This window comes from Mesorhizobium sp. M6A.T.Cr.TU.014.01.1.1, from assembly GCF_004022765.1.
In the GTDB taxonomy this organism is placed as follows: Bacteria; Pseudomonadota; Alphaproteobacteria; order Rhizobiales; family Rhizobiaceae; genus Mesorhizobium; species Mesorhizobium mediterraneum.
The window spans coordinates 1-56,692 of record NZ_RZPG01000001.1; the positions used below are offsets into that span (position 1 = coordinate 1).

The following is a 56,692-nucleotide window of genomic DNA, read 5'->3' on the forward strand; positions in this document are numbered from 1 at the left end:
ACTCCCGCCAGTCCCGCCACCACCTCCCGAAGTCGGAATGATTACGGGAGCAGCCGGCTCGTCCGCGACCGGTTTAACCGCTTTCCTGGCGGCTACCGGTTTGGGAGCCGGGTTGACGACCTTCCGCGGCGCCGGGGCTCTGCGAACGACCTTCGGCGCCGGTGCTGGCGTCGCCACCAGCGGCGTCGGTTGAAGGGGTGGCCAGGATGTGCAGCCCATGACCCCCGCCAAGGCGATGGACAGAGTTATCCCGATTGTTGCCTGCTTCCGATTTCTGCCCACCATTGCCTCCTTGTTGATCAGAACAAATCCCGACGCGGATTGGCTTGTTCCCAGACCGCCCTCGCCACTTTGACCAGTTGCTTGTCGACAGAACCGCTCAACGGAATCTTCGACTTGAGTTCCCCACGCAGTTGCTTCAACGCCGCCGCTTTCGGCTTGGCCCCGAATTTCGCCAACGTCGCGCGGGCGTCAGGCAACTCATTGCGAAAATCGAGCGCTACTGTGAATGCCAGGAAACGCACGGCGACGGCCTGGTCGGCCTGGTCGCCCTTTTGCATCTCGAGAGCCGCGCGATCATAGGCGCCGGACTGGTCGCCGCGCGAGGTTGCCAGTTCAAACAGGCGTTGGGCTTCATCAAGGTTCTGCTCGACGCCAACGCCATCACGGTACATGCGCGCAAGACTGGCCGGCGCATAGGGCTGGCCGAGGTCGATGGCCTTCTGAAAAAGCGCCAGCGCAGCCTTCGGATCCTTCTCGACGCCTCGACCGCTGAGGTAATTGCGACCGAGCAAGTTCATCGAATACATGTCCTGGCGCTGGACACCGGCCTTGAGGAAGGCAACGGCACGGGCCTGATCGGCGGGCACGCCGTAGCGGCCTTCGGTGAAGATCGCGCCGAGATCGTTTATGGCATAGGTGTGCCCCATCGATGCCGCCTTGAGCAGCAGATCCAGCCCCTTGCCGGTGTCGCGCTCGACGCCGTTTCCATGGAACAGGGCACGACCCCATGCCGTCATGCCGTAGGGGTCACCCTTGTCGGATGCCACCGCGTAGAAGGTGTTGGCCTGCTTGCGGTCGACAGCCTGGCCCGTTCCCGTCGCATGGAGGTAGCCGAGCTCGAACACCGCGCGCACGTGCCCCCTGTCGGCGGCCTGCTGGATGGCTTTCCTGGCCTGGTCGACCTTGCCGGCTGCAAGCAGCGCGCGTCCCAGTTCATAACGGAAGCGGGCGACATCGGGATACGCCTTCACCGCAGCCTCGCACAGCTCCACCGCGTCGGCGCCGATTTCATTTGGCAGCAGGCCGGGGACCACGCCTTGAAGGTCGAGAGGTTCGCCGGCAGCCAGGTCGCACGGATCCACGCTCGGCGACAGTTTCATTTTGGCGGGTTTGGATATTGCGCTGTCCGCCCGAATTTCGAAGGCGATCTCGACCGGTGCACTGGCTCCGATCTGGGGTTCATAGCGCAGCCCCTCGACTTCGCCGACCGTCAAGCTCGATTCGGGCGACAGGGTCCGATCCGGCAGGGAGAGCGTTCCCGTTGCCGGATAGTCTGTGACTTTCAGGCTGACCGCCGCATCGTCTGTCGGGACATCCAGGTTCAGAGCAACGGCGCCCACGCCGACCGGAACGTCGACCTCCCGGTTCTCGATCGCCTCGGCCGCACCGGTGACATGAATGCCGCGCTGCAGCACCTGCTGCTTCTGCTCGGCTTCGAGCGAGGCCATCACCTGTTCGCCCTCGGCTCCTTCGCCGCTCTTGACCCGGAACACCAGCATGCCCTTGGCTTCGCCGCCCCAACTGTCGCGTGCGGCGTAGGCCAGCATATCCATCTCTTCCGGCTCGCCAGCTCCCTTGGGAACATCAAACTGCAAACGCGGCAGATCCTTGCCCTGGATCAGTTCTCCCGCCTCGATGACCTTGCCGTCCAGCATCAGGCGTCCCAAGGCGGGTGGTCTTTCGATGCTGACGGTTATTGTCCCGCCGTCGACCTGGACCGGTTCCGGAAGGTCCAGATCGATGGGGCCGGCCCCGGACAGCACGACCTTCTCCAATACCGGCGGCAGTGATGGGCGGCTGCTGCGGCGCATCAGAACGACTTCGTCGATCAGCGAAGAGTTCTCCCAGGGAACCTGCAGGCCTTGGGTAGCCTCAACCACATCCCGGCGGACGGCCGCCATGACCGTGCGGATCTCCTGGTTGGGGGCGAGCGCGCGACGAGAAAACGCCAATGAAAAAGGACTGAGGTCGCCGGCGCCGTCATAGGCAACCGCACCGGGTTCGGTGGCAAAAGCGATCAGCGTGTTCAATGAGCTTCTTACTTGCGCAAGGCCGGTGCCGCTTGCGGTAAGAAGCTGGTCCCTGAGCCAATAGTCCTTGCGAGGGAATGGATTGTTGCGGCAGGCATCGAGGATGATCACCTGGATCTTCGATTTCGAACGCATCTGCTGCAGCACATCGTTCAGCTTGATTGCCTGGACCTCGACGTCCGCCGCATCTTTCAACGAGGCATCGACAGGGATCAGGAAATTTTCGCCGCCGATCTGAAAGCCGTGGCCGGAATAGTAGACGACAGCGATATCGGCGCCATCCACGGCGGCAAGATAGTTACGGAACTGATCTTCAAACTGCAGCTTTGTAAGATTGCTCGCGACGAAAACATCAAAACCAGCCGCCCGAAACGTGTTGGATACGTCCACCACATCTTTGGCCGGGTTCTTGAGGGCCGAGATTTCTTGGTAATCGGAGTTGCCGATTACAAAGGCGACCCTTCGTTCGACGGCAGAAGCCTCGAAGATCACGAAGCTTGCGAGCATCAAGGCCGCAACGAATCCGCAACGTCGAAGCATGGCAAATCCCTTAACCGCTGTTACCCGGCGACCACAACAACCAGCTTGCAGTGTCAGGTCCGTTAGAGAGCATGCTATCTGCCGAGACAGAAAAGAGAGAAAAGCCGTCGCGACAGCGGGCATATTCCTCACGTGATCAAGTTCTAAATTACATCAGAGGCCGAGTGTCCGCAATGATTGTCAGACGCTTTCTCAACCTGGCTATTCGGCCGTGGTCGCTTTGGCCTCCCCGGACCGGGCGCGGCCGGCATTCTGATCTTAGCAGGTTGGGCTGAGTTCTGGTCGGCGATGCCCCGACAAAATAGCTCGTGCTGGGACACCTACATTTTGCCCTAGCGACGAATGTCTACTGCCGCCTGCCAGGCCCGACGGCGGCCCTGCACCCTTCAGTCCACACACCACGCGGCAGAGCGCGCCTGAGTTTTCCACTACTAATGTTGGCCTACCGCTGATTTTTTCTACCTACCATTTCCGAGACTCAATTAGCGTGCGCTTATGGAGCACCGGCACGCCATTCGAAGAATCAAGGATGGGCTTTGGGAAGTCTACGACATAGACGACCACAACGTTGTCTTCTCAGATGGGGTGGCTCTGACAAATTTGCTGGATGAGGACGCGCTCGACGCCCTGGAGTTGCTAAAGAGTGGATTCCTGGTCCCGAGCACCGCTCCCAAGGCCAGTTGACAGTTCCTTGAGGGCTACGCTGAGGTCGCACTATCCGCAAGATGAAGCGCTGAAGGCGGATGGCTGACAGGCAAAAGCGTCGCCGGTTGGCGGGCTCCTTCTCCAAAGGGAAAATCAGGCGTCAGCCGAGCGTTCGCTCGTCGAGATCTGCCATCCTATTTCGGTGACCTTGCAGGCGCGGTGCGGAAAGTATGGATCGGACGCGCGGACAAGGAGCCGACACTGCAGGTTCTGAGATCGATTGTTCGAGAGTGACCTCAAGTCCGCATCGAACCGGCGCTGCCTGCGCCCAAAGGATCCCCGTTATTTCTGATCCGGCATCTCGGTATTCTCTTGAGGATTCTTCTTGATGCCCGCTGCAGGCGAGGTATCGGCTGGTGCGTTTCCACCTTGGTTTTGCTCAGGCGCTCTTTTGAGTGGCGAGGTGCGCCAGCCCATATCAGCGTACAGAAAGCCAATGAGAAAGCCGACGATAATGACCGCTGCTATCACCAGCGAAAGTATAGCGTTACGTCGCTCCATGTCCGGCTCCTTCCTGCGAGCCGAACAGCCAGTAGCGAAAATGGTTCCGGCCAGTCAGGTGGAAATCGGCGGTGCTGGACTCATTGCCGTGCACAAGGCTAATCCTGCGCGGGGATGGCGGGATTGCCGGGGGCGATTATGAGATCACCACAGCAAATGACTGATGGCGGCGAGAGGCCGGCAGATCGTCAGCCGCCGCTTTAGGCCGCCACGTCTGGCGCATAGTTGCCGTGCCATCAAGGCTGCGATTCCTCGCCAGCATCCAATTTAAGATTTACTGTAAGCGTGCGAGCGGTACACCGCTTACCCTGCAGCATACGTTGGCACCGAAGAGGACACCTGAAGCTCCAGGCCGTGGAACTTCGCACCTTGCCGGCGGTTGAGATGTACGAGCTGTGGGCTAAGAACGAAACCATCCGTTCTTTCCGCCGCAGCAGGAAGGAGATCCCATGGCAAACACCACATCGAAGCCGGCAATCCGGCAAGTGAATGCCGACGGCTTGCGGCATCCAAGACGCGATGCCAACGAAACGGACGCGGGAGCGAAACCGCCGACGCCAAAAACCGCGGGAACATCGAAGCCATCGACCGCTCCGCTGGATAATCCGGTGGTGAACCGCAATGCCGGCGGGCCGCGCCAGTCGGGCACCACGCCGCGGCCGACAGACAAACCGCTGGACTGAAGGCGATGGCAGGGGTCGAACGGGACGGCGGCTGTCTGTGCGGCGCCGTTCGCTTCAAGGTGAGCGGCCCACCGTTGCGGGTCGGAATTTGCCACTGCCAGGATTGCCGCCGCGCCAGCGGCAGCTTTTTCACGCCGTTTGGCGTCTGGCCCATGTCAGCCTATGAAGGCAGCGGACAAATGAACACGTTCGCCAGACGCAGTTTCTGCCCGCAATGCGGTTCGCACATCGCCTGGCTGCGGGACAACGAGGCCGAGATCATGCTCGGCTCGCTCGATATGGCTCCCAGCGACCTCATTCCCGACTACGAACTGTGGGTACCGCGCCGTGAGAACTGGCTCATGGCATTGCCTTGGGCGGAGCAATTTGCCGGTGATCGCTTTCCGCCCTTCGATCCATGACGAGTCTGCTGAAACAAGCTAGGCCACCCTGACCAATTCAGCCAAGGCGCCCAGAATGGCAGCCTGATCTGCCGGCTTGCGAACAAATTTGAAGTTGGCGAAGGCTGATGGAACATCGCGCGGCCCAAATCCGGTCAGACACGCGAACGGGATGTGGCGGGTTTGCAGTTCTTCTGCGATCGCCAGGCTTGTTTCGCCATGCAGCTGAACATCCAGCAGCGCCACGTCGACATGATTTTCGCCGATAAGACGCAGGGCCGCCGCCACCGAAGGGGCCGGGCCGATCACCTGATGTCCCGAAGCGCGCAGACACGCAGCGATGTCCTCGGCGATGAGCCATTCATCCTCGACCACCAGAACGCGCAGCGGATCGCTCACGGCGTCTCTTTGCCCATCATCGGAAATGTGATCTGGACCTCAAGGCCGTCACGATTGAAGGCGGTCTCGACGTTTCCGCCTAGCCTGTAGCCGATCTCGCCCTGCAACAGGGAAAGCCCGAAGCCGTTTACTTCTGGCTTTCTGACGGGCGGCCCGTTCTTCTCGCGCCAGGCAAGCCTGAAAACGTCGCCGTCTGCCGACCACTTCAGCGCCACCCTGCCCTGCTGCTTCGACAGCGCGCCATATTTGGCGGCGTTGGTTGCCAGCTCATGAATGGCCATGCTGAGGGAAAGGCCCTGTTGCGGGCTAAGTTTCTCTTCAGCGCCGTCAAGCTCGAACCGGTCACTGCCGAAAGGTTCGAGTTCCTGCCGCAGCAGTTCGCTGATCGAGGCTTCTTTCCAGCGCTCCTTCGACAGCAGACCGTAAGCCCGCGACATGGCGTGCAAGCGACCGATCAGCGCTTCGGCGAACTCTTCCTTCGATTCCGAATTTTCGCGGGTGCGGTTGGCGATGCTGGCGACGACCGCCAGCATGTTCTTGACGCGGTGATTCAGCTCCGAAATGAGCACCTGGTTTTGCGTTTCCGCCTCGGCCAAGGTGGTGACGTCGACCAATGTGACCACGACGCCCTGGATTCTATTGTCCTTGTCGCGATACGGATTGATACGAACCATGTGAAACCGGCCCTGGTCGTCACGCGCCAGATGATGTTTCAGGGTCTCTCCGGTTTCGAACACGGCATCGATGTGCTGTTTTAGCTCGGGATAGTCGAGCTGGCTCGAAAGCTCGGTCAGTGGCCGGCCGACGTCGGAGGGACGTAGGCTGAAGAAAGGTGAGGCCGCCGGAGTAAAGGTCCGCACCACCAGATTGCGGTCGAGGAAAATGGTTGCGATCTGCGTGCTCTCGAACAGATTCCGCAAATCGCTGTTGGCGCGATCGAGTTCCTCTATCTTGCTGGTCAGCTCTGAATTGATGGTGTTGAGCTCCTCGTTGAGCGACTGCATCTCCTCCTTCGAAGCCTCAAGCTCCTCGTTGGTCGACTGCGCCTCCTCATTGACGGAGACGAGTTCCTCGTTCGACGATTTCACCTCTTCCAGCGCGGTTTCGTACTCCTCGATCGTCGATTGCAGTCGCTCGCGCGTCTCGCGCAGCTCCCGCTCGAGATCGGCAGCACCTTCGATATCACGGTCTTCGCGCCCCACATCCGACCGCGCCTGTGCTGGCCCGAACGGTTCGAACAGGACAAGATAAAGCTGTGCACGCTTGCCGAGTTCCGCCAGGGGCTCGACAGTGAGTTTGATCGACTGGACCGGTTCGTCGTCCTCATCGACGACGACATTCTCACGCACCACGGTGCGGCGCGTCGCGGCCGCTTCCCGCAAGGCCGCACGCAGGTCGAGCCTCAGCCCGCGGCGAGCCAAAGTCAGCACTTGCCGGCTCGGAATGCCCTGCGGCGCTTCGAGATATCTGCCTGTCCGGGCCGAATAGTAGACGACGTCGCCATCGCCATTGACCAGGACGTGCGGCGGCGCGAAACGCTCCAGCACCTGTGCCTCGACCGCCTGCCGAAGCGGGTAGCCGGCGGTTCCCTTCTTGGACCCCGTGCCTTCGGCCAGGAAGGCGCCCGAACGGGCGTCGCCGATCAGCGTCGGCAGCGTTATATGGGGCGAGGCATGTTCCCGCGCCTGAAAAATGCGCTGCTTCTTGTCGACCGTGGCGAAGAGGTTGTCGTGCTGACCCACGCTTTCGGACGTGCCGAGGAAAAGGTAACCGCCCGGCTTCAGCGCGTAGTGAAAGATCGGAATGACCCGGTTCTGGATGTTCGAGCCGAAATAGATCAGGAGGTTGCGGCATGAAACCATGTCCATGCGCGAAAAGGGCGGGTCGCGGACGACGCTGTGAGGCGAAAAGACGCACAACTCCCGTACCTCGTTGGTAAGCACATAACTGTCGCCGTCGCTGCTGAAAAAACGCTGCTTGCGTTCGGGCGAGAGCCCCTGCAGCAATGCCGCCGGGTAACGCGCTGCGCGCGCCACCGCGAGCGCCGGCTCATCGATATCAGTCGCAAATATCTGGACGCGCGGCACGACCGAAAGTGTCTCCATGTGTTCGCGCATCAGCATGCCGATGGAGAACACCTCCTCGCCGGTGGCGCAGCCAGGCACCCAGATCCTGACCGCATCGCTGGCAGTCTTGCCCTCGAAAAGCTGCGGTACGATCTTCTCCTCAAGCAGCTTGAAAGCGTCGGGGTCACGGAAAAAATCGGTGACGTTGATCAAAAGATCGCGGAAGAGGTCCGTCACCTCGCGAGGGTCTTTCTTCAGCCATTCGACATAGTCAGCAATTGACTGAAGCTGTGCGATCTGCATGCGCCGTTTTACGCGACGCAGGAATGTCTTGGACTTGTACCCGGAGAAGTCGTGGCCGGAATGACCGCGCAGAATGCCGTAGATTTCCTCGCGCAGCCGACCGATGTCTCCCGTGCCGTGCTCGCCGCCGTCGTCGGCAATCCCGTTCAGCAGATCGAAGCTGCGGGCGAATCCCTCCAGCTTCGCACCGATGCGCTCCGCGGGCGCCGCTATATCGATCAGTCCGCTGGAAATCGCACTTTTCGGCATGTCGGGGTTGCGCGGACCGTAGCCGTTGGGGGCCTGGGCGACCGTCAGTCCGCCGCGTTCCTTGATCGCCTTTGCGCCCAGCGTGCCGTCCGAATCGCCGCCCGACAAAATGACCCCGACCGCATATTCGCCCTGGTCCTCGGCAAGCGCGCTGAAGAAGATGTCGATCGGCTTGCGCTCGCGGTTGAACACGTTCGACGGCCGCAGATGCAGCACCCCCTTCTCGATCGTGAGAACGACGTTTTGCGGCATCACGTAAATGTGGTCGGATAGGACGGTGGTGCCATCCTCTACGACGACAACCGGCAGCCGCGTATAACGCCCGACCACCTCGTGAAGCAGGCTTTCGCGCCCGGGACTGAGATGGGTCACGATGACGAACGCCATGCCGGGCTGGCCGCTGATGCCTTTGAACAGACCCTCCATTGCGGGAATGCCGCCGGCTGACGCGCCGACGCCCACAATGGGAAATCTCTTCATCTGGGATGTCACCGCAAGCCCTCGGTTGAACAGCCTAGACGACAAAGCCGCCAATCGACCCAAAACCCGCAACCGGGCTGAACGCCAGCATACAACGTGCAAGAGGGCCGGAACAAGTCCGTGCAGACGGCGTTAACGTCGGGACTTTTGTGGAAACTTCAATGTCAAAACGCACACCTGACCTAAAGCTGACAAAACAAACGCTGTTACACTCTTCGGATTTGCTGGGTTTGCCGGGAAACGAATCCATTCCGCCGCGCATGCTGGTTTTGGCCAAACGATTGCAGGCAGCCTTGCAGCAACATTCTGAACAAGCCCCCACTGACAATCGGAAATCTCGCTCGAAGAAAGGTCGATGAGGTGCGCGACCTGCAAGGTTTGCACATCCTGATCGTCGAAGACGATTGGCTATTGGCCGGCGATCTTGCGAGATACTTCGGCAATATGGGCGCGGTCGTCCTCGGCCCTGCGGCGACAGTCGAGCAGGCGTCTACGCATACCGATACGGCTGAGGCCGCGATCCTTGACGTCAATCTCAACGGCCGGCGGGTGTTTCCGATCGCCGACGAACTGATGCGCCGCGGCGTGCCTTTCGTCTTTTTCAGCGGTGACGAGGACATCGTCATTCCGGAACGTCTGCGTCACGCCAGCAATCTTCGAAAATCGTCGGATAGCTACGCAATCTTTGACGCCTTGTTTCCTCCGGAACGATCCGCCTTGGCGGGTCGCCCTCCCGTGAACTTGTCCGACAATGTATTTTCACTTCTGCCGAAGCTCAGGCTCGCGGCGCGTCTGCTTCTTGGCGACGTGGGCGCTTCCGACCGGCTGGTCGAGCGAACGCTGGAGAGCGCCATCGGCGAGATCGACAGAAGGCGGGTCGGCGTGTCGACCGAAGATTGGCTGAACGGTATTATGCGAAGTGTCGCAAGATCGAGCGGAACGAGCCTGTTGCACTGAAGCGCGACCGATCGGCAACGACCGAGGCCCTGATCTCTCTGATTTGTACTGTTGAGTCCGAATAAGACCGCTCCATATTTGACAAACGGCTCCGAAAAAGCATGCAAACACAATGATCTGGAGTGAACCTCTCCATCAAAACGCAAGGTGACCTAAGAGCTACCGAGGGACCATTGACGTAGAAGCCCTATCAGCCGCTCTGGTTACGCTCGATGAACTTGTTGAACCGGCTTGTTTTTCCGCCGCCGGTTTCGTCCTGGTAGAGGAAGGCCAGATCGTTCTGGTCGAAAATCCGGAAGAACTCGTCCCATTCGATGGCTTCGAACTCCTCCTCGGGCTCGCCAAAATCGATCCGCAGGATGCCGCCCTCGCCTCTGGTTCGTACAACCGCAGGTCGGCCACCCCGATCTTGGGCCCACTGGCGGATCTCGTCGTGATTGGTGGTTGTCTTCGATTCAGACATTGAAATCTCCTTTCGATCCTGTGGGCGTCCCGGCCAGGCCTAGCTTGGTGTGCGCGTCTCGCTCGATGACAACTAACTACCTGTCTGCTGCTTCCGATTACGGCCAGATGAGCGCCTAACCCCAAACGAGCTGCAATGTTCCAGCGCAGGCCCAAGGCCTGTTCGCGATGCGTTCACCTCGGTGTGAGGGACCCCAAACCATCTTTGTTGAAGGAGAGGGAACAAACCTTTTGTCAAACAGTTCGGGGCGCCAAGGCCATCTGCACAAGGAGTTGTCGTGGAACGCATACTGGTTACCGGGGGTTGCGGTTTCATCGGCCGCCACGTCGTCCAGGAACTCGTCGAACATGGTTATGCCGTCTGCATTCTCGATGCGCTGCTGGAACAGGTGCACGGCGGCGAGGCGATCAGCCTGCCGGCGGGAGCCGAACTGATCAAGGGCGATGTTCGCGATCGCGACGCTGTCGCCGAGGCGCTCCAGGGCGTGGACGCCGTCATCCATCTGGCGGCCGAGGTCGGCGTCGGCCAGTCCATGTACGAGATCGCCCGCTATGTCGGCGCAAACGACCTCGGCACCGCCACACTGCTTGAAGCACTGATCAAACATCCGGTTGAGCGGATCGTTGTCGCCTCATCGATGAGCGTCTATGGCGAGGGCCTCTACGGCACGCCGGACGGTCGGCGCGTCGACAATGCACGGCGCCAGCCGAGCGACATCAAGAGCGGCCAATGGAACCCGCTGTCGGCGGCGAATGAAAGCCTGTCGCCGCTGCCGACGGACGAGGAAAAGCCGGTCGATCTCGCCTCGATCTATGCGCTGACGAAATATGCCCAGGAGCGCGCCGTGCTGATCTTCGGCGAGGCCTATGGCGTCGACGCAGTGGCGCTGCGCCTGTTCAACGTCTTCGGCGCCGGACAGGCGCTTTCAAACCCGTATACCGGCGTTTTGGCGAACTTCGCCTCACGGCTCGCCAACGGCCAGAGGCCGATGATCTTCGAAGATGGCGAGCAGAAACGGGATTTCGTCCATGTGCGCGACATTGCCCACGCCTTCCGCCTGGCATTGGAACAACGCCAGGCGCGCGGCCACGTCATCAACATCGGCAGCGGGCGTGCCTATGCCATCAGCGAGGTCGCGCGGCTGCTCGCCGACGCAATGGGTGTGCCGGACCGTCAGCCTGAAATCCTAGGCAAAGCGCGTGCCGGCGATATCCGCAACTGCTTCGCCGACATCTCCAAGGCGCGTGAATTGCTTGGATTTGAGCCGCGGCAGCTGTTGGAGCATTCACTCGATGAGTTCGTCGCGTGGGTGCGCAATACGGTCGCCATCGACCGCGGCGCCGACATGAGACGGGAACTCGAAGAGCGGGGACTGGTGTCATGAGACCCGATGGTTTTCGCGAAGCGCCGGTTACCATCGTCGGCGGCAGTGGCTTCATCGGTTCGAACCTCGCCGACAGCCTGTTGTCGGATGGAATGCCGGTACTGGTCATCGACAATCTCAGCCGTCCAGGCGTTGAGCAGAATCTGGCTTGGCTGGCCCAGAAGCACGGGAATCAACTTGCCGTGGAAACCGCCGATGTCCGGAATGTGGACGTTCTGGCGCCGCTTGTGGCGCATTCCAGGGCGATATTCCATCTAGCCGCCCAGACCGCCGTCACCACGAGCCTCGTCCAGCCAAGCGAAGATTTCGACATCAATCTTCGCGGGACATTCAACATCCTGGAAGCGGCCCGCCGGAGCGGCAAGCGCATCCCTGTGATCTTCGCCAGCACCAACAAGGTCTATGGCGGCCTGCCCGACGTCGCCGTGCGCGAAGAAGACGACCGGTGCGTGCCCTGCGATGCCGGCATCCGAGCCAACGGCATAGACGAGACCTGCGGCCTCGATTTCTGCACGCCCTATGGTTGCTCCAAAGGCGCGGCGGATCAATATGTGCTCGACTATGCCAAGTCGTACGACCTGCCTACGGCGGTCCTGCGCATGAGCTGCATCTATGGACCGCGCCAGTTCGGCACGGAAGACCAGGGCTGGGTCGCGCATTTTCTGCTCAGCGCGCTTTCCGGCCAGCCGATCACGATCTACGGCAACGGCAAGCAAGTGCGCGACATCCTTCATGTCTCCGATGCGGTTGCGGCCTATCGCGGGGCACTTGCCCGGATCGAGGACATCAGGGGCAAAGCATTCAATCTCGGCGGCGGACCGAACAACGCCGTCAGCCTGCGCATGCTGCTCAAGGAGATCGGCGAACTGACCGGTCGCAAGCTTTCGATCCTCTACGACCGGGAACGTACCGGCGACCAGCCCTTCTTTGTCGCCGATACCCGCAAGATAGAAGCGACGCTCGGCTGGAAAGCGCATGTCTCGTGGCGCGACGGTATCCGTGACCTCGCCGATTGGCTGCAGCATCATCGCCTCGAACCTGAAGCAGCGAGGTACGTGGCATGAAAGTCGCCCTGGTCAGCCCGTTCTGGACATATGAGGACAGTATCTATTTCGGCTGCCGCCAGCCGCATCTGCCGCTGGAACTGGGCTACTCGAAAGCCCTGCTGGAGGCCGACGGCCATAAGGTGCTGATGCTGGACGGGCAAATCCAGAAGCTGGACAACGCGGCACTTGCCGATCGCGTCGCCGCCTTCGCACCGGCCATGACCGTCGTCAGCACGGCGCCGACCTATCTGTTCTGGCGTTGCGCGCCGCCCGAGCTGCGCGTGCCTGCCGAATTCCTCAACTGCCTCGCGGGGCGCGGCGGCCGCACCGTCGCTGTCGGACCGCACGGCTCGGCGACGCCGGCGCCGACGCTGCGCAAGCTCGGTGTCGACGTCGTCGTGCGCGGCGAATGCGAAGAAATCGTCGCGGAACTCGCCCGCCGTGACGATTGGAGCGCGGTGCCCCACACCGCTCATCTCCACGAGGGAAAACTCGTCGGCAATGGCGGCGTCCACGCCAGTTCCTTTGTCGGTCATCCGGCTCTCAAATGGCCGTCCGACTGGATTGCCGCCCATTCGCACCACCATCACCGGTTCGACGACAACCAGGTGGGTTTCGGAGCGGAGGTCGAGGCCTCGCGCGGCTGCCCCTACAATTGCAGCTTCTGCGCCAAGATCGATTTCCGCGACGCCTACCGCCGCAGGAACCACGATGCGGTCATGGCGGAGATCGACCGCCTGATCGGACAGGGCGTCGGCTACATCTACTTCATCGACGAGATCTTCCTGCCGCAGAAGGCACTGCTGGAGGCATTGGTCGACCGCAACGTCAAGTTCGGCGTGCAGACCCGCATCGATCTTTGGAAGCCGGAGCTCCTCGAATTGCTGGGTGCCGCCGGCTGTGTTTCGATCGAGGCCGGCCTCGAAAGCCTGACCGTGGAGGGCCGGGCCATGCTGGCGAAGCGTTGCCGGCTGGGCACCGAGGAACTGGCTGCGCTGCTGGTCAACGCACGACGTCACGTTCCGTTCGTCCAGGCCAATCTGATCGGCGTGGTCGAGGATGATCCCGCTCTGGTCGATCACTGGCGCAAGCACCTCATCGACCGCGGTGTGTGGGCCAATGAACCGGTGCCGCTCTATCCCTACCCCAGTTCGCCCAGCTATCGCGAGATCTGGGGCGAGCCCGACGATCTCGCCTGGGAGCGCGCCCATGAGCATTACCTGGCCTCGTTCCGGACATTCAGCGACATCCAGGAGAAGCGTCCTCGTGCACTGGCCGAGTTGGAGGCTACATGTTGCAGTCACTGATCCGGCGCTCGCGGCGAATCCTGATGACCGTCGACGCTGTCGGCGGTGTCTGGCGCTACGCGCTTGATCTGGCGCGGGAGCTGGCCCACGGCGGCGACAGCATCGTGCTCGCCGGATTAGGCCCGGAGCCGTCCGAGGAGCCGGCGAAGGAGGCGCAGGCTTTCGCGGCCCTGGCGTGGCTCAAGACACCGCCGGACTGGATGACCCGGAATGAGCACGATCTGGAAATGTTGCCGCAGGAACTGCGCGCACTTGTTCGTGATTACGCAATCGACCTCGTCCATGTCAATGCGCCGACGCAGGCCGTGGGACTTGATGTGCCGTGCCCGGTCGTAGCGGTCTCGCATTCATGCGTTGTGACGTGGCTCCACGCCGTCAGGGGACAGACTGTGGACGGCGAATGGGGCTGGCAGAAGGATCGCAACAGACGCGGTTTCGATTGGGCAAATGCGGTAATCGCCCCCAGCCGCAGCCATGCCAACATGCTCGAAGCCTGCTACGGGCCGATCGCCGGCCTGAGCGTTGTCAGCAATGGCACGCGGCAGGGTCCAAAAGCAGAGAGGCGGGAAGCGGTGGTTCTCGCCGCCGCGCGCTGGTGGGATGAAGGAAAGAACGCAGCTACGCTGGACCAAGCGGCATCGCTGACGAAATGGCCGGTCTTCGCTGCCGGGCCGCTGCAGAGCGCCGATGGGCAACGCGCCAATTTCAGCAGCGTCATCCCTCTGGGCTCTGTCTGCCACGATGAGGTGCGTCTGTTGATGGCGCGGGCCGGCATCTTCGTGTCGCCGTCCGTCTACGAACCCTTCGGCCTTGCCGCGCTGGAGGCAGCCACATCGGCTACACCTCTGGTGCTTGCCGACATCCCAACCTATCGCGAATTGTGGGACGGCGTGGCCATGTTCTACGACGCCCACGATCCACGCGATCTCGCCAGATGCATCGATTATCTCTCATACGACGCCCAGTATAGGCGCCGGCTCGGCGAAGCCGCCGCACGCCGGGCGCGCAAGTTTTCACCGGCAAGACAAGCGGCCGCCATGCACGACATCTACGATCGGGCCGCCCTGGCCGTTGCGGAACGCTGATGATGCGGTTTGTGTTCTATACCCATTCCGTCGTTTCCGACTGGAACCACGGCAACGCACATTTCCTGCGCGGCATCATGCGGGAGCTCGTTGCACGCGGGCACCAGGCGATCGCGCTGGAGCCGGCGGACGGCTGGAGCCGTTCGAACCTGCTGGCAGAGAAAGGGCCCTTCGCGATCGAGCGCTTCAGGAAGGATTTTCCGGAGCTGATGCCGGTAACCTACGACGCCTCCTTCGATCATGAAACCTGGATTGCCGACGCCGATGTGGTGATCGTGCACGAATGGACGGACCCGGCGCTCGTCGCGCGCATCGGCAGGGCCAAGGCCAACGGAGGCGGCTTCACGCTTCTGTTCCATGACACCCACCATCGCGCCGTCTCGGCGACGCAGGCGATCTCGGCTCTGCGGCTGGAGCATTATGACGGCGTGCTCGCCTTCGGCGAAGCGTTGCGGGAAAGCTATCTTCGCGCCGGCTGGGGCAAACGTGCCTTCACCTGGCACGAAGCGGCGGATGCATGCCTGTTCAAACCGCACCCGGAGATCGACCCTACATCCGACGTGATCTGGATCGGCAACTGGGGCGACGACGAGCGCAGTGCCGAAATCAAGGAATTCCTGATCGATCCGGTGGAACAACTTGGCCTGAGCGGCACTGTCCATGGCGTGCGCTATCCACGCGAAGCGCTCGCCGATCTTGCCGCCGCCGGCCTGGGTTACGAAGGCTGGATTGCCAATGCCGACGTGCCCAAGGCATTCGCGGCGCATCGCGTTACCGTCCATATTCCGCGGCGTCCCTATCGGGAGAGCCTGCCCGGAATCCCGACGATCCGCATGTTCGAAGCGCTCGCCTGCGGCATCCCGCTCGTTTCGGCGCCTTGGGCCGACGTCGAACAACTCTTCAGGCCAGGTATCGACTTCCTTTTCGCGCGCGACGGAGCCGAGATGGGCCGTCATCTTCGCGACGTGCTGGACGATGCTGACCTGGCCGCCTCCCTCGTGAAATCCGGCCTCGAAACCATCCGGACGCGACACACGTGCCGGCACCGGGCGGACGAGTTGTTCGACGTACTCGCCGAATGCGGCAGCCGCCAAGCCATCGATTCCATCGCCGTAGAGGAGACAGTCGTATGAAGATTGCATTTTATGGATCGAGCCTGCTGTCGTCCTATTGGAACGGCGCGGCGACCTATTATCGCGGATTGCTCAAGGCTCTTTCCCAGCTCGGTTACGAGATCACCTTCTATGAACCGGACGTCTACGACAGGCAGAAGAACCGCGATATCGAGGCACCGGACTGGTGCCATGTCGTCATCTACGAGGCGACCCCGCATGCGCTGATGCAGGTGGCAGCAAGCGCCGGCGAAGCCGACATCGTCGTCAAGGCGAGCGGGGTAGGCTTCGAGGACGAGGCGCTGCTGCGCGCGGTGCTCGACCATGCCCGCTCCGATGCGCTGACAGTGTTCTGGGATGTCGACGCACCGGCCACTCTGGGCCAGTTGCGCGACGAGCCGGACCATCCCCTGCACCGCGCGTTGCGGGAGATCGACCTTGTCCTCACCTATGGCGGCGGAGATCCGGTCGTATGGGCCTATCGTGCGCTGGGGGCGGCCGAGTGCGTGCCGATCTACAATGCGCTCGATCCCGAAACGCATCATCCTGTCGCGAAGGATGCGCGGTTCGCTTGCGACCTCGCCTTTCTCGGCAACCGCCTGCCGGACCGTGAAGCGCGCGTCGAAGCCTTCTTCCTCGATCCGGCCAGCCGTTCGCGCGATCAGCGTTTCCTGCTCGGCGGATCGGGTTGGGGTGACAAGCAGCTTCCGGCAAATGTTGCATGGCTCGGCCACGTCGGCACGCGCGATCACAATGCGTTCAACGTCACATCCAAGGCGGTGCTGAACATCAGCCGCGACAGCATGGCCGCCAATGGTTTTTCACCTGCCACACGCGTCTTCGAGGCTGCGGGTGCCGGCGCATGCCTCATCACCGACGCCTGGCTCGGCGTCGAATTGTTCCTGGTCCCTGGCGAAGAGATCCTGGTGGCGCGCGACGGCGACGATGTCGCCGAAATCATGCGGACCCTCACACCCCGGCGGGCAAAGGCGATCGGCGCAGCTGCGCTTCGGCGTGTTCTCGCCGAGCATACCTACGCGTTAAGGGCAGCTGTGGCCGACGCTGTCTTCAGGCGCCATTTCGAGCGCCCCACCGTGGAGGCAGCGGAATGACCAAGCGGCTCGATATCGTCTTTCTTGGCCTGTCTTTGTCCTCTTCATGGGGAAACGGCCACGCCACGACCTTTCGCGGGTTGCTGAAGGGCCTGCACGAGCTCGGCCATCGCGTCACCTTCCTCGAGCGCGACGTACCGTGGTACGCAAGCCATCGCGATCTGCGCGACCCGGACTTCTGCACGTTGCGCTACTACGAAACGACGAACGATCTTCGTCGCACCTATGCTCGCTGCCTGCAGCAGGCCGATATCGTGGTGGTTGGGTCCTTCGTCCCGGAGGGGCGCGCAGTCGTCGACATCGTTGCGTCCCTGTGCACGGGCCAGTTCTGCTTTTACGACATCGACACGCCAGTCACGTTGGCAAAGCTCGCCGCGGATGATTGCGACTACATATGCCGACGGCAGATTCTGTATTTCGACGTCTATTTCTCATTCGCCGGCGGGCCAACGCTCGCCCGTTTGGCGGCGGACTTCGGTGCACGGCGCGCCGAGCCGCTCTACTGCTCCGTCGACCCGGAGCGGCATCGCCGAACGGCCGATCCGATCTGCTGGGACCTTGGTTATCTCGGCACCTACAGCTCGGACCGGCAGGCGACCCTGGATGCACTCCTGCTTGAACCGGCAAGACGCATGCCGGACCGCCGCTTCGTCGTGGCCGGCTCGCAATTCCCGTCCGAGACCGTCTGGCCGAGCAATGTCGATCGCATCGAGCACTTGCCGCCGGCGGACCACGCCGCCTTCTACAGCCGCCAGCGCTACACGTTGAACGTCACGCGCAGCTCCATGATAGCGGCTGGATGGTCTCCCAGCGTACGTCTCTTCGAGGCGGCTGCCTGTGGCACGGCCATCATCAGCGATCGCTGGACAGGTCTGGATAGCTTCTTTCCGACAGCCACGATCAACACGGCCAGCCAAGCCGAAGACGTGATCGACATCCTATCCAGGCAGTCCGACCGCGCCAGGCTGGCTATGGCCAAGCGGGCACGCGAAACGATCCTGGCAGCACATACCGGCGCCGCGAGAGCCCGTGAATTCGTTTCGCTGCTGGCGCGGCCAAGATCGGCACGTCCGGCCCTCGATCTGGACATTGAAAGTGCAGCATGACTGGCAGACAGGAGAAAATAGAGATGCGGCAATCAAGAAGGACGCAACGGACCAGGACGGCGCTTGTCGCCGGCGGCGCGGGTTTCCTCGGTTCGCATCTTTGCGAAACACTGCTTCAGGCCGGGTATCGTGTGATCTGTGTGGACAATTTCCTTACCGGTCGGATGGAAAACATCATCTCGATCGTGGACCGTCCTCGTTTCCGCTTGATCGAGCAGGATATCTGCCGACCATTGGATCTTACTGAGCCTGTGGACCGCATTTTCAACCTTGCGTGCGCCGCGTCACCGCCGCGCTACCAAGCCGATCCGGTTCACACCACGCGAACCTGCGTGATCGGAACGCTAAATCTGCTTGAGCTCGCCGCCCAAAACAGTGCGCGCTTTCTGCAGGCATCGACAAGCGAAGTGTATGGCGATCCCGAACAGCACCCGCAAAGGGAAGACTATGTCGGTCACGTGAACTGCACCGGTCCGCGCGCCTGTTATGATGAGGGCAAACGAACCGCAGAAACCTTGTGCTTCGACTATTTGAGAACCGAAATGGCCGACATCCGGGTCGCCCGCATCTTCAACACCTATGGTCCGCGGATGGATCCTGCCGACGGCCGGATCGTCTCGAACCTGGTGATGCAGGCCCTCGAGAGGAGACCACTGACGATATTCGGCGACGGGCTGCAGACCAGATCGTTCTGCTACGTCTCCGATCTGGTTGACGGTCTGGTCCGCCTTATGAATATCGATTCGAATCCGCGCCAACCGGTCAATTTGGGCAATCCCGGGGAATTCACCGTCCTTCAACTGGCCGGATTGGTGAGAGATATGACCCATAGCAAGTCGGCCTTCAAATTCCTGCCACTGCCGCAAGACGACCCTCGCCGGCGGCAACCGGACATTTCTCGAGCAGAAACCCTTCTCAATTGGTCGCCAAAGGTGCCGCTCAGGCAAGGCCTGATGCAGACGATCAGCTACTTTACGGAGCTTGAAGCCAGCCGGAGCGAGGATCGAATTTCCCCGATTGCAACAAGCGTGAGGTCCGCTTCGGGCCGACTGCAAAACCTGCCCGCCTGAAGTCAGGAAGGGCTGTGCGCTCGGGTATGGTCGTGGTGATACCGCGACCAACACGGGCTTCATTTTTTCTCATTGGGGGAACATCCAGCCGAGCTCGCCGTTGGGCGATGATACCGGCATGGAGAACGGACCCGTGCATCGAAGACGATCCGCCAAGGACATCGAGCAAATGGCCGCAAGGGAAACGGCTGCCTTTCTGAGACGTGCCTCAATCACCTACCTTGAATGCTGTGTGAGCCTGATGATGACGCATCTTGAACGCGAGGAGGTGGTCACCATCCTGGAAAAAGAAGCGGATATGCTGCGAAGGCTCGACTGAGGCTTGCGGCGCCCAGGCATCGATCGGCTCAGCCTCAAACACAGCGCGCAGTTGTCATCTCGCCGTGACGTTCGTGATTTTTCCAGGTCGCAAGGAACATTCCTGGCAACTGGCAGTTCGGCGCGAGGAACTTACCTTCAACAGCGATGGCGGCAGTTTCGTGGGATCGAAAAAGGTACGGATTGGAATAGCCGGCGTCGGCAATTGCGCGTCTTCCCTTGTCCAGGGCCTCTCATATTATCGGGACGCCAGAGGTAATGAGCCGATACCCGGCCTTATGCATGCCGATCTCGGCGGCTATCACGTCGATGACATCGAAGTGGTCTGTGCTTTCGACGTCGCTAAGGGCAAAGTTGGGCGAGATGTGGCGGAAGCCATATACAATCCACCCAATAATACCTTCCGCTTTGCCGATGTCGCAGCAACCGGCGTTCGCGTCGAGCGCGGACCAACGCTCGACGGCATCGGCAAGTATCTGCGCGATGAGATCGAGGAGGCAGAAGAGCCGGTCGCGAATATCAGCGCGCTGCTTCGGGAAAGCGGCGCTGACGTATTGGTCTCATATCTGCCGGTCGGCTCGGAAGAGGCTACGCGTTTTTATGCCGAGTGCGCGCTCGAGGCCGGCTGCGCCTTCGTCAACTGCATACCGGTTTTTATTGCGTCGCGGCCGGAATGGCGCCAACTCTTCGAACAGCGTGGCCTGCCATTGATCGGCGACGACATCAAAAGCCAGGTCGGCGCGACAATCGTGCACCGGTTGCTCGCCAATCTGTTCCGCGAGCGCGGCGTCCGCATCGACCGCACCTATCAGCTGAATTTCGGCGGCAACACCGACTTCCTCAACATGCTGGAACGCGAGCGGCTGGAATCGAAGAAGATCTCGAAGACACAATCCGTAACCAGCCAGCTCGACGTTCCCCTGGAGGCCGGCAACATCCATGTCGGCCCCAGCGACCATGTGCCTTGGCTCACCGATCGAAAATGGGCCTACATCCGCGTCGAAGGCACGACGTTCGGCGGCGTGCCGCTGAATGCAGAGCTCAAGCTGGAAGTGTGGGATTCGCCCAACTCGGCCGGAGTCGTGATCGACGCTGTGCGCTGCGCCAAGCTGGCGCTTGACCGCGGCATCGCGGGAGCGCTGACCGGCCCCTGCAGCTATTTCATGAAGTCGCCGCCCGAGCAATTCACCGATGCCGAGGCACGCCTGCGCACGCTCTCTTTCATCGCCGGAAGGGACGAGCCGATGCTCGATGCCGCGGAATGACGACGACGTTCTTCTTGATCCGCCATGCGGCGCACGACAATGTCGGCGACTATCTTGCCGGACGTATGGCCGGAGTTTGTCTTGGCGAAACCGGCAAGGCACAAGCCGTGCGCCTGGCCAGCCACATGGCGCCGGAGCCGTTAGCCACCATCTGTTGCAGCCCGCGCGAACGAACGCTGGAAACCGCCAAACCGATCGCAATCGCCTGCAGTCCCGACAAGATCACAATCTGCCAAGAACTCGATGAGATCGACTTCGGTGCGTGGTCGGGAAAGACCTTCGAAGAGTTGAGCCAGGACGCCGATTGGCGGGGGTGGAACAGCCGGCGTCAGCAGGCGAGGACGCCGGGCGGCGAGACCATGCTGGACGTCCAGCAACGTGTCTTCTCGCTGATGCAGCAGCTTCGCAAACGCTATCAGAACCAGTCCGTGGCGTTGGTCAGCCATGCCGACGTGATCAAGGCCGCCGTCTGCAAGGTGCTCGGCTTGCCGCTGGGAGATTGTTTTCGCTTCGACATCGACCCCGCTTCGATCACCACGATCGTATCCGGTGACTGGGGCTCCAAGCTGATCCGATTAAACGAAGCCGCCTGACGAGGACTGCCGGATGCGAATGGTCATTTTCGGTCTCACCGTCACCTCCTCGTGGGGAAACGGACACGCGACGCTGTGGCGCGGGCTTATCCGGGCGCTGGGTGGGTTGGGCTGGTCCGTCACCTTTTTCGAACGCAACACTCCCTATTATGCCGGGGCGCGCGACCTTGACCATCTCGATGGCGGCAGTGTCGTTATCTATCCGGACTGGGAAGACATTCGCCATGTCGCGGAACAGGCGATCGGGCAATCGGACGTCGTCATCGTCACGTCCTATTGCCCCGACGCCGTGGAGGCATCGCGCCTGGCGCAGGATGCCTGTTACGGACTGAAGGTTTTCTACGATCTTGACACCCCGGTCACACTCGCCCGGATCGAACAAGGTCAACGGCCGGCATACTACGGGCCCGAAGGCCTTCGCGATTTCGATCTTGTCCTGAGCTATACCGGGGGAACCGCAATCGACGCGCTCAAAACGCTGTTGGGTGCTCGTCGTGTCCTGCCTCTCTACGGCCATGTCGATCCGGAGCGACACCGGCCGGCACAGCCCCGGGCCGAATTTGCCGGGGATCTGTCCTATCTCGGAACCTATGCCGCAGATCGCCAGGCCGGCGTCGAAAAGCTGCTGGTGCGCACGGCAGCGCGCCTGCCGGACCATCGCTTCGTCATCGGCGGCGCCCAATACCCGCACGAATTCCCATGGAGCGACAACATCTTCTTTGTCAGGCACCTTCCGCCTGCGGATCATCCGGCCTTCTTCTGCTCATCGCGTCTGACGCTGAACGTGACCCGCGAGGCGATGGCCAAGAGGGGCTGGTGCCCTTCGGGCAGGCTGTTCGAGGCGGCAGCCTGCGGCGCAGCTATCGTGAGCGACACCTGGCCCGGGCTGAGCAGTTTTTTCCAACCTGGCAGCGAGATCCTCCCGGCGGACACCACCGACGACGTGGTTGCGGCAGTCTGCTTGTCGGACAGCGAAATTGACGCAATCCGGCGCCGTGCGCGCGAGCGGGTGTTGGACGAGCATACCTCTGCGCAGCGCGCCAGGGAGCTGGACCGCCTCCTGTCAGATTCATTGCAGACGGCGAGCGAGCCGTTGAAGGAAGCAATCTGATGTTGGGCATCGTGCCTGCTGCCGGCCGCGGCAGCCGCATTCAGCCACTCGGCTTCTCGAAGGAACTCCTGCCGGTCGGCAGCCGCATCGACGGCCAAACCGAGCGTCCCTGCGCGGTGAGCGAATATCTGGTGCGTCGCATGGTGCGCAACGGCGTCGACAAGATCTGCTTCGTCATCGGATCGGGAAAATCGGACATCCTCGAATATTATGCCGCCGGCTATGGCGATGCCGCAGCACTGTTTGTCGTGCAGCCCACCCCTGTCGGTCTTTGCGATGCGATCTTCCGCGCTGCGCCGCTCGTCGCGCCGGACGAGACAGTCCTGATCGGCCTGCCCGATACGATCTGGCTTCCCGAAGACGGTTTCTGCGCCCTGCGGAACGATTGCCTGTCTTTCCTGCTGTTCCCCGTGGACCGTCCGGAATTTTTCGATGCCGTCATTCTAGACAACGACAGCCGGGTGAAGGAAATCCAGGTCAAGCAACAAGACGCCGGATCGAATTGGATTTGGGGTGCATTCAAGATGCCTGGCCGCATCTTTCATCAGCTTGCGACGCTCTGGCGCGAGCGGGATCGCCATGACGAATACGTCGGCACGCTGATCAACGCCTACCTGGCGGCCGGCGGCGAGGCTTACGGCGTCAAGGCAGGCACAGCCTATGTCGACGTCGGCACGTTCAACGGCTACCGCACGGCACTTCGGCTGCTAGAGAACAACGACGCTACGTCGGAGGACCCGAAAAACCTCATGTTCGTGCTGCCAGGGGAGTCGCAAATACCAAGCCATCCAGGCGAAGGAGGCTAGCCATGCTGCATTCCAACGCCGAAATCCGCCGCCGCATCGATGCCCTAGGCCCCTGGTTCCACAACATGGAGTTAGCAGGCGTCGAAACCGCCCCCGACCATTTCCTCGGCAATTACCCATTGATCAAATGGCGCAAGTTCGCCGACGCCATTCCTGCCGATCTGTCCGGCAAGGCCGTGCTCGACATAGGCTGCAACGCCGGCTTCTACTCGATCGAGATGAAACGCCGCGGCGCCCGCCGTGTCCTCGGCATCGATTTCGATGAAGCCTATCTGGCGCAGGCGCGCTTCGCCGCCGAAATCGCGGACTGCGACATCGAATTCCAGCAGCTGTCGGTCTACGAGGTGGGCGTCCTGCGGGAGAAATTCGACATCGTCCTGTTCATGGGCGTGCTGTACCACCTGCGCCACCCCCTGCTCGCTCTCGATCTGATCCGTGAGCACGTTGCCGGCGACCTGATGATCTTCCAGTCCATGCAGCGCGGCAGCGCCGACCTGCCTGCACTCGATGAGAATTATCCTTTCTGGACCCACGATCTGTTCGACCGACCGGAGTTTCCGAAGCTGCATTTCGTCGAGCATCGCTATGCCGACGACCCGACCAACTGGTGGATTCCCAATCGCGCCTGCACCGAAGCGATGCTGCGCAGCGCCGGCTTCGAGATCGTGCTGCACCCGGAGCAGGAGGTCTATTTCTGCCGCACCGCCGGTGAGCCGGCCGGCGGCGGCGCCGTTTACCCGTCGAGAGGACAACTTCATGATTGAAGCTGCAATGATCTGGAACGAGCCAAACAACAAGTCCCATTGGGATCCCGAACTCGACCCCGACTGGAGCCGCTTCGCCAATATGGCAATACTGGCCGCCGATGCGATCGCAGCTGAAAACCCCGCCGTGACCAAGATCCTCGGCGGCATTTCGCCGATCGATGCCGATTTCATGGCGCTCATGAAGCAGTATGGTGTGCTCGATCACGTCGATGCCGTCGGCGTGCATGGTTTCCCGCTCGACTGGAACCTTTGGCAGATTCAGGAATGGCCGCAGAAGATCGGCGAGATTTCGACCGTCACCGATCTGCCCGTATGGGTCAGCGAAGTCGGTGTGTCGAGCTTCGGTGCCGAGGAGGTGCAGCGCTGGGGCTTGCGCCGGACCGCCGAACTGCTGCTCGGCAATGCGCCGCGCATACAATGGTACAGCCTTTACGACCTTCCGCGCGAATGGGGGGCAACGACGCGTCACCGCGAAGCGGAAGGCTCCTCCTACTATCGCCATTTCTACATGGGCCTGCTGCGCGAAGACGGTACGCCCAAACCAGCGCTCGAGGAATTCCTGCGTTATGCCCCGGCCATGGGACTGGCGCAGTGGTTCCATTTTGAAGATCCCCGGCTGGACGACGCCGTCGCCTGGATGAAACGGCTGGGCGTCACCAATCTGCGCACAGGGCTTTCCTGGGCCGACAGTTTCAGGCCGAATGCGCTGGATTGGTACGACCGGCAGATGGAAGCACTTGCCGATTTCGACGTGACCATCACCTTCTGCTTTACTCCAGAGCACCGCGGAGTGATGCCGCATCACACAAGTCCGCCGCTAGTGCCGGAGGAATTCGCGGAGTTTTGCGCGACGATGACCCGCCGCTACGCTCCCGCCACGGCTGCCCCGCCGGTCAGAGCGGTGCGGGCTTCGGCAGCATGAGGGTGTCATGCAACACGCACCTGAGAGGTCCGGACCGCTTGCCGAATTCGCGGCCCTCTTGCTTGGTGCTGCTCGGCACGGCTTAAACGGTGCTGAAATCATGATCGTTGTCGCGCATCCGGACGACGAGGCCATCGGCATCGGCGGGCATCTTGCCGGATTGCGCCGATCTCGCATCGTTCATGTCACTGACGGTGCGCCGCGAGATCTTGATGACGCGCGAGCATACGGTTTCGAGACGTGGCAGGACTACGCCAAGGCCCGCCATAGGGAGTTGGAGACGGCGGTGGCGGCAGCGGGTTTGCCGTCGACGGCCCTGATCAGTCTCGGTTATCCCGACAAGCAAGCCGCCGGAAATCTTAGCTCGCTCGCACGGGAGCTGACCGGCCTTTTGGCCGATCGCGATGTCAGCTTCGTCTGCACGCATCCTTATGAAGGTGGTCACCCTGATCATGACGCGACCGCCTTTGCCGTCCATGCGGCCTGCCATTTGCTGCGCCGCGACGGACGCCAGGCGCCGGCCATCGTCGAAATGGCGTTCTATTGCGCCGGACCTGAGGGCGTGGTCCTTCAGGATTTCAACAGCCGACCCGGCAGTGAGTGCATCGAACTGCACCTTACGGAAGCGGCTTTCGAACGAAAGCAGTGCATGCTGGCCTGCCACCGGACACAGCAACGGACGCTGGCGCCGTTTACGGCGCGCGCCGAACGTTTCCGGGTGGCGCCCGCCTATGATTTCCTGGCCCTGCCGAACAACGGCAAGCTCTATTACGAGGCGCTGCCGCTCGGCTTCGAGCCGGCGGTTTGGCTTCACGCCGCGGCGGCTGCGTATCAGGAGCTTCGGCTCGACCGGCCATGACCCTCACCGTCCTGAACGTCGCCTACCCTCTCGCGCCAGTCGGCCTGGATGCGGTTGGCGGTGCCGAGCAGGTGCTATCGATGCTCGACCAGGCACTGGTGCGCGCGGGGCACATTTCCATCGTGATCGGCTGCCAGGGCTCCAGAGCGTCGGGCGTCCTCATCGAGACACCGGCTGAACCAGGTGTGCTCGACGATGCGGCGAAAACACGGGCACAGCGCTCCCACCGCGCCGCGATAGACGCGGCACGCTCCCGTTGGTCGATCGACGTGATTCATCTGCACGGCATCGATTTTCATGCCTATCTGCCTGACCATGGCCCGACACTGGTAAGCCTGCACCTGCCGCTGGATTGGTATCCGGCCGATGCTCTGCGCCCGGTGCGCAACGATCTATGGCTCCACGCCGTCTCAGTGGCGCAGCAGAAGACAGCACCGCCGGGCACCAAGCTCGTTGCACCCATTCCAAACGGCGTCGATATCGATGCGCTGAGCGGCCCGCAGTCCAAGCGCAACTTTGCATTGGTTCTCAGCCGCATCTGCCCGGAAAAGGGCATCCATCTGGCGCTGGACGCCGCCAAGCAGGCTGGCGTGCCGCTGGTCATCGGCGGCAAGGTCTACCCCTATGAAACGCATACGCTGTACCTTCGTCACGAAGTCCAGCCTCGCCTTGACAAGCACCGCCGCTTCCTCGGTCCGCTCGGCTTCACCGCCAAACGGCGCTTTCTCAACGCCGCCCGTTGCCTGGTCATTCCCAGCCTTGCCGCGGAGACCAGCTCGCTTGTCGCGATGGAGGCCCTCGCCTGCGGCACACCGGTTGTCGCCTTTCCAAACGGCGCGCTGCCGGACGTGGTCGAGCACGGCAAGACGGGCTTTCTGGTGAATGACGTCGACGAGATGGCGGAGGCCATTATCGCAGCATCCGGCCTGGATGCCGAGACATGCCGGGCCGAGGCGCGGCGGCGCTTTTCGCTCGACCGCATGATTTCGTCTTACATGGACGCCTACCATGCGCTGGCGGGGCTTGGTGGCGGCCGCAGGCGCCTCGCGGCGGCGCAGTGAGTGCATCCATGCTCCGCTCGGAGATCATCGACGATGCGGCCGCCCTTGAGGCCCTGGCGCCGCGCTGGTGGGAACTCTGGGCGCATAGCCGGACGGCGACGCCGTTCCAATGCCCCGCCTGGCTCGTGCCGTGGTGGCGCACGTTTGCGCCCGGAGAGCTGGCTACGATCGCCGTCTGGCGTGGCGACGATCTGGTGGGATTGGCGCCGTTTTATCTGGAACACACACCTTCCGGGCCGAGACTGCTTCCGGTCGGGATTTCGTTGAGCGATTATCTGGATGTCCTGTGTTTCCCCGGCATCGAAGCGACTGTCGCCGCCGAAATCGCCGACCAGGCTCTCGCGATCAATTGGTCGCAATGGATTTTGCCGGATTTGCCGGCGGGTGCTGCGGGTCTCACTATTACGCACCCTGCGCTGGAGGCGGGTCAACTCGTCGATCACGCCGCTTGTCCCGTGCTCTCGATCATTGGAGCCGATGCGCTTGCGGTCTGCGTTCCGGCGCGGCGAAGGCGCCAGCTGCGCCGCGCGCATAGAGCCGCAGGCAGGCGCGGCTGCGTCTCCGTCATGCCGGTGCAAGATAGTCCCAAAGCATTCTTCGAGCACCTGATCCGCCTTCATGGCGCACGTTGGGCCGGGCATGGTGACGGCGTGCTGGCCGATCCGGCTGCGGAAGAATTCCATCGGCAGGCGCTTGCCCTGCTTGCCGCACAGGGTCTTGTGCGATGCTGGCTTGTTGCTATCGATGACGCGGTCGTCGGCGCCTACTATGGATTTCACCATCGCCACCGCGCCTACGCCTACCTTGGCGGTTTTGATCCGGCCTATGCCGAGGAAAGTCCCGGCGCAATCCTGATCGGTCACGCGATTTCCGAGGCGGCCCGCGAAGGGGCGCGGGAGTTCGATTTCCTGCGCGGCCAGGAGACCTACAAATATGGCTGGGGTGCCGTCGACCAATGGACGATGCGAAAGGTCTGGACGCGGAGCATGGCTCAATGAGCACGACTGGACGAAAACCGTCGTTACAGGCGTCGACAGCAAGAATGGTGTTCGAAGAGTGCATGGCCGACGGCGCCTGCGTCGAAGCCGTCGTTGCCAGACTGGCGCTTCGCTTCGAAACCGGGCTCGATGCTGCGGAACTCGCTGATGTGGCGCTGGATATGTGTTCAGCCGACCTGCGGAACGGGGACAGACTGGAGCGGATCGCCGAGCTGCTTCGTCGCAGGCCTGACATCTTTGCCATGCTGCGCGAAACAGGCGCGGCCGTTCGCCACGAACGCAGTGAATGGGAAACGGATGCCGCTGTCGTCAGGCGGCTGGCCGCCGGCTTCGATGCGGCGGCGGCGATTTCCCTGGCGGCGAGCGTTCAGCTGTCTTCGTTGGGAGACGAGGAGAAGCTCACCGCCACTACCGACGAGATCGTCGCGTGGCTGGAAACACAAGGCTTCACCGGCGCCCACCGGGACATACTGGACATTGGTTGTGGCATCGGGCGTTTCGAAAGCGCGCTTTCCAGCGCGGCGCACCGGATCGTCGGCATCGACATATCCTCAAAGATGATTTCGATCGCTCGTCAGCGATGTGCCAGTCTGCGCAATGTAGAAGTGCGGCCGACCTCCGGTCTCGATCTTGCCGATTTCGGCAATGCAAGTTTCGATTGCGTGCTGGCTGTCGACAGCTTCCCCTATCTGGTGCTGGCCGGCTTGGCGGAGCGGTATTTCAAGGAAATCGCGCGTGTTCTGAAGACGTCGGGCATGGCAGCACTTCTGAACTACTCCTACCGCGGAACGCCGGCGCTGGATCGTGCCGATGTTCACCGCCTCGCCGGAGCCCATGGCATGCAGGTCGTTGTCGACAGCGAGAAGCCGTTCCGGCTGTGGGATGGCAATGCCTTTCTTCTTGCTGCATCCGAGGGAACATTACGGCTCAATAACTGTTCGGGCGTCACATAGAAAAGGCGCCTGTGAGTGCCCACAATCCTAAGGAGGACTAGGTGGCATACGGCGGCAAGGGACATCACCTCGGCCGCCAGAACAAAGGATCCGGCGACGGCGCGATGACCGGGTTGCTCAAGGACTAGTCCGAGGAAAGCGGTTGCGTCCACCAGAGCCTAGAAGCAGCACACCGAGCAACGCAGGTTCGATGGCAATCGGATCAACTCCGATCAGTATCATGCCGCAGATCGGCTCGCCTAAGGCCGAATGTTGCAATCGCAGACGCGATTATGACCAGCGACCAGCTGAGGTCGCGAGAGTCGAATTTGTCGAGCGCGCCCGGGAATATTGCCCGGGGAGGATTGGAGGGAAGGCACAGGCTTTCCTGACGATACCAGCGGCTTCGAAACAATGCTGTGCAAGGGTCAGCGCTGACTGTGAGAACGGCGCGTGAATCCTTGCAAACTCTGATTGCTGACACCACACTGGTGAAGGGACCAATTCGTTAAGAGAACACGATGTCTCGCTCGAGCGACGATACGATCAGCCCGCGACTCCGGCTGGCAATAGACCGGAAAATCGCATCTCTGCTGACTGCCATCGAGCAGGAGAAGGTCCCCGACCGGTTGACCAACCTTGCGGTTCAATTGCAGAACGCGCTTGTCGACAAGCGTCGATGCAAGGCAAAGAAAGAGGACTAGCTATCGACGCCTGTCGACTGCCAAGTTTCCCTGTGCCTCGGACAGGTGATTGCGTCTTTCCACCAATGTCTGCAGCGAACATTCGCCGAGGTATTCCAGGACGCCGGCGCGCGCTCGGTTAAGGCGGCTCTTTACCGTCCCCACCGCGCAACCGCATATTTCGGCAGTTTCTTCATAGCTGACGCCAAGAACCCCGATCAGCATCAGGACCTCGCGCTGATGTTCCGGCAGCTTCTGGACCGCGCCATAGACTTCCTTGCTCTGAACGGACCACTCCTGTGTAGCTTCCGAAATCGGGATCAAAGAGGCACAGTCGAGCAGGCCGGGTTTTTCCCGGTCGGCGGCCTTGGCACGCGTGTAGTGGGTATTGCGCATGATGGTGAAGAGCCATGACTTCATGCGTGTCCCAGGCTCGAATTTATCGATGTTGGCGAGCCCTTTGGTCAACGTCTCCTGGACCAGGTCATCGGCGTCGTCAGGAACACGGCAGAAGGTGCGGGCGAAGGCTCGCAAGGCAGGTATCAGGTCAACGATGGAAACTTCATCCGTTTCCTGGTTGGCCAAGGCATAGCCCCTGGAGGACAATGGTCCAGCTCCCAGCAAGAACGAGTTGATGAACAAAGACCTAGCTAAATGCATGAAGGTTTGGATCGTTCCGGACATCGAAATGAGTCGCTAGAAAATCTCGGATTGCGCGGACGCACATCGCGTAACTGCGCGGCTGAACTCCTGTTGCGGGTGAGTGCCGCCCGCCCGGAACACGGCCAAGGTCGCTCCATTGGACAGACAGCGACGTCAATTCGCCATTGTTCCGCAAGCAAAGGCGCCAGTCCTTTTGCGGGAACAAAGCGGCGCGCCGGAAGTTCGACGCCCTGAGCCGGTGGTTCCGGCCTTCATTCATCGAGGAGCAACAGTCATGGCGCAGTCCCGGCAGCGTTCAGAAAGACGGCCCGCAAACGGTCGCAACCAGAATGTCGAGCGGGGAAACGGCGGTGAGCTTCACCAACTGGCGGAAGGCGAGACGCCTGTCCTCACCACTGCGCTCGGAACGCCTGTCTCCGACGATCAGAACACTCTGAAGATCGGCGAGCGTGGCCCGTCGCTGATCGAGGATTCCCACTTTCGTGACAAGATTTTCCATTTCGATCACGAGCGGATTCCCGAACGGGTCGTTCATGCTCGCGGCTACGGCGCACACGGCTATTTCGAAACCTATGAATCGCTAGCCAAATACACGCGCGCCGACATTTTCCAGCGTGCTGGCGAAAAGACGCCGGTTTTCGTGCGCTTCTCGACAGTCGCCGGCAACAAGGGCTCGTTCGACCTGGCCCGCGACGTGCGCGGTTTCGCCGTCAAGCTTTACACCAAGGAAGGCAATTGGGATCTGGTCGGCAACAACATCCCGGTTTTCTTCATCCAGGACGCGATCAAGTTTCCCGATCTGATCCATGCCGCCAAGCAGGAACCGGACCGCGACTTCCCGCAGGCCCAGACCGCGCATGACAATTTCTGGGATTTCATCAGCCTGATGCCGGAATCGATGCACATGATCATGTGGATCATGTCGGATCGTGCGATCCCGCGCTCCTTCCGCTTCATGCAGGGCTTCGGCGTCCACACCTTCCGCTTCGTCAGCGCCGACGACGAATCCACCTTCGTCAAATTCATCTGGCAACCAAAGCTCGGCATGCAGTCGGTGGTCTGGAACGAGGCAGTCAAGATCAATGGTGCCGATCCGGATTTTCATCGCCGCGACCTGTGGGAGGCGATCCAGTCCGGCAACTTCCCGGAATGGGAACTTACCGTGCAGCTCTTCGATCAGGACTTTGCGGACAGCTTCGATTTCGATGTCCTCGACGCCACGAAGATCATTCCCGAAGAAATCCTCAAGCCGATCCCGGTGGGACGATTGGTCCTGGATCGTATGCCCGACAATTTCTTCGCCGAGACCGAACAAGTGGCGTTCATGACGCAAAACGTGCCGCCCGGCATTGATTTTTCCAATGACCCGCTGCTGCAGGGACGCAACTTTTCCTATCTCGACACCCAGTTGAAGCGGCTCGGCAGCCCGAATTTTACCCACCTTCCAATCAACGCACCGAAGTGCCCGTTTGCTCATTTTCAGCAGGACGGACACATGGCTATGCGCAATCCGGTAGGCCGTGCAAATTATGAGCCAAATTCGTGGGGCATGGGTCCGCGCGAGGATCCCCAGCGCGGCTACCGTTCCTTTGCCGATGCCGAGCAGGGCCAGAAAGTGCGGCTGCGGGCGGAAAGCTTCGCCGACCACTACAGCCAGGCGCGGCAGTTCTTCAACAGCCAGACGCCTCCGGAACAACGCCACATCGTCATGGCTTTGACATTCGAATTGAGCAAGGTCCAGACACCGGCAATCCGCGAGCGAATGGTTTCCCATCTGCTGAACATCGACGAGGCGCTGGCGGCCACCGTTGCCGACAAGCTTGGCATTCGAAAGATGCCAAGTCCGGCGGACGCTGCGGTGCCGCCGCGAGACGACCTGGAGCCCTCGCCGGCGCTCAGCATCATCAATAACGGGCCGGAGAGCTTCGGAGGCCGTAAGGTCGGCGTGCTGGTCAGCGACGGCGTGGATGCTGCGCTGTTCGAGCAACTCCGAACCGCGGTCGAAAAGGAAGGCGCGGTGATGGAAGTCGTCGCCGCAAAGGTCGGCGGCGTAGATGCGGCCGATGGCACGCAGATCGAAGCGAGACACATGATCGACGGCGGTCCGTCGGTCCTGTTCGACGCGGTCGTGCTTATGCTCTCGGAGCCGGGCGCCGAACTGCTGGCCAAGGAAGCCGCCGCAAAGGACTTCGTTTCCGATGCGTTCGCTCATTGCAAATTCATCGGTTTCACGTCGGGAGCCGAGGCGCTGCTGGCCAAGGCAGGCGTCGATGCGGATGCGGATGAAGGGCTGATAAGGCTGGAATCAAACAAGACGGCTGAGAAGTTCGTCCAAGCCTGCCGGAAGTTGCGGCTGTGGGCGCGGGAGGCGGCCGTCAAGCTCTGACGCCGGTGCATGCTGGCCGTCTGTTCGCATGCTTGACTGGAGCCGTAGAACCAAGTGGGCGAAAGCATCCGTCACTAGGACCGACTGTCTATGAGCGGCTGTTGTTCTTAGCCGCCTCCTCTCGCTGCTTTTTCAGGACTTCGTCAGTCCCGACCAGCTTCTTCGATCCGCCGGGGATCGCTGTAGACACCACAGCAGGCGGGTCGCTTGCGGGGAAAGAATCCTCGAGGCCGGCCTGCAGCTGGTCTTCCAGGGTTTCCGGCTTTTGCGACCGACCAGATGTCCGTCGGGTTTCTGCTTCCTCCAGTGGCTGTTTCATGTCAGGTGAAGACTTGACCTCTCGAACGCAGGCGTAAAGCTGTTCGATGGCAAATTCCTTCAGTGTTTCGAAGTTGGCCCTATCATCATCTTGCATTGCCTCGATCTGATCGACCATGTTTTTCTCGAACCGCTCAAGGCTATCGCTTCCGCACACCTGGCAAAGTCGCAATAGTGATTCTTTGAGCATTTTCGGGCCAAAGTAAGCCGACGCTTCGAGCTTGAGCCGTTGCAAATCCTCTGGAGTTGCCGCCTGAAGTTTTGACATGTGCGCCCCTTTCGCCTGATGAGCATATCAACGGCAATTGTCGGCAGATGTTCCATTCATCCGGCCGGATGCATCGCTCTCGTTCAGAAAACCAGGGCTGCTGGGGGTAAGCGACCGCAGCCGCCTCGTTTTTCCGGGTTGGATGCGACCAGAAGGCTATCGCCGGGGCCTATTGCGATCCAAGCCCGGCGCATACTCGGACTCCTTCTTCCGATCGTCTGGGTCGGCGCTGGCCGGGCTGTTGCCGTTGCTGGCAGGGCGGCGGAGCCGAGGTGAAGGAACGGCGGAAGCTCCGTCGTGATCCTTGCTCCTGGCTATAGCTCCCGGTCGTCGCGATGATCGGCGAGCCCGCTCGCCTCGCGCTGGGTGACCTTCTTCATGTCCATGTCGACGCCGATGCCGGACTGTCGCTGCAGCCCGTAGACCTCTTCGGCAAAGTTCATCTTGGCGAGGACGGCGTCGATCTTCTCGTGCTTGTCGGGCGGGAACATCTCAGCGGGATCGCCGACCGCCACCCATTTGATCGGGACGAGCGAGTTCGGCGGCAGGACGCTGCGCACGTGGACCACGCCGTCGATGCGAACCTCTGTGCGTCGCCTAATGACCGCGCCCTGATAGATTTTGACGCCCGTTGCCAGGAAGCACTCGTCCGCGACGATACAGCCCTTGAGTGAACAGAGCGGCCCGATCAGGACATTATCGCCGATCTCGACGGCGTTCCGACTCGTGCTGCGGATGTTGAGGTTCTCGCGGACGACGCACTGGGCGCCGATCCGTACCGGCGCGCCATGCGCCTCGATCACCGCCCCGAACAAGACGTGCGTGTGTGGACCGATCGCCACGTCTCCGCAGATCACCGCTGTCGGAGCCACATAGGCGGTTGGATCGATGTTCGGCCGCTTGCTCTGGTGCTCGATAAGCATGGCGGGCTCCTGTGCGAAGGATGTCGACTGAAAAAAGCTAACGGGCGAGAGCAGCGCGAGTTCCGCTGCGCCCAGCCGATCTGCTTCAGCCGTTGGGTTTGCTGATTGCGAAACTTGGTCGAGCGCTTCTTCAACAGATCGCGCGATGCCGGCGTATCGCTAGATGAACCAGGTCGCCACTAGCCCGACTGACGCAGCAAAGGTCGCCAATGTCGTCACGCCGCCAAGGACGTTTGTGCCGGGGCTGTTCACCTTGTCGCCCATGATCTTGCGGTTGTTGGTCATGATGAGGATCAGCAGCAGCAGAGGCGGAGTAGAAAAACCCTGCACAATACCGGACCAGACCAGGGCTTTCATCGGGTTGAAGCCGATGAAATTGAGCCCCACCGCCAACAGTGTGATCACTCCGGTCGCGATGTAGAATTTGGGAGCCTGGCGAGGTTTGTCGTTCATGCCGTGCTTCCAACCCATCGCCTGCGCAAGATCAAAGGCGGCGCCGGTCGTCATGACTGGAACGGCCAGAAAGCCGACGCCGATCACGCCGGCTGCGAAGACAATTCCTGCCGCATCACCGGCAAGCGGCCGCAGCGCTTCGGCTGCCTGGGCGGCTGTCTCAATCTGGGTCTGACCTGCCTCATAGAGGGTTGATCCCGTCGAAAGAATGATGAAATACATGATCAAATTGGAAAACGTCATACCGATCAAGATGTCGCGGCGAGACCGGCGAAGTTCGCCTTCCGTCGCTCCCTTCCGCTCTTTGAGAGTCGTCCTGCCCTCTGCAATCTCTTCCTCGACCTCCTGGTTGGACTGCCAGGTATAGAGATATGCCGAGAGCGTCGTGCCGATGATGGCAACGAGGATGGACAGGTACTCACGGCTGAACTCGATTTTTGGGATCAGAGTGCCGTACAGAACAGACAATGCGTCCGGTTTCGCGAGGACGGCGGAAACCACATAGGCAAGCAGCGTCAGCGCCAGCCACCGGAAGGCGTTTCGGATCAGTTTGTAGGAGCCGAAAACCTGCAGAGCGAAAATAATGGCGGCGACGCCAACCACGATCAACGGAACCGGCAGCGGGACGAACAGATTGAGAGCCGCAGACATCGCCCCGAGATCCGCGGCAGCCTCGATGGTGTTGCCGATCAGCACGCCCACCAACACCGACCACAAGAGCCATCGCGGGTAAAAGTCGGAAATGACCTGGAAGAGCCCGCGTCCGGAGACCTGGCCCAGCTTCGATGAGAGATACACGACAGTGTACATCATCGGCAGGGTAAGTGGCGCGGTCCAGAGCAGGTCGGGACCGAACCTGGCCCCGGCGCTGGCGTAGGTTCCGATGGCCGAGCAGTCGTCGTCGGCCGCGCCGGTGATCAGCCCGAGCCCAAGGGCCCGGCCGATGCCGCTACCCTCCCGTCGCGGCTCTTTTCGGCCGGGGTCCTTGCGAGCCAGTTCGCTCATTGGGCACGCACTGCCGCTGGCGTGACGTGGAGGCCAATGGAGACATCCATCGGATTAATCATCCTCTATGGAAACAAGCTGCAGCAGGCGATCATCGGACGGCTCTCGTGTTCGGAATCGAACAGCCAAGCAGGCGCTTTGTTCCGTCGGCAGGCCATGCCGCATTAATGGCGGCGGGCAGTGCCGGATGCACAGGACGCCACGCGGACTGTAGAAAGCGCCGATCGGGCGGCCTGCCGGCAAGCGGGATAGGAACCTTTTCTGAAACACGCCGTTTGCCAGCAGGCGGTTGCATTAGCAACCTTTGAACAACGGAAAGGGTCTTGCCATGAACTACAAGATGATCTGTTTAGGCGCGATGGCGCTTTCTTTGGTAAGCGGCGTTTCTCTCGCGGCAGGCGCCGACACAGGCACGTCTGCCTTGGATGACCCTGCAAAGATGGAGCCGTTCTACACGGACTCCAGCATGAAGACTCTGCGGTCGGACGACGCGTTCACGACGGCGTGGAAAGCGCTGACGGACGAGGACCGCATGGCAATGACAAAAGTCTGCGATGAGGAGATGGCAAACCCCAACGCCGCCAAAACCCACCCTGAATTCTGCAGCAATGTCAAAAAGCTCGGCGGCGAGTCGAAGAACTGAACCATGGGAAGGCGGGCAATCGCCCGCCTTTTGGTTAGCGACTGTGAAGGCAAGAGGGATACGATAGCCGCGGGGTCGGCTAGTTTAACGGGTCGCTCCGCCACTCACGGCCATGCGAATGCCCAGGCCAATGATAAAACAGCCGGCGATGCGCTGCTGCCAGAGCCGTATCTTTGGCTGCTTCAGGATCCACTCGCCAACCGCACCGGACGCGAGCGCGTACGCGCCCAGCACCAATACACCTGTGATTTTCTGTGTCCCACCCAGCAACAGCAATTGCAGCGTCACCGATCCTCGAGCCGGGTCAACGAATTGCGGCAGGAACGCAACCATGAACATCATTGGCCAGGGATTTATGAGGTTGGCGATCATTCCTTCTCGTGCAGCCGCTAGCGGACCAAGATTTCTATGCTCTTCGATGGCAACTTCCGTGGCTGACGAGAGCAATAGGCTTATTCCGAGCCAACACAGGTAAGCGGCGCCGGACCATCGGAGCAGACTGAATGCGAGGGGCGACGCCCCAACCAATGAAGACACGCCTAACGCGAGGAGAGGCAATTGAACAAGCCCCGCTCCGACGGTCATGCCCAGCACCGTGAAAAACGCCGTACTTCGTCCGTGAGCAATTCCGCGTGCTGTCACAAGCATGCTGTCGGGGCCGGGCGGGGCCTGCATCGAGATTACGGTCCCCAGGAAAGCTATCCACAACACGGGATCCATGATCCTGCTCTCTCCGCCTGACAACTGCGCAGTGCCTTTCCTGCAACTGACGGTCAGTCAGGCCGGTTCAAGAATTCCGGATGGCAAGCCCGATACCCGCCTCTTCGGAGCGGAGCCCTGGCGATCCCTGCCGGGGCTCCGCAACCCGATGGCACAAGCAATTATGCGGCCGCTTGAAGAGCGCGTTGGTTGACACCCCCCTCGCCTAGACCCGTCAGCGCTTCGTCCGTTGCGACCTCTTCCTTGAGCGTCGCTTTGAGAAGGGCGGCAACGTCGGCCTTTCCCATCTGTTCTGCCCAGGCGATCAGAGTGCCGTACCGGGCGATCTCGTAATGCTCGACGGCTTGCGCCGCTGCGACCAGTCCGGCGTCGAGCGCAGGAGCACCTTCATAGTCTTCGAGGATCTCGGAGCCCTCTTCAATGATGCCGTCGATCGCCGGGCAGGTCTTGCCGCGTGCTGCCTTGCCGAATTTCTCGAACACTTCCTCGAGGCGGTCGACGTGACCTTCCGTTTCCATGCGATGTTTTTCGAAGGCGGCAGTCACCTTTTCCGACTCAGCACCTTTCGCCATTTTCGGCAGGGCCCTTAATATCTTCTTTTCGGCATAGTAAAGATCTTTGAGCCCGTCGAGGAACAGGTCCTCAAGACCCTTGGTTGTCGCTTTCGTGGATTTCTTCGCAGTGGCCATGGTCTTCTCCCGCTGGGGTTGGAGCTAGCCTTCCTAAACGTGAAGGCGTCCGATAACCCCACCGGCCAGCAACAAGTTCCACATCAATTCAGCATCGCCGGAAATTTTCCGGCGACTCGCGTCGCATGGTCAGGCGCTGCAAGCGTTACGCTGGTGAGCAGAGGCCGCCGAGGCGATGGTTGCCTCGCTTGCGGCTCAATCGATCCGCCTGATGCGGCCCTTGTCGAGACGGAATACTCCATCCTGCCCGCCCTGCCTCTCAAAATCGGTAAGCAGATCGTCCCAGGTTCCCAGGAACTCGCCACAGTCGTCGCAAAAGATCCGGTCGTCAGGACCGGCGTCGGCCGGAATCCTCAGCCTTATTGTCAGGCAATAAGGGCACTCCAACTGATGGTTGAGATACTGCTTGGTCATGGACGATGGCGAGAATGCACTGGAAATGTGGTCCCTGCAACCTCGCTCGTGCTGGCCCGACGAACTCGGCAAGCAACGTACAGCGATGGGGGCATTACGGCGATTGTTGCGATCCTCCGGGAATAACGAGCGCGCCTGCATTAGGAGCCGAATATTCAAAGCCTATGAAAAACGCAGCAAGAATTAGCGCGCAGATAAGTGCGATTGCTGCCAGTGCGGTTCTGGACAACGGCTTACGCGGTTCGCGATTTTGCAACACTGAATCGGTCCGCTCTCTGTTCGAAGACGACGGAGGGATCAAGACACCTGAACCCATTATGTGCCGTCTTTAGCCGGAGGCCACCCGGACTGAGCCGTCGGGGGAATATTGTCGGACGTCAGTTCGCCCCGCTTGAGCCTTCTAATGGCTTCGTTGGCTTCAACTTCATCCAGCCCGGAAAGCGGCATGCCGTCAACTATGACGGCTTCCTCGCTCTCGCCGTCATAGACTTCCCACAGGCCTTCCGAATCCTGCCGCTTGTTGTAGGTGGTTGGCATGGCGACTCCCTAAGGCGGTCTGAAGATCAGCTAGATGCTGCTATTGGACACCTGCTACCCACTCCAGAGCCTGGGCCTTTTCGTCCTTCGGGAACACCCTCGCCTCGATCTGCGGGAAAAGCGCGCCCGTCATCTCCGTAGCTGCCTTGATCCACTGTTTTTCGGACACCACTGCGGCACGCTGGAAGCGGTGGAATTCGCCAAGTTTGCTCAAACCGTACTGCAGATCGCGGCGCAAGGCGTCGCCCGTCATGTCCTCCAAATCCGTAAGGTCGGCCAGGACGCCGATCTCCTCATGTTCGCTCAGCTTCTCTTCGATGGCCGGGATGACTTTGTCGTAATCCTGCGCGGTCACGGTACCGGCAACGCGAAATGCGGCGACATTCTCAGGAGCAGAAATAACCTCGATCACTTTTTCCTCCTTTCGAATTGGCTTCAGGGGTTATCCCGAACAACTCAAGCCGCCCATGGATGTTCCCTGGTTTAAGCGTTTTGCGATCTTAATTTGACACTCATGAGCCGGCGAAATTGGCGGGCTCCCGGATCGCATGGCTGATGACGGTATAGCGCGTAATCGGGCCCTCATCGGGATCTTCTCCGTGAAAGTGAACGTCCGCGTTCACCGGTGGCCGGCTGTTGTTGCCGAACTCCTTAACTGCGGACGCACGGACGAGTTGGATGTCCGGGTCCTGCTTCATGATCTTTATTGCTGCAAGCTCGGCAGTACTGCCGCCGCCAATGCGCCAGCTGGCTTCGAGCACACCGGATCGCCAGATGCCCGACGAATCGACGCCCTGGCCGATATCGTAGTTGCGCCGCGAGGCGAAAAATCCAGGATAGTCAGCCATCGCCGTGTCATAGGCCCTCGCCTGCACCGTTGCCAAAGCCAGTGCGCGAGGAAGCTGAAGGTCTTCGAGCGCTTCCCATCCGCCGCGCACTACAATGAGATCGGATCCGCCATAAACGGATTGTCCCGCATTATCGGTGGTCGTCCTTTGAGTGCCGTAATAGGCGACAATGATCTCATCGATTTCCGTTCTGCCGACGCTCAGCGTGACGATGTCGCGGAGGTCCGCTTCGAGCACCAGACCGCACTCGTCCAAGTCGGAGGAGCGGTACCGCTCAAGCAGCCTCTCGACGTCAGCAACCGTCAGAACAATGTGTTGGTCTTGGCCTCGCGAGGAAAGCGGCGGCTTAAGCCGGGCAACCCCGAGCCTCAGCAGACGTTCGGCCGCCCGCAGCGCATCGTGCCGCGAAAACACCGTGTAGCCAGGCAATACTGCTGCGCTGACAGTTCTGCCGAAGCCGGTTGACCATTCTTTCGGTCGTTCGGCCAAGCCGTCCACCAGTTCATGGGTTATGGCCTTGGTCATTGCGAAACGCCAAGGCACCACGCCGCCGAAGAGGTCTTGCGGTCCGCCGATACCCAGCCGTGCCGCATCGGTGACAAGCAAGCTGTCGTCGGGCACGAAATACAAGCCGCCGCCATTGCGGATGCTGTTGCCTAGGCCCCGCCGGAAGGCAAATCCCTTGAGGGTCGCAATCGTGCGGGCAACGGCAGCCACGGCTTCCCGTTCGTGAGCGTAGAGGGGCTCGCAGCCCGGCGCTGAGAATGCGATCACCGTCCCCTTTGCCTCGCTCGGCTGAGTGCCTTTGTGCTCGGTCATGTCGCTCGTTCTTGGTGCTACCTCGTTGTGACCGCGGGTTGCCCGCGTTGCGGTCTGCTCCTCGCTCCGAACCGAGACAACGCAGAAGGTGGCAAAAACGTTCAGTCTGATTTGGCCGGCTCGCCGCCTTCTGCATCATTTCGAACGATATCCATGGGAACCGCTACCCAGAGCGCACGATTAGAGAGGATAGACCTCAGGTTCAGGTCGTGTCTGAAGGTGAGCGCCTAGTGGCGAAATTCGAAAACGGTATCGGGTGAATTCCGTGACGTTGCTGGTTCAGCCGCGCCTGGTCAACGATCCCTTCTCGGATGCGGGGCTTCTTCTGGACTTCCGATTCGGCAACCGGGCGATGCTCTTCGACATTGGTGATCTGTCGCCACTTTCGCCGCGCGAAATCCTGCGCGTCAGCCACGTATTCGTATCACACATGCACATGGATCACTTCGCCGGCTTCGATCGGCTCCTGCGGTTATTTCTATACAGGAATAGAACAGTGCATTTCTTCGGCCCGCCTGGGTTGACCGAGGCCGTGCAAGCCAAGCTCAACGCATACACGTGGAATCTCCTCGACGAACAGTCCCACGACTTCATGATAGCGGCCTGCGACTGGACGCCGGCCGGATTTCGTCATTCCCGCCTCTTTCGGGCGCGATCGGGCTTCGCACGGCAGGATACGGCCTCAACCCCAGCTGAGGGAAATATCCTGCTCGATGATCCCGATTTCCGTGTCGAAGCAGCAATGCTCGACCACGGCGTTCCGTGCCTTGCATTCGCGTTTCAGGAAAAGATCCAGGTCAATGTGCAAAAACCACAACTGGAAGCGTTGGGTTTGCCTGTCGGAGCTTGGTTGAACGAAGCCAAGCGTGCGGTCCGGCGCGGAGCTGATCCCGAAACGATACTCGCCCCGACCGCGGATCGGCATATCTCGGTCGGCGAACTCCTCGGTGCCGGAGCCCTGAGAACCGGTCCCGGACAGAGGATTGTCTATGCGACCGATCTCGCATTCAACGAGGCAAATCTCGCGCGTGTCGTTGCGCTTGCGCACGGCGCGAACCAACTGTTTATCGAAGCGGGCTTCCTGCAGGAAGATCGGCGGCTGGCCGCCGCGAAGCGGCACCTCACGGCGGCCGAAGCCGGCACTATCGCCCGGCTTGCGGGTGTTGAACATGCTGTGCCGATGCACTTTTCTCCTCGTTATCTCGGACACGAAGATGAACTGCATGCGGAGTTCGCAGCAAATCTAGCCGCCGGAAGCATTCCTCACTCGGGGACAATGAATACCAACATGTAAGCAACAGCCGGATGATCCGCGTTTTTGATCACTTGCGTTGAATATCGCGGCGGGCCGTTCGCCGACGCCTGCGGGCAAGGATGACGGAAAGGGTGACCGGTCGAAAATCCCAGCTGTCGACGCCGGCGTCGTACTGGCGTGTAACCGGGGTCAATTTGCCGTGGGAATGGCCATGCAGATCGATCGATTTCTTGCCGATCTGATTCCAGGTGCGAAAAGGATAGTGGCAAAGGATCAGCAACCTGCCGTCTATCGTCAGCTCCTTATAATGTTGTGTGCTGGCCCAACCTGCGGCGCCGATAGTCGCTGCGCCATCGTTGTTGCCTATGATCAAGTGCTTCCGGCCATGAAGAGACGACAGGAGCGATGAAACGAATTCGGCCGATCCCTTCGCGAAATCGCCGAGATGCCAGATCTCGTCGTCCGGGCTGACGGTTTCGTTCCAGAGCGAGATCAGCGTTCGATCGTGTTCTGCCAGCGAGCCGAACGGGCGACGATCGATACGCAATATGCGGGGATCGCTGAAATGTGTGTCGGCCGTGAAATAGATCATCGAGCAGCTCATGGCTTAAGCCTGTCTTCCCCAACGCGACGCGACGATGGGCAAGCTAAAGATCGTCGGTCACCCGCAGGCAATCTCGACAATTATCCGAGTGTCCTCATCGTAGCTGATGTTCATCCGGGCCCAGCCGAGATCGGAGGTGCGGGCGCATGTCGAGCAGTGGGTGCGCCAGACAGCTTCCTTCGGCGGATCCGGCATTTCAGTGAGCGGTCGACCCAGAAGATGCTGGTAACGGGACGCCTGACACTGATCTCCGTAATAGTATCGCTGCGGCTGGCCGGCGACTTGCGCGACCCAAATCGCGGGATTTCGCGGATGGTTGCGTATCGTGGAGCCTTCCGGTGCCCAATATGTGAACGGAGGCGCAGGGTCGGCCTCGATCACGACCCGCGGCTCCGCCAATTTCACCGGCGGGCTCGAGATACCCAGTTGTTGTTCATCGGATGAGGTACATGCCGACACGAACAGAGCCAAGCAGCCCCCAATTGCAGTCAATGATTTCATAACACTGCCTGGCCCCCTTGAAGCACAGCGTCGGGTCTGCTCCTAAGCTGGCAACTGATAGCCAAATCCAGCCGACAATATGGCTGGGAGATCACCTTCGCGGGGTGACCTTGTATTACGCCAAACTGCGCGGCGTGGTGAGGTCGCAAAGCCTCGCATGGACAGGGCAGCAGCAAGTCCGACAGCAATCAACATCTGAGGTGGCCAAGAAGATCAGACGCGGCTAACATATTGCCACTTTGGAGAGTGTCGTGCGTACGAGACGTTTCAGAAAGCCGATTGTTGTTCAACCTGGCCGGATCGATCGCGACAGGGTTGTTTTGTCGGTCTCCGACGCGGCTGAAGTGCTGCTGAGGGACTGGCCGGCGCCGGCCTCCAAGACGCGACTCGCTGCAATCGAAGCCTGCCTTGCCGTTATTCGCGGCGAAAAGCCGCCGAGGGTCGCGCGCCAGGCGTTCATCGTCGCGGCCAAGGATGCGAGAATCCTGCTCGGCGAACAAATCTAGATCGGCGCCGTCAGGCAGAGCCTCGTTGAGGCAGCTCGATCTCTTCCTCGACCTGCTGCTGCAGATCGTCACGCGCGCGCTTCACCTCGCCGCGAGGTGCCTCCGATTGTTTCTGTCTGTCCAGTTCGTGCTCCACCGTGTCGCGCGAACCTTCTGCCGGATCCTCTTGCGGACGGTTGTTGTCCGGCTCGGCGGCTTGATCTTGTCGCTTGTCCTTTCTGCCCTGATGACCATCGGGACTGCGCTCATCGGCGTGCTCGGTATTGTCTGTGCTTGAGCCTATCCGATCTCCGCCAATTGTTTCGTCTGGCATGTTGGTCATACTCCGGCTCCCCGATTTTGGTTGCGCGAAACCTTGCGTAGTGCGTCTCGCCTTCTGCACGTGTTTCGTTGATGAGGCCAACGGCAGATTTGCAGCTTGGTTCCATCCAACCTGCTGCGGACTAACAGCCACCAGACATCGGCTGAACCAAGCGCTTCCAAGCCTGCGATTAATGTAGCGCCCGGCCGCGACAAAACCGTCCCTGAGGGAACTTTCAATTTCCGCGTGGGTTAAGGCCGAACAGCCAAATTCGAGGGAGAAATGATCATGGCTAACGCCCAGCAGGAACTGGCCGAATTCGTCATCAGCAAGGCCTTCAATCCGGTCATGCGAGCGAAACCGGGTGGAAAATCCGATGCCGATCGCAAAACCTTGGAGCACGTGCAGCAGGCGACCAAGGCCGAGATCGAGCGCTATCGCAATTACGACTCCGCTCAGCAGGTCGTCGTCAATTTCAAACGCGACCTGAGCTCCGACGCCGCCAAGAAGGTGCACTCTCAGCTGCGGCGCCTGCATCTGCCGACAATCGAGGACATCAAAGATGACTTCGAAGATAAGGCCCGCAAGCTCGGGGTCAAAGCCTCGTCGTGACGGACCTGGTCACTGCACCCGTGACGATATCGGCTCAGATCGCCAGGTGCTGAAGTCGAATTGCTCAGACAATCGCTCGATCCCAACCGCCATAATGTTGGTCGCTGCGCGTGCCGCGCGGCAAGCTGAGCACGATCAGCGCCAGACCGATCACAACGTCCGCCGCGATCGCGATGGTTCCACCGCTGGCAAACACGAAGGGTGACACCGCGATCCATGCACCAAGCACTACATTGAGGAAGCGCAGCGGCCGGACAATTTCGGCCATGGCCGTGACTGCGACCATGATAATGAGACAGCCGACGACGTGATCGCTGAAATAGAGCGGCGGTTGCGTGCCAAAGATCAATGGCGTTGTCATCAGCAAGGCGCCGAGCAGCGTGCTCGCAACCAGCGTCCACGGGAAGTTCACGCCGCCGGTGACAAATTCCTTCAGCAACGCGGAAGCTGGACGGTCTAGGTCGGTGTCAGGCGTCTGGTTCTCCGACAGCGCCGGTCCGCCCCTCCAGAAGGTACGCCAGAACGGCTCGCCCGCCCTCGTGGCGCCCCAGAGATACTGGATGGTCGCCAGCACCTCATCGACCGAGTAGGGGATCAGCACCACCGTGACGGCGGCCTGGAGGATGCAGAGCGTGCACAGCGCACCAATCAGCGGTGGCTGGATGATGATGAAGGAGACGCTGACCACGCCGAGCGGAACGATCAGCAAGCCGAAGAGGAGCACCATCCACGGCATGGTGCGCCAGCGCCGGCGGTCGCCGATCGCGCCGGCGAGGATATCGAGGCAATAGGCGAAGGCGCCGAGCCCGGCATCGGCTATTGGAAAACCTTGCGAGACCCATGACGTCACCACCGCTTCGCTGCCGTTGCGCACCGGTGCGCCGCCGGGGCCGAAGAACGGATCCCATAGCCCATCTATGTGGCCCATCTGGTAGGCGGCGAGATAACGCGAAACGAATAGGCCGACGAAGGCCAGCGTCACGATGGGGATCCGCTGCGTGAAGGTGGATGGCGAATAGGTCCAGCCCAGCGGGCGGTCGTCGTCGGCCGCCAGCGCGCGACGGCTGATACCTGGGGTCGGCGGGATCATCACCGCGAAGGCGACGATCAGCATGCCGACAAGCGTGTCGACAGCATAGGCGGCAGGGCTGGTCGTCCAGAACAGCAACGGCGCAAGCATCACCCAAAGACCGAGCGACGCCGTGATCCACTGCACCCAGCGCCAGCGTTGGAGCATGCCCAGCAACGCAAAGACCGTCACGAGCAGGCCGGAAACGATTTCGCTAACACCGAGACCGGCGTTGCGGAATTCGGGCTCCGCAATAGCATGTCCCAGAGCGGGAGGTATTGCGGCTGCGACGGGATCGAACAGGCCAACCGTCATCGGCGACGTGACCAGCCACAGTCCGAGCGCAGCGTTGGTCATCGGCGCCCAGAGCGTTCTGAACCGATGCCGTTTTGTGGCCGCCTCGACGTCTTTCTTGCTTCGCTCGAGCGGTCCCTTGAGGCGCCTTTCCGCCTGCTCGATCTCGGGATCCGAAGCCGCGACAACGGGCGGATTGAGCTTGTTGGCCGCGTACCAATCCGTTGGGTCCTGTTTCAGCCGCCGGATCATCTCCGGCAGTGTGTCCAGCAGGCTGTGTCGTGGTGCCCAACCCAGCAGAGCCTCGGCCCGCGAGATATCGATCTCGTAGTGATCGTCCGAGTTCTCGATCATCCACGGCTTGATGTCGGTGTCCTGATCGAGCACCTCCGTCTGCAACCAGGCGCCCAGCTTCGTCAGCTCCTTCGGCAGCGCCAAGGTTCGCCAGTCCTCGCCATGGATGAGCCGGCCGATGCGCTTCTGCATCTCCTCGTATGAGGGTGTGTCTTCTTCGCCGATCAGAAGCACGGTTTCGACTGGAAGTTCGGCGCGCCGGTCGACGGTGCGCACCACCGCATCGACGAGATCGTCCTTATGCAGATAGGGCTGGCCGGCGGTGATATCGCCGGCGAACAAATAGGCGGTCGGCAAGCGCTCGAAGATGCGAGCGATCTGCTGGGCAACGAAGGCCGCCCGGCAGTCTTCGTCATAGACGCCGGCGAACCGCAGGATCACCGTTTTGATTTCGCCGCGCTCCCTCGAGATCAGCGCCTCGGTTTCGGCTTTCGATTGGGGGTAGGCCCAGGCCGGGTCAAGCGGCGAGTCTTCATTTATTTTCGTGCCCTTCCCCGGACTTGGCGCATGAACGAGAAGCGTGCTGGAAAACACGAACTGCTCGGTCTTGATCGCCGTCAGCGCATTCAGGAGCCGGCGCGTGCCCTGCACGGTGACGGCATCATATTTCGGATTGTCCTTGCCGGTCGTGTCGTAATAGGCAGCAAGATGAATGACTGACGCGATGCGACCGCCGCTGCGCTCTCGCGCCGCCTCCACAGCCCTGCTCACGCCCTCATCGGAGGTGAGATCGATCTCGATCGTCTCCATGTTGGCGGGGGGATGTTTCGGCATTGCTACGTCGAGGCCGATGATGCGGTAGCGGTCAATCAAGCCTCGCGCAATCGCCTGCCCGAGGAAGCCGCTGCTACCGGTGATAAGAACCGTCGGAAGGGTCGTGCCGTCATTTGCCATAGGTCAGGCCCGTTTCGTGCTTTAAACAAGACCCGATGGCCCGATGCGCTTTGGCCATGGTGCAGCATCGCACTCGCTGGGCTCGCGATTTCAGCTAGCCCCTCTTATGGGTGGCTTGTCCGTGTCATTCCATTCCGCCTTGCGTGCCCGCGCTTCTTCGGCGATCAGCTTGAACTCCCGCATCATCGCGCTCTCAATGGCGAATGCACTGCTTGGCAAGGCGCCGGGGTCTTCCTGATTATTCTGGAATTGAAAACGGGCCTCCAGTTCTGCCCATATTCGCTCGGAAGTGGCGTCGGGGCCGGCAAGCAGCGCGACGACTAGCGACAAAGTCTCCCGCTGGGCATTCAGCCGCCCCTCGATCTCTTCATTCGTCAACTCGGACATGTGGGATCGCTTCCAGTTTCAGGCCAAACGGCAAAATCGCGCCCTTGTTCCGGAATTTAGCTCGTCGGCTCGCCCAGAGACGCAGCCTACTCTTCCCTGAATGCCCGTTGGACTTGGTCCGCCAAAGGTTTCACGAGATAGGACAGCATGGTGCGGCTGCTGGTCGAAAAGAACACCTCGACGGGCATTCCAGGCGCCAAGGTCAGGCCCTTGAGCCTGGTAAGCTCTGTGCGCGGCAAAACAACATGCACGGTGTAAAAGCCGGCGCCTGTTTTCTCATCGAAATTCAGGTCGGCGGAAATCTTGCCCACGACACCGTTCAGCTCCGGTGTTGTTTGCTGATTGAATGCCGACAGCCGCAAGGTCGCGCTTTGCCCTGGCGTCAATTGATCGATATCTTGGGGTGCCACATGCGCCTCGACAGTCAGGTCGTCGGTCACCGGGACTATCAGCATGATGAGTTCTCCCGGAGAAATCACACCACCGACAGTGTGCACGCCGAGCTGATGAACGACGCCGGTCTGCGGACTGCGAACATCGATACGCTTGAGCTGATCTTCAGCCGAGACCTTGCGCTCGACGAATTCAGAGATTTTTGCCTGGACGTCACGCAGTTCGGTCGCCACCTCGCTGCGCAAATCCTGGTCGATCTGAATGATCTGCAATCGGGTCTCCGACGTACGTCCTTTCGATTGCGCTATGGCCGCAGTCAGTTGCCCGTGCTCACCTTTAAGCCGCACGGCATCGCGTTCAAGCGCAGTTATGCGATCAATTGAAACCAGCTTGCGTTGCCAAAGTCCGCGCATGCCTTCGAGCTCAAATCCGATTAGCTTGATTTCCTGGCTCTTGGCATCTCTTTGCTCGGTCAGGCCGGAAACTTCTTCGGCAAGCTGCGCAATGCGCTCTTCCAACTGAGCCTTCTGACCGGCGCGTGCCTGTCGGCGAAATTCGAACAGTGATTGCTCGCCGGCCATCGCCCGACCAACCTCAGGGGCATCCTGCCGTGACACAAGCGAAGCTGGAAAGGTGATGCTTCCTTTGCCGTCGCGCTCGGCCTCAAGGCGAGCCAGTCGCGCCTCGAATTCGTCCAAGCTCTTCGTGACGATCGCCAAATTGGCCCGAGTGATCGTCTCATCGAGGCGGATCAAAACCTTGCCTGATTGCACGGTATCGCCTTCCCGGACGAAGATTTGACCGACCACGCCACCGGTTGGATGCTGTACTTTCTTGACGCTGGAATCGACGACCAATTTTCCCGAAGCGATAACGGCTCCGGAGAGCGTGGTGACGGCAGCCAAACTCCCCGCCCCGCCGACCAGCAGGATGCAGGTTGCGACACCGCCAAGCAGATAGCGTCGAATAGTGCGATCCGCCGCGAATATCGTGGGTTGCGCCATCAGGATGCCGTCTCTTCAAGCCCGGAAACGACCTTCAAGGGAACGCCTGCTGGGCGAGTTATCTTGTTCAAGATCTCATTCTTCGGGCCAAAGGCCTGGATGCGGCCGTTCGCCATCACAAGAACCTGATCCAGGCTTGCCAGCGCGCTCGGCCGGTGTGCGACCACGATGGCAACGCCGCCTCGAGCGCGGACCCTTTGAATTGCTTCCGTCAACGCGGCCTCGCCTTCCGCATCGAGGTTGGAGTTAGGCTCGTCGAGAATAACAAGAAACGGATCACCGTAGAGAGCCCGTGCAAGCGCAACCCGCTGTCTCTGGCCAGCCGAAAGTGCCGACCCGGCCTCGCCGATCCGCGTCTCATAACCTTCCGGCAGGTGGATGACGAGATCATGGACGCCGGCCGCGCGCGCAGCCGCCAGTATCTTGTCCGAGGGTGCTTGTGGTTCGAAGCGCGCGATATTCTCGGCAATGGTGCCGTCGAACAATTGCACATCCTGCGGCAGATAGCCGACATGGTTGCCCAGCTCTTCCGGCGACCACTGGTCGAGCGTTGCGCCATCCAGCCTGACGGTCCCACGAACCGGGAGCCATATACCGGCAATAGCGCGCACGAGCGATGACTTGCCAGAAGCGCTCGGCCCGACGATGCCGAGGCCGACGCCCCTTTCCAATGCAAAGGTGGCGTCCTGCACGACCAAACGGCGCTCTCCCGGCGGTGTGACACTGATATTTTCGACCGAAAGAGCAGATCTCGGTGCAGGCAGGGAGACACTTATCGCAGTTTCGGGAAGCAGGACCAAAAGCTGGGTCAACCGGGTCCAGGCCTGGCGGGCGGTGACGAAACCCCTCCAGTGCGCGATAGCCAGTTCGATTGGTGCGAGCGCCCGGCTCATCATGATCGAACTGGCGATCATGATGCCTCCGGTCGCTTCCTGATGGATGACCAGATAAGCGCCTATCGCCAAGATACCCGATTGCAACATCATGCGCAGGATCTTCGAGATCGTTCCGAGTGTCCCGGCAAGGTCACTCGCCGTTGCATTGGTGTCGAGATAGTCAGCATTGATCCCTGACCAGCGCTCGGCGATGCGTGATCCAAAGCCCATGGCCTGCAGAACCTCGACATTGCGACGTGTCGCTTCGGCAAGCGTATTGCGCGCTGCCGCTTGACTGTTTGCCTTTCTGGCGGGCTCTCTCGTGCGAATTTCGGCAAGCAATGTCAGGCTGAAGAGAATCACCACGCCGGCCAGCGCCGTCATGCCGATCCAGAAATGGAACAGGAAGCAAATTGCGAGGTAGAGCGGCATCCAGGGCAGGTCGAAAAGCGCGGTCGGACCGGCGCTCGACATAAACGATCGCACTTGGTCAAGATCACGCAACGATTGGAGGCCGTCGCCTGCGAGCTTGGTGCGCAACGGCAAACGCATGAGAGCGGCATAGACCTGTCCGCTCAAGCGCGCATCCAGCGCCATTCCGATGCGCACCAGCAAACGCGACCGGATGAGTTCGAGAACGCCCTGAAAGACGAAAAGTGTGCCGGCAAACACGGCAAGCCCGACGAGCGTCGGCACGCTGCGGCCGGGTATGACGCGATCATAGACCTGCAGCATGAAAAACGAGCCGGTCAGCGCCAAGACATTGACGACGCCGCTCATCAAGGCAATTCCCGCCAACGCCCGCCGGAAGGAAGCCAGAATCGCTGCGAGGGTCGTTCGCGGCGGCTCGGATGGATGGGGATGCGACATCGCCTTCACATCAGTCCCGGTTCAGTCTCAGGCGGCAATGACCGCGCCCGAAATCAGGCCTGATGACGAACGTGTCCGTGCAGAGCCCACCGTCAGGAGTTACGCCTAGATAATCCAATCGTTCAACGCATAGGCATGGATGTAGTCGATCTGCATTTCCGCGGGCGTCGCAAGCCCGTCGGCAGGCGCTCCCGCGATGCCACCAACCGCCAGATCGACCAGCATATACATCGGCTCGTGCATATCGGCAGGCGTTGCGGCACGAGCAACTTCGACGTCATCGAAATACCAAACGAGTTCGTCTTCTGTCCACAGCACGCCATATGTGTGGAACCCTTCGGTATCCGCGGCATACGCCGTCGAGGTCACTGTCGTCTGAGTCCCCGTCTCGTTCGAGTGGCTTGTCAGAATGAGCTTGTTTGGATCCTGACCGACCATCTCCACGACGTCCAGTTCCGGTGGCCAGGAGCCGTCCGCCGGGAGAAGCCAGAAGGCCGGCCATACACCCTGTTTTTCGGGCATGTCGGCCCGAATTTCGAAATAGCCGTAGGTCTGCGCGAAGGATTCGTAGGTCGTCAGCAAACCTGACGTGTATTGGTAGTTGTTTATCTCGGGCCGGATCGCCGCAGGAGCCTTGGCGGCGGTAATCGTAAGAATACCGTCATCAACGCTGAACGGGTTGACGGAACGCGTCGGGGCGTAGTTGGTATCGATATACCATTGAAGCTCTTTGTTGCTCGTGAGCGAGCTGCCGTTTGCGGCTCCCCACCAGAAATTCGAGTCCCAGGTGCCGCTCGAGCCATTCCACAGGTCCAGCGTGTCGAACTCGTCCGAAAAGGTGAGTTCCAGAGCCGACCTGTCCACGGCCATCTTGAACTGACTGGCGGTAAACTCGCCGATGGTCTTGTTGGCGAAGACGAGAAACTCGTTGTCGGACAGATTGAGTCGGACGTTCGCTCCCGACTGGACCATGTTGGCGCGCACCTCCTCGAAGGAGGTGAAGCCGTAGCTCCCGACACGGACGGTATCCTGAGCGCCAAAGTCCAGGATCAGATCACTGCCGTTGCCGGGGGTCACGATGAAAATGTCCGCCCCGGATCCGCCCTTGAGCACGTCATCGCCCTGTAAGCCGTCGAGCGTCTGTTGGCCGGAGCCGCCGGTAATGATGTTGTTCAGCTCGTTTCCAAAAGCATAGCGTTTGTCGCCCGTGACCGTCAGGTTCTCGAAATTCGCTGGGAGCTTATAGCTCATCCAGGTCGAGATGGTGTCGACACCCTCGCCGGGCCGCTCGACCGCCTTGTTTTTCGAGGAATACAGATAATAGATGTCATCGCCCTTGCCGCCATACATCGTGACGGTGACACTGCCGTCCCCATATATCGAGTCGTTGGACGTGCTGCCATAAAGTGTTGGGCCGGAATTCGTCGCCGAATACCACTTTACGGAGGACCCGCTATAGGGAAGTGGAACGCCCTTGGCGTTCAGTACCGTGGCCATCCCGGTCTTTTCTCCTTTTGTCTCGCCCCGATGTCAGCCCTAACACCTATCGCGGGCAAAAGGAGCCAATACCTTTTGGCTTTCGACTTAGGAGAGTTACCAAACGCTTAACACGTCGTGGAACCTGTGTGGGAAATCCGGATCCCAGTCCCAAGCACCAGGTTGCAATTCTCGGTCTCGACATCCGGAGGAACCGACCTTGCCGCGCAATACCTGAGCAGCGCGGCAAGGTCAGCAGTGACCTATTTAGCTGAACCCAATAGGACGTCGAGATCGACCGCGTCTGCCATCGCCTTGTATCCCGCGTCGTTGGGATGAAGATTATCGCCGCAGTCGTAGTCGTCGCGCAGATACCCCGGTTTGGCCGGGTCTTCCATCACCTTGTCGAAGTCGATCACGCCATCGAAGCCGCCACCGGTGCGTATCCATTCGTTCACTGCGACGCGTATCTTTTCCTTCTCGCGTGTGTAGTAACCCTCGGTGGGAAGTCCCTTGAAGGTGTCGGCGAAGGGGGTCAACGTCGCGCCTACAGTGCGTATGCCATGGGCATGCGCGCGGTCGATGAGCTGTTTGTATCCGGTGATGATGTCTTCGGCAGTCGGTTCCTTGTCGTCCGGCGTGATTGCATTTTCGCCGGGCCAGCCGATATCGTTGATGCCCATCATTACGACGACGGTCGAGACTTTCGGATGGCTCAGGATATCAGAATCGAAACGCGCCAGCGCATTGACACCCATACCGTCGGTCAACACGCGATTGCCCGAAAAAGCTTCGTTAATCACCGCGACCTTGTGGGCGGTTTCCTGCAATCGCTTGGCAATATGGTCTGGCCAGCGGTTATTGGCGTCGGGGGTCGAACAATTCCCATCCGTGATGGAATCCCCGAAAAACACGATCGCCTGGGATTCCGGCGCGGCGTCAACCCATATATCGCTCAGAAAAAGGCGTGATTTGAGTGTGCTGTCAGCCTTGAACGCCGCCTCGTTTGTGAAGTTCCCCGGGCCGGAAATGTAGGCGGTTTGCACACCATCCCAATGCACCGACGAGAGCGCCGTCTTCTTGGGCAGGAAGATGCTGACCGAGATTTCGGAAAGCGCTTCTGCCGGCAGGTCGACGGGGTCGCTGAGGATCGGGGCTCCCGGCGGAACGACCACAGAACTCTTGCCGCCCCAGGTCAGGGGCTTCAGGGTCGCCTGATCGACGTCGCCGTTCTTGCCTGCTATTCCGACGCTGCCGGCCCCGATAGTCAGCGGCCTAGCGCCGAAAGCATTCGATAGGACGACCCGGACGGTATTGCCGCCAACGCTGATGCGGGCAACTTGGCGGACGGTCTGATTCTCCAATACCTCCGGCACTCCAAAAGGCGCAGGAAGATCATCCAACCAGCGCGGAGCAGGTGTGGCAGCCCAAGTGGTGATCCAGGCTCCCGTTTCGGCGCTTTGTGCCCCGAAACCAACCGTCGCGGAACCGGCGGCCACAGCTGCACATATCAGGATAGTCTGACGCAGACGCCGTTTCCTCCCTGCTGCGGGAGAAAGCACCGATGAAACCTTACCTGCAAAATTGAAACACCTATTGAGCCGCATTTTCATCTCCTCCTCGAGACATGCTGGTAATGCCGCCGCCGGCCTAATTATGACGGGCATCAGAGGAAATGAAATTGAACTTCCGTTGCGATCTTGGACCAGCGCCAGGAGCAAGATGTCCAACCGTGGCAGAGAGATGCCGCCTGCCTGTTTCCGGCGAGCGGCGGACTGAGCAGGCTCTCGATCGTGACCGCGGTACTATATCAAAGTCATCGCTGCGGTTCGAGTGAAGGCCCCCAGAACCAGACTTGGCGTGCGGAAGGCATCAGCTTTGCCCCAAAAGTGCACGCGCTAACTCTTGCCATTCCTCATCAAGCGTCAAGGTCGACGGCGCGGCGCCGCAGCGACGATACCAATATTCCGCATTCGATTGATCGCCTTCCTTGCGATGGAGGTAGGCATGAACGCGCATACCCGCCGTATCGTCGCGCGCCTGCGCGCGCTCGTGCGCCTTATCCCAATCGCCCTTTGCATCCCACCACAGCGCCTGCAGGGCGGGGCTCAAGCCGGCGGGCGGCTGTGATTGCGCAATCGAATCTCTGAAGGCTTGCAGATCCATTTTTGCTACCGACGTGATGTGTATGGGCGGCGCCGATAGTGTAGCCCCGGATTCTCCAACAGTGAAGTCGCACGGTGCACAGCAGAGAGGCGGTCCTCTTTGTGCGTGCCACCATCAACTGATCGTTATCTCCGTGCCGAGATGGTGACGAGGCCTGTCACAAGCCGCTCGTATTGATGGCCATAATTCTCGCCGAGAATTACAGAGAGGACTTTCATGCGCATTCCAGCCAGCGCCGCCATCTTCATCACCATAACGACATCGGCTCTCGCCCAGGACCCCGGCGCGACCGCCTCCGGTGCCGTCTATGGCCCTCGACTGGAGGGCTTCAGCTATGCCCATCCGGTCAAGATCCACAGCTTCACGTCGCAGCGCCAGCCCATCGAAATGGCTTATCTCGATGTTCCGGCGCGCGGGAAGGCGAACGGCAAGACCGTCGTGCTATTGCACGGCAAGAATTTCTGCGCCGGAACCTGGGAAGTGACCATCGACGTGCTGACGACAGCGGGTTACCGCGTCATTGCGCCGGATCAGGTCGGCTTCTGCAAGTCGACCAAGCCGCCGAAATATCAATTCTCGTTTCAGCAACTGACCAATAACACCGCTGAGCTCATCGAATCCCTCGATGTATCCGACGTCATCCTTGTCGGCCATTCCATGGGCGGCATGCTGGCAGCACGCTACGCTCTGCAGTTTCCTCAAACCGTGGAGCGCCTGGTGCTGGTGAATCCGATCGGTCTCGAGGACTGGCAGGCGAAAGGTGTTCCCTATGCTACCCTCGACACGGCATACGCCAGCGAACTGAAAACCAGCTTCGCCAGCATCAAGGCCTACCAGCAGCGCGTCTATTACAATGGCGACTGGAAGCCGGAATACGACCGTTGGGTGAGCATGCTGGCTGGCATGTACGCTGGCGAGGGCAAGGAGATAGTGGCGTGGAATCAGGCCCAAACCTCGGACATGATCTTCACCCAACCTGTCATCCATGAGTTTGGCAATATCTCCGTACCGACAACGCTGATCATCGGAGGCAAGGATCGCACCGCCCCGGGCAGCAATCGCGCCAGCGCGGAGGTCGCGAAGACGCTCGGCCAATATCCAAAACTCGGACGCGCTGCAGCCGCGGCCATTCCAAACGCGACGCTCGTCGAGTTCCCAGAGCTTGGACATTCACCACAGATAGAGGCACCCGGCGAGTTCCACTCAGCACTCGTGGAAGCGATAAAGTAGCGGCATCCCCGGGGCTTTGGCTCGACGTTGTGGGAACGCCCGTCGTGGCATTCCGCTGCCCGAAGCCATGCAGCAGTCGCAGCATCGCTCGGTGAAACCGGCGTCCACTACTACAACGACGACGTCCCGATCGAGATCGCCGGCTGCCCACGCATGCGGCAATTCAGCCGTTCGTCGTTCGATCACCGCGAGCTAGGACATACCGTTATGGTGACATGGCACCGGATCTCCAGGGCTGCCGCCGGTATATACCAGACGCAACGCTAAAATTGCCTCCGGTCGCGGTGGCCACCCGCAACTGGAAACCATGACGGGCATTGCTGTGACGAACAGGATATAAGCCTATTTGGCAGCAAGCTGGTTGAGGAAAGCCCCACCGTCATGAAGCCAATGAACGAACAACATCTCGCAGTTTTACGCCGACACATGGTTGAGATGATTGCGATCCATACCGACCTTGCAAGCGACGAACTCGGCAAGGCGGCGCTCGATGAACGGGTGATGGCAGCGATGCAGCGTGTGCCGCGCCATCTCTTCGTGCCAAGCTCAGTCGCTCCTTATGCTTATCAGGACATGCCACTGCCGATCGGCTTCGACAAAACCGTCTCGCAGCCGTTCATCGTCGCTCTCATGACCGATCTCCTTGCTCTTCAACCGCACGAGGCGGTGCTCGAGATCGGCACTGGCCTGGGCTACCAAACCGCAATCCTCGCGGAACTCGCCGGGCACGTTTGGAGCGTCGAAATCATTGAGGAGTTCGCGAGCCATGCCGAGGCTCTCCTGCAGGGCCTCGGTCTATTCAATATCAGCATTCGTGTCGGAGACGGGTCTCGCGGCTGGCCCGAGCACGCCCCGTTCGACAAGATCCTAGTCACCGTGGCGGCTGGGCGGGTGCCGTCGGCTTTGCTTGAGCAGCTCAAGCCGGGGGGCCGCTTGGTTATGCCTATGGGACCCGAACAAGGGCAGTTGCTGACGGTCATCGACAAGGGTTCGGTAGGGCAACTGAAGACCCGCAAACTCATCCCAGTTCGGTTCAGCCGGCTCGAAACGGTCTAACGAGGGTGCGGATATCGGGCCACAGGGGTCAGCAACTTCGCTATGCCAGAGGACGCAGGTCGCGCGTGGATCGTTTTTAACCCGACTGCGCCCGTGCCAGCGCCTCACGTTTTCCACCGGCCAAACCGTTGTCATGACCACCTTTTCTGGGTCAGGGCGCGGGAGCAGGTCGACCGGACGGGTCCCCCCAGGTGAGGCGGCCGTTATCGATGCTTGCGTTATGGATTTCACCGTCTCACGGCTGCTTCGCGTCCGCTCGTTTGAGCATCGCAAATGCGCGATTGGTCCGTTGCAGCGCTGTGGCGTTTGCCAGCAGCGCGTAAAACGCGAACCCGCCCGTGAGAATCCAGGGCGAAGTGGCGCCCATGGCGATCGCGATTCCGTCGGCGACCAATAGCACGCAAATGAACACCAGACGTTCCATCCGTTCGAAGAAATCCGGCCACGCCTGATTTTCTATGGGAATTTCGATCGCCGTCCGCGCCTTGGCGTAGCTGGTGAGGATTCCGCCGGCGAACGCGATCATTGCGATCGCCCACAGATCGGCGACCCAGCCTATTGCCGCAAACACGGCAAGTTCCTGA

56 protein-coding genes (1 of these 56 cut by a window edge) are annotated in these 56,692 nt (G+C 60.6%); 31 read left to right on the forward strand and 25 right to left on the reverse strand.

Features of this window, described 5'->3' with window-relative positions; translation table 11 throughout:
* The coding region (locus tag EN885_RS33800; protein WP_206616787.1) for a hypothetical protein at nt 1-193 on the forward strand (193 nt) is incomplete at its 5' end.
* A 106-nt stretch (nt 194-299) separates the two neighbouring features.
* Here EN885_RS33800 and EN885_RS00010 read toward each other — a convergent pair.
* Nucleotides 300-2,819, reverse strand: a complete 2,520-nt coding sequence (locus EN885_RS00010) for a caspase family protein (RefSeq protein ID WP_245492946.1) — start codon at nt 2,817-2,819, stop codon at nt 300-302.
* Nucleotides 2,820-3,839: 1,020 nt separating this feature from the next.
* Nucleotides 3,840-4,058: a hypothetical protein gene (locus EN885_RS00020; RefSeq protein WP_095486404.1), complete on the reverse strand. Its 219-nt coding sequence runs from the start codon at nt 4,056-4,058 to the stop codon at nt 3,840-3,842.
* A 449-nt stretch (nt 4,059-4,507) separates the two neighbouring features.
* Here EN885_RS00020 and EN885_RS00025 point away from each other — a divergent pair, with 449 nt between their 5' ends.
* Both EN885_RS00025 and EN885_RS00030 read left to right on the forward strand, forming a co-directional pair.
* On the forward strand, nt 4,508-4,741 hold the full coding sequence (locus EN885_RS00025; protein ID WP_095486403.1) for a hypothetical protein: 234 nt from the start codon (nt 4,508-4,510) through the stop codon (nt 4,739-4,741).
* Between the two features lie 5 nt (nt 4,742-4,746).
* Nucleotides 4,747-5,142, forward strand: coding sequence for a GFA family protein (locus tag EN885_RS00030; RefSeq protein ID WP_095486402.1), 396 nt, complete (start codon nt 4,747-4,749; stop codon nt 5,140-5,142).
* A gap of 18 nt (nt 5,143-5,160) precedes the next feature.
* Here the strand turns inward: EN885_RS00030 and EN885_RS00035 are convergent, their stop codons facing one another.
* Both EN885_RS00035 and EN885_RS00040 read right to left on the reverse strand, forming a co-directional pair.
* Nucleotides 5,161-5,520: a response regulator gene (locus tag EN885_RS00035; protein ID WP_095486401.1), complete on the reverse strand. Its 360-nt coding sequence runs from the start codon at nt 5,518-5,520 to the stop codon at nt 5,161-5,163.
* Nucleotides 5,517-8,618: a CheR family methyltransferase gene (locus tag EN885_RS00040; RefSeq protein ID WP_206616788.1), complete on the reverse strand. Its 3,102-nt coding sequence runs from the start codon at nt 8,616-8,618 to the stop codon at nt 5,517-5,519. Before EN885_RS00040 ends, EN885_RS00035 begins: the two co-directional genes overlap by 4 nt.
* A gap of 161 nt (nt 8,619-8,779) precedes the next feature.
* Here EN885_RS00040 and EN885_RS00045 point away from each other — a divergent pair, with 161 nt between their 5' ends.
* A complete protein-coding gene (locus tag EN885_RS00045; RefSeq protein WP_126103023.1) occupies nt 8,780-8,977 on the forward strand; it encodes a hypothetical protein in 198 nt (65 codons plus the stop codon).
* 1 nt (nt 8,978) lies between these two features.
* Nucleotides 8,979-9,575, forward strand: coding sequence for a response regulator (locus EN885_RS00050; RefSeq protein WP_164759014.1), 597 nt, complete (start codon nt 8,979-8,981; stop codon nt 9,573-9,575).
* Between the two features lie 190 nt (nt 9,576-9,765).
* Here the strand turns inward: EN885_RS00050 and EN885_RS00055 are convergent, their stop codons facing one another.
* Nucleotides 9,766-10,038: a hypothetical protein gene (locus tag EN885_RS00055; RefSeq protein ID WP_095486399.1), complete on the reverse strand. Its 273-nt coding sequence runs from the start codon at nt 10,036-10,038 to the stop codon at nt 9,766-9,768.
* 277 nt (nt 10,039-10,315) lie between these two features.
* Between EN885_RS00055 and EN885_RS00060 the strand changes: the two genes are divergently transcribed.
* The 19 genes from EN885_RS00060 to EN885_RS00150 all read left to right on the forward strand — a co-directional run bounded on the left by EN885_RS00060 (nt 10,316) and on the right by EN885_RS00150 (nt 28,913).
* Complete coding sequence (locus tag EN885_RS00060; RefSeq protein WP_095486398.1) at nt 10,316-11,422, forward strand: NAD-dependent epimerase/dehydratase family protein; 1,107 nt, start codon at nt 10,316-10,318, stop codon at nt 11,420-11,422.
* Nucleotides 11,419-12,486, forward strand: coding sequence for an NAD-dependent epimerase/dehydratase family protein (locus EN885_RS00065; protein WP_128241444.1), 1,068 nt, complete (start codon nt 11,419-11,421; stop codon nt 12,484-12,486). Before EN885_RS00060 ends, EN885_RS00065 begins: the two co-directional genes overlap by 4 nt.
* Complete coding sequence (locus EN885_RS00070) at nt 12,483-13,775, forward strand: TIGR04295 family B12-binding domain-containing radical SAM protein (RefSeq protein WP_128241445.1); 1,293 nt, start codon at nt 12,483-12,485, stop codon at nt 13,773-13,775. Before EN885_RS00065 ends, EN885_RS00070 begins: the two co-directional genes overlap by 4 nt.
* A gap of 23 nt (nt 13,776-13,798) precedes the next feature.
* Nucleotides 13,799-14,860, forward strand: coding sequence for a glycosyltransferase family 4 protein (locus tag EN885_RS00075; RefSeq protein ID WP_164897741.1), 1,062 nt, complete (start codon nt 13,799-13,801; stop codon nt 14,858-14,860).
* 2 nt (nt 14,861-14,862) lie between these two features.
* Nucleotides 14,863-15,993 carry a glycosyltransferase gene (locus tag EN885_RS00080; RefSeq protein WP_095486608.1) on the forward strand — a complete coding sequence of 377 codons (1,131 nt, stop codon included), beginning with the start codon at nt 14,863-14,865 and terminating at the stop codon, nt 15,991-15,993.
* On the forward strand, nt 15,990-17,084 hold the full coding sequence (locus EN885_RS00085) for a glycosyltransferase (RefSeq protein WP_095486394.1): 1,095 nt from the start codon (nt 15,990-15,992) through the stop codon (nt 17,082-17,084). The genes EN885_RS00080 and EN885_RS00085 overlap by 4 nt, the downstream gene beginning before the upstream one ends.
* Nucleotides 17,081-18,190 (forward strand): glycosyltransferase, encoded by a 1,110-nt coding sequence (locus EN885_RS00090; protein ID WP_128241447.1) that lies wholly within the window; start codon nt 17,081-17,083, stop codon nt 18,188-18,190. Before EN885_RS00085 ends, EN885_RS00090 begins: the two co-directional genes overlap by 4 nt.
* A 23-nt stretch (nt 18,191-18,213) precedes the next feature.
* Nucleotides 18,214-19,260, forward strand: a complete 1,047-nt coding sequence (locus EN885_RS00095) for a UDP-glucuronic acid decarboxylase family protein (protein ID WP_095486606.1) — start codon at nt 18,214-18,216, stop codon at nt 19,258-19,260.
* Nucleotides 19,261-19,360: 100 nt separating this feature from the next.
* The gene (locus EN885_RS00100) at nt 19,361-19,579 is read left to right on the forward strand and encodes a hypothetical protein (protein WP_164897740.1); all 219 of its coding nucleotides are present in this window, start codon (nt 19,361-19,363) and stop codon (nt 19,577-19,579) included.
* A 160-nt stretch (nt 19,580-19,739) separates the two neighbouring features.
* The gene (locus EN885_RS00105) at nt 19,740-20,843 is read left to right on the forward strand and encodes an inositol-3-phosphate synthase (protein ID WP_126107195.1); all 1,104 of its coding nucleotides are present in this window, start codon (nt 19,740-19,742) and stop codon (nt 20,841-20,843) included.
* Nucleotides 20,840-21,436 carry a histidine phosphatase family protein gene (locus EN885_RS00110; protein ID WP_128335148.1) on the forward strand — a complete coding sequence of 199 codons (597 nt, stop codon included), beginning with the start codon at nt 20,840-20,842 and terminating at the stop codon, nt 21,434-21,436. Before EN885_RS00105 ends, EN885_RS00110 begins: the two co-directional genes overlap by 4 nt.
* 13 nt (nt 21,437-21,449) lie before the next feature.
* The gene (locus EN885_RS00115; RefSeq protein WP_128241448.1) at nt 21,450-22,547 is read left to right on the forward strand and encodes a glycosyltransferase; all 1,098 of its coding nucleotides are present in this window, start codon (nt 21,450-21,452) and stop codon (nt 22,545-22,547) included.
* Nucleotides 22,547-23,353 (forward strand): sugar phosphate nucleotidyltransferase, encoded by an 807-nt coding sequence (locus EN885_RS00120; protein WP_128241449.1) that lies wholly within the window; start codon nt 22,547-22,549, stop codon nt 23,351-23,353. The genes EN885_RS00115 and EN885_RS00120 overlap by 1 nt, the downstream gene beginning before the upstream one ends.
* Nucleotides 23,354-23,355: 2 nt before the next feature.
* Nucleotides 23,356-24,117 (forward strand): TIGR04290 family methyltransferase, encoded by a 762-nt coding sequence (locus EN885_RS00125; protein WP_095486389.1) that lies wholly within the window; start codon nt 23,356-23,358, stop codon nt 24,115-24,117.
* Nucleotides 24,110-25,042 (forward strand): beta-xylosidase, encoded by a 933-nt coding sequence (locus EN885_RS00130; protein WP_128241450.1) that lies wholly within the window; start codon nt 24,110-24,112, stop codon nt 25,040-25,042. Before EN885_RS00125 ends, EN885_RS00130 begins: the two co-directional genes overlap by 8 nt.
* 7 nt (nt 25,043-25,049) lie before the next feature.
* Entirely contained in the window at nt 25,050-25,901 is an 852-nt protein-coding gene (locus tag EN885_RS00135) for a PIG-L family deacetylase (RefSeq protein ID WP_128241451.1), read from the forward strand.
* Nucleotides 25,898-26,962 carry a glycosyltransferase gene (locus EN885_RS00140; RefSeq protein ID WP_095486386.1) on the forward strand — a complete coding sequence of 355 codons (1,065 nt, stop codon included), beginning with the start codon at nt 25,898-25,900 and terminating at the stop codon, nt 26,960-26,962. The genes EN885_RS00135 and EN885_RS00140 overlap by 4 nt, the downstream gene beginning before the upstream one ends.
* A gap of 8 nt (nt 26,963-26,970) precedes the next feature.
* Nucleotides 26,971-27,960 (forward strand): GNAT family N-acetyltransferase, encoded by a 990-nt coding sequence (locus EN885_RS00145; RefSeq protein WP_095486385.1) that lies wholly within the window; start codon nt 26,971-26,973, stop codon nt 27,958-27,960.
* Entirely contained in the window at nt 27,957-28,913 is a 957-nt protein-coding gene (locus EN885_RS00150; protein ID WP_128241452.1) for a class I SAM-dependent methyltransferase, read from the forward strand. Before EN885_RS00145 ends, EN885_RS00150 begins: the two co-directional genes overlap by 4 nt.
* A 683-nt stretch (nt 28,914-29,596) precedes the next feature.
* Here EN885_RS00150 and EN885_RS00160 read toward each other — a convergent pair.
* Nucleotides 29,597-30,160: a sigma-70 family RNA polymerase sigma factor gene (locus EN885_RS00160; RefSeq protein WP_128241453.1), complete on the reverse strand. Its 564-nt coding sequence runs from the start codon at nt 30,158-30,160 to the stop codon at nt 29,597-29,599.
* 352 nt (nt 30,161-30,512) lie between these two features.
* Between EN885_RS00160 and EN885_RS00165 the strand changes: the two genes are divergently transcribed.
* Nucleotides 30,513-32,624, forward strand: coding sequence for a catalase (locus EN885_RS00165; RefSeq protein WP_128241454.1), 2,112 nt, complete (start codon nt 30,513-30,515; stop codon nt 32,622-32,624).
* Nucleotides 32,625-32,712: 88 nt separating this feature from the next.
* On the opposite strand, the gene EN885_RS00170 is transcribed toward EN885_RS00165, so the two are convergent.
* The 3 genes from EN885_RS00170 to EN885_RS00180 form a co-directional block, all read right to left on the reverse strand.
* Nucleotides 32,713-33,210, reverse strand: coding sequence for a hypothetical protein (locus EN885_RS00170; protein WP_128241455.1), 498 nt, complete (start codon nt 33,208-33,210; stop codon nt 32,713-32,715).
* A gap of 314 nt (nt 33,211-33,524) precedes the next feature.
* The gene (locus tag EN885_RS00175; RefSeq protein ID WP_128241456.1) at nt 33,525-34,133 is read right to left on the reverse strand and encodes a gamma carbonic anhydrase family protein; all 609 of its coding nucleotides are present in this window, start codon (nt 34,131-34,133) and stop codon (nt 33,525-33,527) included.
* A gap of 159 nt (nt 34,134-34,292) precedes the next feature.
* Complete coding sequence (locus tag EN885_RS00180) at nt 34,293-35,591, reverse strand: Nramp family divalent metal transporter (protein ID WP_128241457.1); 1,299 nt, start codon at nt 35,589-35,591, stop codon at nt 34,293-34,295.
* A 328-nt stretch (nt 35,592-35,919) separates the two neighbouring features.
* Here EN885_RS00180 and EN885_RS00185 point away from each other — a divergent pair, with 328 nt between their 5' ends.
* Complete coding sequence (locus EN885_RS00185; protein ID WP_128241458.1) at nt 35,920-36,234, forward strand: hypothetical protein; 315 nt, start codon at nt 35,920-35,922, stop codon at nt 36,232-36,234.
* Between the two features lie 84 nt (nt 36,235-36,318).
* Here EN885_RS00185 and EN885_RS00190 read toward each other — a convergent pair whose 3' ends face one another.
* The 6 genes from EN885_RS00190 to EN885_RS00215 form a co-directional block, all read right to left on the reverse strand.
* On the reverse strand, nt 36,319-36,954 hold the full coding sequence (locus tag EN885_RS00190; protein WP_348627356.1) for a LysE family translocator: 636 nt from the start codon (nt 36,952-36,954) through the stop codon (nt 36,319-36,321).
* Between the two features lie 161 nt (nt 36,955-37,115).
* Nucleotides 37,116-37,643, reverse strand: coding sequence for a ferritin-like domain-containing protein (locus EN885_RS00195; protein ID WP_095486379.1), 528 nt, complete (start codon nt 37,641-37,643; stop codon nt 37,116-37,118).
* A 195-nt stretch (nt 37,644-37,838) separates the two neighbouring features.
* Nucleotides 37,839-38,057 (reverse strand): hypothetical protein, encoded by a 219-nt coding sequence (locus EN885_RS00200; RefSeq protein WP_095486378.1) that lies wholly within the window; start codon nt 38,055-38,057, stop codon nt 37,839-37,841.
* A 315-nt stretch (nt 38,058-38,372) separates the two neighbouring features.
* Nucleotides 38,373-38,594, reverse strand: coding sequence for a hypothetical protein (locus EN885_RS00205; protein WP_128241459.1), 222 nt, complete (start codon nt 38,592-38,594; stop codon nt 38,373-38,375).
* A gap of 40 nt (nt 38,595-38,634) precedes the next feature.
* Complete coding sequence (locus EN885_RS00210) at nt 38,635-39,006, reverse strand: STAS/SEC14 domain-containing protein (RefSeq protein WP_158302615.1); 372 nt, start codon at nt 39,004-39,006, stop codon at nt 38,635-38,637.
* Nucleotides 39,007-39,106: 100 nt separating this feature from the next.
* Nucleotides 39,107-40,261 carry a DUF3182 family protein gene (locus tag EN885_RS00215; RefSeq protein ID WP_128241460.1) on the reverse strand — a complete coding sequence of 385 codons (1,155 nt, stop codon included), beginning with the start codon at nt 40,259-40,261 and terminating at the stop codon, nt 39,107-39,109.
* 265 nt (nt 40,262-40,526) lie between these two features.
* On the opposite strand from EN885_RS00215, the gene EN885_RS00220 reads away from it, so the two are divergent.
* Nucleotides 40,527-41,555, forward strand: coding sequence for an MBL fold metallo-hydrolase (locus tag EN885_RS00220; protein WP_206437526.1), 1,029 nt, complete (start codon nt 40,527-40,529; stop codon nt 41,553-41,555).
* Between the two features lie 28 nt (nt 41,556-41,583).
* On the opposite strand, the gene EN885_RS00225 is transcribed toward EN885_RS00220, so the two are convergent.
* Nucleotides 41,584-42,108: a metallophosphoesterase gene (locus EN885_RS00225; protein ID WP_095486600.1), complete on the reverse strand. Its 525-nt coding sequence runs from the start codon at nt 42,106-42,108 to the stop codon at nt 41,584-41,586.
* A gap of 764 nt (nt 42,109-42,872) precedes the next feature.
* Here EN885_RS00225 and EN885_RS00230 point away from each other — a divergent pair.
* Nucleotides 42,873-43,127, forward strand: a complete 255-nt coding sequence (locus EN885_RS00230) for a DUF982 domain-containing protein (protein ID WP_095486599.1) — start codon at nt 42,873-42,875, stop codon at nt 43,125-43,127.
* Between the two features lie 10 nt (nt 43,128-43,137).
* Here EN885_RS00230 and EN885_RS00235 read toward each other — a convergent pair whose 3' ends face one another.
* On the reverse strand, nt 43,138-43,449 hold the full coding sequence (locus EN885_RS00235; protein WP_128241461.1) for a hypothetical protein: 312 nt from the start codon (nt 43,447-43,449) through the stop codon (nt 43,138-43,140).
* Nucleotides 43,450-43,716: 267 nt separating this feature from the next.
* Here EN885_RS00235 and EN885_RS00240 point away from each other — a divergent pair, with 267 nt between their 5' ends.
* Nucleotides 43,717-44,040, forward strand: a complete 324-nt coding sequence (locus EN885_RS00240) for a hypothetical protein (protein WP_095486598.1) — start codon at nt 43,717-43,719, stop codon at nt 44,038-44,040.
* 64 nt (nt 44,041-44,104) lie between these two features.
* Here EN885_RS00240 and EN885_RS00245 read toward each other — a convergent pair whose 3' ends face one another.
* The 7 genes from EN885_RS00245 to EN885_RS00275 all read right to left on the reverse strand — a co-directional run bounded on the left by EN885_RS00245 (nt 44,105) and on the right by EN885_RS00275 (nt 53,822).
* Nucleotides 44,105-46,651, reverse strand: coding sequence for an NAD-dependent epimerase/dehydratase family protein (locus EN885_RS00245; protein WP_128241462.1), 2,547 nt, complete (start codon nt 46,649-46,651; stop codon nt 44,105-44,107).
* A gap of 90 nt (nt 46,652-46,741) precedes the next feature.
* Nucleotides 46,742-47,038, reverse strand: a complete 297-nt coding sequence (locus EN885_RS00250) for a hypothetical protein (RefSeq protein ID WP_185928163.1) — start codon at nt 47,036-47,038, stop codon at nt 46,742-46,744.
* An 86-nt stretch (nt 47,039-47,124) separates the two neighbouring features.
* Nucleotides 47,125-48,435 (reverse strand): HlyD family type I secretion periplasmic adaptor subunit, encoded by a 1,311-nt coding sequence (locus EN885_RS00255; protein ID WP_128241463.1) that lies wholly within the window; start codon nt 48,433-48,435, stop codon nt 47,125-47,127.
* Complete coding sequence (locus EN885_RS00260; protein WP_128241464.1) at nt 48,435-50,180, reverse strand: type I secretion system permease/ATPase; 1,746 nt, start codon at nt 50,178-50,180, stop codon at nt 48,435-48,437. Before EN885_RS00260 ends, EN885_RS00255 begins: the two co-directional genes overlap by 1 nt.
* Before the next feature lie 105 nt (nt 50,181-50,285).
* On the reverse strand, nt 50,286-51,677 hold the full coding sequence (locus EN885_RS00265) for a family 16 glycosylhydrolase (RefSeq protein WP_126103051.1): 1,392 nt from the start codon (nt 51,675-51,677) through the stop codon (nt 50,286-50,288).
* A 242-nt stretch (nt 51,678-51,919) separates the two neighbouring features.
* Nucleotides 51,920-53,263: an SGNH/GDSL hydrolase family protein gene (locus EN885_RS00270; protein ID WP_128241465.1), complete on the reverse strand. Its 1,344-nt coding sequence runs from the start codon at nt 53,261-53,263 to the stop codon at nt 51,920-51,922.
* Nucleotides 53,264-53,528: 265 nt separating this feature from the next.
* Nucleotides 53,529-53,822 carry a hypothetical protein gene (locus tag EN885_RS00275; RefSeq protein WP_128241466.1) on the reverse strand — a complete coding sequence of 98 codons (294 nt, stop codon included), beginning with the start codon at nt 53,820-53,822 and terminating at the stop codon, nt 53,529-53,531.
* 216 nt (nt 53,823-54,038) lie between these two features.
* Here EN885_RS00275 and EN885_RS00280 point away from each other — a divergent pair, with 216 nt between their 5' ends.
* A complete protein-coding gene (locus tag EN885_RS00280) occupies nt 54,039-55,052 on the forward strand; it encodes an alpha/beta hydrolase (protein ID WP_095486367.1) in 1,014 nt (337 codons plus the stop codon).
* 381 nt (nt 55,053-55,433) lie between these two features.
* Nucleotides 55,434-56,108 (forward strand): protein-L-isoaspartate(D-aspartate) O-methyltransferase, encoded by a 675-nt coding sequence (locus EN885_RS00285; RefSeq protein ID WP_128241467.1) that lies wholly within the window; start codon nt 55,434-55,436, stop codon nt 56,106-56,108.
* Between the two features lie 235 nt (nt 56,109-56,343).
* Here EN885_RS00285 and EN885_RS00290 read toward each other — a convergent pair whose 3' ends face one another.
* On the reverse strand, nt 56,344-56,692 hold the 3' portion of the coding sequence (locus EN885_RS00290) for a CDP-alcohol phosphatidyltransferase family protein (protein ID WP_126103056.1). It continues 278 nt past the right edge of the window; only the last 349 of its 627 coding nucleotides appear in the window; its start codon lies off the right edge, out of view; it ends in the stop codon at nt 56,344-56,346.

Excerpts from the sequence above, each read along its gene's own strand:
- EN885_RS00010 (WP_245492946.1), bottom strand. The coding sequence starts at position 2,819 with ATGCTCGCAAGCTTCGTGATCTTCGAGGCTTCTGCCGTCGAACGAAGG.
- EN885_RS00020 (WP_095486404.1), bottom strand. The coding sequence starts at position 4,058 with ATGGAGCGACGTAACGCTATACTTTCGCTGGTGATAGCAGCGGTCATT.
- EN885_RS00025 (WP_095486403.1), top strand. The coding sequence starts at position 4,508 with ATGGCAAACACCACATCGAAGCCGGCAATCCGGCAAGTGAATGCCGAC.
- EN885_RS00030 (WP_095486402.1), top strand. The coding sequence starts at position 4,747 with ATGGCAGGGGTCGAACGGGACGGCGGCTGTCTGTGCGGCGCCGTTCGC.
- EN885_RS00040 (WP_206616788.1), bottom strand. The coding sequence starts at position 8,618 with ATGAAGAGATTTCCCATTGTGGGCGTCGGCGCGTCAGCCGGCGGCATT.
- EN885_RS00045 (WP_126103023.1), top strand. The coding sequence starts at position 8,780 with ATGTCAAAACGCACACCTGACCTAAAGCTGACAAAACAAACGCTGTTA.
- EN885_RS00055 (WP_095486399.1), bottom strand. The coding sequence starts at position 10,038 with ATGTCTGAATCGAAGACAACCACCAATCACGACGAGATCCGCCAGTGG.
- EN885_RS00065 (WP_128241444.1), top strand. The coding sequence starts at position 11,419 with ATGAGACCCGATGGTTTTCGCGAAGCGCCGGTTACCATCGTCGGCGGC.
- EN885_RS00070 (WP_128241445.1), top strand. The coding sequence starts at position 12,483 with ATGAAAGTCGCCCTGGTCAGCCCGTTCTGGACATATGAGGACAGTATC.
- EN885_RS00075 (WP_164897741.1), top strand. The coding sequence starts at position 13,799 with ATGACCGTCGACGCTGTCGGCGGTGTCTGGCGCTACGCGCTTGATCTG.
- EN885_RS00080 (WP_095486608.1), top strand. The coding sequence starts at position 14,863 with ATGCGGTTTGTGTTCTATACCCATTCCGTCGTTTCCGACTGGAACCAC.
- EN885_RS00085 (WP_095486394.1), top strand. The coding sequence starts at position 15,990 with ATGAAGATTGCATTTTATGGATCGAGCCTGCTGTCGTCCTATTGGAAC.
- EN885_RS00090 (WP_128241447.1), top strand. The coding sequence starts at position 17,081 with ATGACCAAGCGGCTCGATATCGTCTTTCTTGGCCTGTCTTTGTCCTCT.
- EN885_RS00095 (WP_095486606.1), top strand. The coding sequence starts at position 18,214 with ATGCGGCAATCAAGAAGGACGCAACGGACCAGGACGGCGCTTGTCGCC.
- EN885_RS00110 (WP_128335148.1), top strand. The coding sequence starts at position 20,840 with ATGACGACGACGTTCTTCTTGATCCGCCATGCGGCGCACGACAATGTC.
- EN885_RS00115 (WP_128241448.1), top strand. The coding sequence starts at position 21,450 with ATGCGAATGGTCATTTTCGGTCTCACCGTCACCTCCTCGTGGGGAAAC.
- EN885_RS00120 (WP_128241449.1), top strand. The coding sequence starts at position 22,547 with ATGTTGGGCATCGTGCCTGCTGCCGGCCGCGGCAGCCGCATTCAGCCA.
- EN885_RS00125 (WP_095486389.1), top strand. The coding sequence starts at position 23,356 with ATGCTGCATTCCAACGCCGAAATCCGCCGCCGCATCGATGCCCTAGGC.
- EN885_RS00130 (WP_128241450.1), top strand. The coding sequence starts at position 24,110 with ATGATTGAAGCTGCAATGATCTGGAACGAGCCAAACAACAAGTCCCAT.
- EN885_RS00135 (WP_128241451.1), top strand. The coding sequence starts at position 25,050 with ATGCAACACGCACCTGAGAGGTCCGGACCGCTTGCCGAATTCGCGGCC.
- EN885_RS00140 (WP_095486386.1), top strand. The coding sequence starts at position 25,898 with ATGACCCTCACCGTCCTGAACGTCGCCTACCCTCTCGCGCCAGTCGGC.
- EN885_RS00145 (WP_095486385.1), top strand. The coding sequence starts at position 26,971 with ATGCTCCGCTCGGAGATCATCGACGATGCGGCCGCCCTTGAGGCCCTG.
- EN885_RS00150 (WP_128241452.1), top strand. The coding sequence starts at position 27,957 with ATGAGCACGACTGGACGAAAACCGTCGTTACAGGCGTCGACAGCAAGA.
- EN885_RS00165 (WP_128241454.1), top strand. The coding sequence starts at position 30,513 with ATGGCGCAGTCCCGGCAGCGTTCAGAAAGACGGCCCGCAAACGGTCGC.
- EN885_RS00170 (WP_128241455.1), bottom strand. The coding sequence starts at position 33,210 with ATGTCAAAACTTCAGGCGGCAACTCCAGAGGATTTGCAACGGCTCAAG.
- EN885_RS00175 (WP_128241456.1), bottom strand. The coding sequence starts at position 34,133 with ATGCTTATCGAGCACCAGAGCAAGCGGCCGAACATCGATCCAACCGCC.
- EN885_RS00180 (WP_128241457.1), bottom strand. The coding sequence starts at position 35,591 with ATGAGCGAACTGGCTCGCAAGGACCCCGGCCGAAAAGAGCCGCGACGG.
- EN885_RS00185 (WP_128241458.1), top strand. The coding sequence starts at position 35,920 with ATGAACTACAAGATGATCTGTTTAGGCGCGATGGCGCTTTCTTTGGTA.
- EN885_RS00190 (WP_348627356.1), bottom strand. The coding sequence starts at position 36,954 with ATGGATCCCGTGTTGTGGATAGCTTTCCTGGGGACCGTAATCTCGATG.
- EN885_RS00195 (WP_095486379.1), bottom strand. The coding sequence starts at position 37,643 with ATGGCCACTGCGAAGAAATCCACGAAAGCGACAACCAAGGGTCTTGAG.
- EN885_RS00200 (WP_095486378.1), bottom strand. The coding sequence starts at position 38,057 with ATGACCAAGCAGTATCTCAACCATCAGTTGGAGTGCCCTTATTGCCTG.
- EN885_RS00205 (WP_128241459.1), bottom strand. The coding sequence starts at position 38,594 with ATGCCAACCACCTACAACAAGCGGCAGGATTCGGAAGGCCTGTGGGAA.
- EN885_RS00215 (WP_128241460.1), bottom strand. The coding sequence starts at position 40,261 with ATGACCGAGCACAAAGGCACTCAGCCGAGCGAGGCAAAGGGGACGGTG.
- EN885_RS00225 (WP_095486600.1), bottom strand. The coding sequence starts at position 42,108 with ATGATCTATTTCACGGCCGACACACATTTCAGCGATCCCCGCATATTG.
- EN885_RS00235 (WP_128241461.1), bottom strand. The coding sequence starts at position 43,449 with ATGACCAACATGCCAGACGAAACAATTGGCGGAGATCGGATAGGCTCA.
- EN885_RS00240 (WP_095486598.1), top strand. The coding sequence starts at position 43,717 with ATGGCTAACGCCCAGCAGGAACTGGCCGAATTCGTCATCAGCAAGGCC.
- EN885_RS00245 (WP_128241462.1), bottom strand. The coding sequence starts at position 46,651 with ATGGCAAATGACGGCACGACCCTTCCGACGGTTCTTATCACCGGTAGC.
- EN885_RS00250 (WP_185928163.1), bottom strand. The coding sequence starts at position 47,038 with ATGTCCGAGTTGACGAATGAAGAGATCGAGGGGCGGCTGAATGCCCAG.
- EN885_RS00255 (WP_128241463.1), bottom strand. The coding sequence starts at position 48,435 with ATGGCGCAACCCACGATATTCGCGGCGGATCGCACTATTCGACGCTAT.
- EN885_RS00260 (WP_128241464.1), bottom strand. The coding sequence starts at position 50,180 with ATGTCGCATCCCCATCCATCCGAGCCGCCGCGAACGACCCTCGCAGCG.
- EN885_RS00265 (WP_126103051.1), bottom strand. The coding sequence starts at position 51,677 with ATGGCCACGGTACTGAACGCCAAGGGCGTTCCACTTCCCTATAGCGGG.
- EN885_RS00270 (WP_128241465.1), bottom strand. The coding sequence starts at position 53,263 with ATGCGGCTCAATAGGTGTTTCAATTTTGCAGGTAAGGTTTCATCGGTG.
- EN885_RS00275 (WP_128241466.1), bottom strand. The coding sequence starts at position 53,822 with ATGGATCTGCAAGCCTTCAGAGATTCGATTGCGCAATCACAGCCGCCC.
- EN885_RS00280 (WP_095486367.1), top strand. The coding sequence starts at position 54,039 with ATGCGCATTCCAGCCAGCGCCGCCATCTTCATCACCATAACGACATCG.
- EN885_RS00285 (WP_128241467.1), top strand. The coding sequence starts at position 55,434 with ATGAAGCCAATGAACGAACAACATCTCGCAGTTTTACGCCGACACATG.